This window comes from Bacillus sp. Root920 (genome assembly GCF_001429445.1).
In the GTDB taxonomy this organism is placed as follows: domain Bacteria; phylum Bacillota; class Bacilli; order Bacillales; family Bacillaceae; genus Bacillus; species Bacillus safensis.
Window position 1 is genome coordinate 2,058,855 of sequence record NZ_LMJV01000001.1, and the last position, 57,671, is coordinate 2,116,525.

Annotated in this window: 52 protein-coding genes, 4 tRNA genes, 2 pseudogenes and 1 other annotated feature (1 of these 59 only partly in view); of the genes and pseudogenes, 18 read left to right on the forward strand and 40 right to left on the reverse strand. The window is 41.8% G+C overall.

Annotation, left to right across the window (positions count from 1 at the left end; genetic code table 11):
• The 4 genes and pseudogenes from ASE42_RS18615 to ASE42_RS10110 all read right to left on the reverse strand — a co-directional run.
• A partial coding sequence (locus ASE42_RS18615; protein ID WP_235566703.1) for a T7SS effector LXG polymorphic toxin occupies positions 1-457 on the reverse strand: 457 nt, incomplete at its 3' end.
• Between the two features lie 288 nt (positions 458-745).
• Positions 746-1,981, reverse strand: coding sequence for a TerD family protein (locus ASE42_RS10100; RefSeq protein ID WP_056766695.1), 1,236 nt, complete (start codon positions 1,979-1,981; stop codon positions 746-748).
• Between the two features lie 374 nt (positions 1,982-2,355).
• A complete protein-coding gene (gene bglA, locus ASE42_RS10105) occupies positions 2,356-3,795 on the reverse strand; it encodes a 6-phospho-beta-glucosidase BglA (RefSeq protein ID WP_156403021.1) in 1,440 nt (479 codons plus the stop codon).
• Between the two features lie 9 nt (positions 3,796-3,804).
• Positions 3,805-4,403 (reverse strand): annotated as a pseudogene (locus ASE42_RS10110) (PTS glucose transporter subunit IIA); the annotation flags it as partial.
• Positions 4,404-4,563: 160 nt separating this feature from the next.
• Here ASE42_RS10110 and ASE42_RS10115 point away from each other — a divergent pair.
• Positions 4,564-5,274, forward strand: a complete 711-nt coding sequence (locus tag ASE42_RS10115) for a GntR family transcriptional regulator (protein ID WP_041106714.1) — start codon at positions 4,564-4,566, stop codon at positions 5,272-5,274.
• Between the two features lie 45 nt (positions 5,275-5,319).
• Here the strand turns inward: ASE42_RS10115 and ASE42_RS10120 are convergent, their stop codons facing one another.
• Positions 5,320-5,916, reverse strand: coding sequence for an Imm64 family immunity protein (locus ASE42_RS10120; protein ID WP_056766701.1), 597 nt, complete (start codon positions 5,914-5,916; stop codon positions 5,320-5,322).
• Positions 5,917-6,090: 174 nt separating this feature from the next.
• Here ASE42_RS10120 and ASE42_RS10125 point away from each other — a divergent pair, with 174 nt between their 5' ends.
• Complete coding sequence (locus ASE42_RS10125; protein WP_056766703.1) at positions 6,091-6,987, forward strand: PhzF family phenazine biosynthesis protein; 897 nt, start codon at positions 6,091-6,093, stop codon at positions 6,985-6,987.
• 40 nt (positions 6,988-7,027) lie between these two features.
• Here ASE42_RS10125 and ASE42_RS10130 read toward each other — a convergent pair whose 3' ends face one another.
• The 15 genes and pseudogenes from ASE42_RS10130 to ASE42_RS10205 all read right to left on the reverse strand — a co-directional run bounded on the left by ASE42_RS10130 (position 7,028) and on the right by ASE42_RS10205 (position 19,794).
• Positions 7,028-7,903 (reverse strand): LysR family transcriptional regulator, encoded by an 876-nt coding sequence (locus tag ASE42_RS10130; RefSeq protein ID WP_235566705.1) that lies wholly within the window; start codon positions 7,901-7,903, stop codon positions 7,028-7,030.
• Between the two features lie 9 nt (positions 7,904-7,912).
• Complete coding sequence (locus tag ASE42_RS10135; RefSeq protein WP_056766706.1) at positions 7,913-8,419, reverse strand: hypothetical protein; 507 nt, start codon at positions 8,417-8,419, stop codon at positions 7,913-7,915.
• Positions 8,420-8,434: 15 nt separating this feature from the next.
• A complete protein-coding gene (locus tag ASE42_RS10140; RefSeq protein ID WP_056766708.1) occupies positions 8,435-8,941 on the reverse strand; it encodes an LURP-one-related/scramblase family protein in 507 nt (168 codons plus the stop codon).
• A 105-nt stretch (positions 8,942-9,046) separates the two neighbouring features.
• Positions 9,047-9,388: pseudogene (locus ASE42_RS10145) on the reverse strand (darcynin family protein).
• A gap of 68 nt (positions 9,389-9,456) precedes the next feature.
• Complete coding sequence (locus ASE42_RS10150; RefSeq protein WP_024424005.1) at positions 9,457-10,047, reverse strand: Crp/Fnr family transcriptional regulator; 591 nt, start codon at positions 10,045-10,047, stop codon at positions 9,457-9,459.
• Positions 10,048-10,222: 175 nt separating this feature from the next.
• Positions 10,223-11,071: an MBL fold metallo-hydrolase gene (locus tag ASE42_RS10155; RefSeq protein WP_056766710.1), complete on the reverse strand. Its 849-nt coding sequence runs from the start codon at positions 11,069-11,071 to the stop codon at positions 10,223-10,225.
• A gap of 66 nt (positions 11,072-11,137) precedes the next feature.
• Positions 11,138-12,304 (reverse strand): MFS transporter, encoded by a 1,167-nt coding sequence (locus tag ASE42_RS10160; RefSeq protein ID WP_056766712.1) that lies wholly within the window; start codon positions 12,302-12,304, stop codon positions 11,138-11,140.
• Between the two features lie 137 nt (positions 12,305-12,441).
• Positions 12,442-12,744 (reverse strand): ArsR/SmtB family transcription factor, encoded by a 303-nt coding sequence (locus tag ASE42_RS10165; RefSeq protein WP_025093701.1) that lies wholly within the window; start codon positions 12,742-12,744, stop codon positions 12,442-12,444.
• Positions 12,745-13,473: 729 nt separating this feature from the next.
• A complete protein-coding gene (locus ASE42_RS10180; protein WP_056766714.1) occupies positions 13,474-14,850 on the reverse strand; it encodes a hypothetical protein in 1,377 nt (458 codons plus the stop codon).
• A 66-nt stretch (positions 14,851-14,916) separates the two neighbouring features.
• On the reverse strand, positions 14,917-15,396 hold the full coding sequence (rlmH, locus tag ASE42_RS10185) for a 23S rRNA (pseudouridine(1915)-N(3))-methyltransferase RlmH (protein ID WP_056766716.1): 480 nt from the start codon (positions 15,394-15,396) through the stop codon (positions 14,917-14,919).
• Between the two features lie 80 nt (positions 15,397-15,476).
• Positions 15,477-15,647, reverse strand: coding sequence for a CxxH/CxxC protein (locus ASE42_RS18620; RefSeq protein WP_082580702.1), 171 nt, complete (start codon positions 15,645-15,647; stop codon positions 15,477-15,479).
• 161 nt (positions 15,648-15,808) lie between these two features.
• Positions 15,809-16,636, reverse strand: coding sequence for an energy-coupling factor transporter transmembrane component T family protein (locus tag ASE42_RS10190; RefSeq protein ID WP_007497370.1), 828 nt, complete (start codon positions 16,634-16,636; stop codon positions 15,809-15,811).
• Positions 16,627-18,342 (reverse strand): ABC transporter ATP-binding protein, encoded by a 1,716-nt coding sequence (locus tag ASE42_RS10195; RefSeq protein ID WP_056766719.1) that lies wholly within the window; start codon positions 18,340-18,342, stop codon positions 16,627-16,629. Before ASE42_RS10195 ends, ASE42_RS10190 begins: the two co-directional genes overlap by 10 nt.
• 19 nt (positions 18,343-18,361) lie before the next feature.
• On the reverse strand, positions 18,362-18,919 hold the full coding sequence (locus ASE42_RS10200) for an ECF-type riboflavin transporter substrate-binding protein (protein ID WP_024424020.1): 558 nt from the start codon (positions 18,917-18,919) through the stop codon (positions 18,362-18,364).
• A gap of 14 nt (positions 18,920-18,933) precedes the next feature.
• Positions 18,934-19,794, reverse strand: coding sequence for an S-adenosyl-l-methionine hydroxide adenosyltransferase family protein (locus ASE42_RS10205; protein WP_024427616.1), 861 nt, complete (start codon positions 19,792-19,794; stop codon positions 18,934-18,936).
• Positions 19,795-19,904: 110 nt separating this feature from the next.
• Positions 19,905-20,175, reverse strand: a binding site (T-box leader).
• Positions 20,176-20,367: 192 nt separating this feature from the next.
• Between ASE42_RS10205 and ASE42_RS10210 the strand changes: the two genes are divergently transcribed.
• Together ASE42_RS10210 and ASE42_RS10215 are read left to right on the forward strand one after the other, a co-directional pair.
• Positions 20,368-21,057 carry an ABC transporter permease subunit gene (locus tag ASE42_RS10210; protein ID WP_025093692.1) on the forward strand — a complete coding sequence of 230 codons (690 nt, stop codon included), beginning with the start codon at positions 20,368-20,370 and terminating at the stop codon, positions 21,055-21,057.
• Entirely contained in the window at positions 21,058-21,939 is an 882-nt protein-coding gene (locus tag ASE42_RS10215) for an ABC transporter ATP-binding protein (protein ID WP_024427618.1), read from the forward strand.
• 39 nt (positions 21,940-21,978) lie between these two features.
• On the opposite strand, the gene ASE42_RS10220 is transcribed toward ASE42_RS10215, so the two are convergent.
• The 11 genes from ASE42_RS10220 to ASE42_RS10270 form a co-directional block, all read right to left on the reverse strand.
• Complete coding sequence (locus tag ASE42_RS10220) at positions 21,979-22,443, reverse strand: GNAT family N-acetyltransferase (protein WP_041106743.1); 465 nt, start codon at positions 22,441-22,443, stop codon at positions 21,979-21,981.
• A gap of 68 nt (positions 22,444-22,511) precedes the next feature.
• Positions 22,512-23,702, reverse strand: a complete 1,191-nt coding sequence (locus ASE42_RS10225) for a S1C family serine protease (protein WP_394817475.1) — start codon at positions 23,700-23,702, stop codon at positions 22,512-22,514.
• A gap of 78 nt (positions 23,703-23,780) precedes the next feature.
• A complete protein-coding gene (locus ASE42_RS10230) occupies positions 23,781-24,575 on the reverse strand; it encodes an MBL fold metallo-hydrolase (RefSeq protein ID WP_024424026.1) in 795 nt (264 codons plus the stop codon).
• A gap of 6 nt (positions 24,576-24,581) precedes the next feature.
• On the reverse strand, positions 24,582-25,445 hold the full coding sequence (locus ASE42_RS10235; RefSeq protein ID WP_056766722.1) for a two-component system regulatory protein YycI: 864 nt from the start codon (positions 25,443-25,445) through the stop codon (positions 24,582-24,584).
• Positions 25,432-26,811 carry a two-component system activity regulator YycH gene (gene yycH / locus ASE42_RS10240; protein WP_041118417.1) on the reverse strand — a complete coding sequence of 460 codons (1,380 nt, stop codon included), beginning with the start codon at positions 26,809-26,811 and terminating at the stop codon, positions 25,432-25,434. The genes ASE42_RS10235 and yycH overlap by 14 nt, the downstream gene beginning before the upstream one ends.
• Positions 26,801-28,639 (reverse strand): cell wall metabolism sensor histidine kinase WalK, encoded by a 1,839-nt coding sequence (walK, locus tag ASE42_RS10245; RefSeq protein WP_024424029.1) that lies wholly within the window; start codon positions 28,637-28,639, stop codon positions 26,801-26,803. Before walK ends, yycH begins: the two co-directional genes overlap by 11 nt.
• Before the next feature lie 7 nt (positions 28,640-28,646).
• Entirely contained in the window at positions 28,647-29,354 is a 708-nt protein-coding gene (gene yycF / locus ASE42_RS10250) for a response regulator YycF (protein ID WP_024424030.1), read from the reverse strand.
• Positions 29,355-29,702: 348 nt separating this feature from the next.
• A tRNA-Phe gene (locus ASE42_RS10255) sits at positions 29,703-29,775 on the reverse strand.
• Between the two features lie 27 nt (positions 29,776-29,802).
• Positions 29,803-29,879 (reverse strand) — tRNA-Asp (locus ASE42_RS10260).
• A gap of 82 nt (positions 29,880-29,961) precedes the next feature.
• Positions 29,962-30,033 (reverse strand) — tRNA-Glu (locus tag ASE42_RS10265).
• 6 nt (positions 30,034-30,039) lie between these two features.
• Positions 30,040-30,115, reverse strand: a tRNA-Lys gene (locus ASE42_RS10270).
• A gap of 343 nt (positions 30,116-30,458) precedes the next feature.
• Between ASE42_RS10270 and ASE42_RS10275 the strand changes: the two genes are divergently transcribed.
• Complete coding sequence (locus tag ASE42_RS10275; protein ID WP_024424031.1) at positions 30,459-30,983, forward strand: peroxiredoxin family protein; 525 nt, start codon at positions 30,459-30,461, stop codon at positions 30,981-30,983.
• A 29-nt stretch (positions 30,984-31,012) separates the two neighbouring features.
• Here ASE42_RS10275 and ASE42_RS10280 read toward each other — a convergent pair whose 3' ends face one another.
• The 6 genes from ASE42_RS10280 to ASE42_RS10305 form a co-directional block, all read right to left on the reverse strand.
• Positions 31,013-31,222: a hypothetical protein gene (locus tag ASE42_RS10280; protein ID WP_056766724.1), complete on the reverse strand. Its 210-nt coding sequence runs from the start codon at positions 31,220-31,222 to the stop codon at positions 31,013-31,015.
• Between the two features lie 13 nt (positions 31,223-31,235).
• Positions 31,236-32,369 carry a DUF418 domain-containing protein gene (locus ASE42_RS10285; RefSeq protein ID WP_056766727.1) on the reverse strand — a complete coding sequence of 378 codons (1,134 nt, stop codon included), beginning with the start codon at positions 32,367-32,369 and terminating at the stop codon, positions 31,236-31,238.
• 136 nt (positions 32,370-32,505) lie between these two features.
• Positions 32,506-33,795, reverse strand: coding sequence for an adenylosuccinate synthase (locus ASE42_RS10290; RefSeq protein ID WP_024424032.1), 1,290 nt, complete (start codon positions 33,793-33,795; stop codon positions 32,506-32,508).
• A gap of 255 nt (positions 33,796-34,050) precedes the next feature.
• Positions 34,051-34,464, reverse strand: coding sequence for a VOC family protein (locus ASE42_RS10295; protein ID WP_024424033.1), 414 nt, complete (start codon positions 34,462-34,464; stop codon positions 34,051-34,053).
• Positions 34,465-34,593: 129 nt separating this feature from the next.
• Positions 34,594-35,958: a replicative DNA helicase gene (gene dnaB, locus ASE42_RS10300; protein ID WP_003214779.1), complete on the reverse strand. Its 1,365-nt coding sequence runs from the start codon at positions 35,956-35,958 to the stop codon at positions 34,594-34,596.
• A 213-nt stretch (positions 35,959-36,171) separates the two neighbouring features.
• Entirely contained in the window at positions 36,172-37,128 is a 957-nt protein-coding gene (locus tag ASE42_RS10305) for a DUF4885 family protein (RefSeq protein ID WP_056766729.1), read from the reverse strand.
• 108 nt (positions 37,129-37,236) lie between these two features.
• Between ASE42_RS10305 and ASE42_RS10310 the strand changes: the two genes are divergently transcribed.
• Positions 37,237-38,094 carry a hypothetical protein gene (locus ASE42_RS10310; protein WP_056766731.1) on the forward strand — a complete coding sequence of 286 codons (858 nt, stop codon included), beginning with the start codon at positions 37,237-37,239 and terminating at the stop codon, positions 38,092-38,094.
• Positions 38,095-38,240: 146 nt separating this feature from the next.
• Here ASE42_RS10310 and ASE42_RS10315 read toward each other — a convergent pair whose 3' ends face one another.
• The gene (locus ASE42_RS10315) at positions 38,241-38,459 is read right to left on the reverse strand and encodes a hypothetical protein (protein ID WP_056766733.1); all 219 of its coding nucleotides are present in this window, start codon (positions 38,457-38,459) and stop codon (positions 38,241-38,243) included.
• Positions 38,460-38,993: 534 nt separating this feature from the next.
• On the opposite strand from ASE42_RS10315, the gene ASE42_RS10320 reads away from it, so the two are divergent.
• From ASE42_RS10320 to ASE42_RS10370, 12 genes are all read left to right on the forward strand, one after another.
• Positions 38,994-39,878 carry an alpha/beta hydrolase gene (locus ASE42_RS10320; protein WP_056766735.1) on the forward strand — a complete coding sequence of 295 codons (885 nt, stop codon included), beginning with the start codon at positions 38,994-38,996 and terminating at the stop codon, positions 39,876-39,878.
• Between the two features lie 4 nt (positions 39,879-39,882).
• Positions 39,883-40,668, forward strand: a complete 786-nt coding sequence (locus ASE42_RS10325; RefSeq protein WP_056766737.1) for a 2,3-dihydro-2,3-dihydroxybenzoate dehydrogenase — start codon at positions 39,883-39,885, stop codon at positions 40,666-40,668.
• 26 nt (positions 40,669-40,694) lie between these two features.
• A complete protein-coding gene (gene dhbC / locus ASE42_RS10330) occupies positions 40,695-41,873 on the forward strand; it encodes an isochorismate synthase DhbC (RefSeq protein ID WP_056766739.1) in 1,179 nt (392 codons plus the stop codon).
• A 27-nt stretch (positions 41,874-41,900) separates the two neighbouring features.
• Entirely contained in the window at positions 41,901-43,520 is a 1,620-nt protein-coding gene (locus tag ASE42_RS10335; RefSeq protein ID WP_056766742.1) for a (2,3-dihydroxybenzoyl)adenylate synthase, read from the forward strand.
• 18 nt (positions 43,521-43,538) lie between these two features.
• Complete coding sequence (locus tag ASE42_RS10340) at positions 43,539-44,447, forward strand: isochorismatase family protein (RefSeq protein WP_056766745.1); 909 nt, start codon at positions 43,539-43,541, stop codon at positions 44,445-44,447.
• A 15-nt stretch (positions 44,448-44,462) separates the two neighbouring features.
• On the forward strand, positions 44,463-51,611 hold the full coding sequence (locus tag ASE42_RS10345) for an amino acid adenylation domain-containing protein (protein WP_056766747.1): 7,149 nt from the start codon (positions 44,463-44,465) through the stop codon (positions 51,609-51,611).
• 20 nt (positions 51,612-51,631) lie between these two features.
• A complete protein-coding gene (locus tag ASE42_RS10350) occupies positions 51,632-51,859 on the forward strand; it encodes an MbtH family protein (protein WP_056766750.1) in 228 nt (75 codons plus the stop codon).
• 123 nt (positions 51,860-51,982) lie between these two features.
• A complete protein-coding gene (locus ASE42_RS10355) occupies positions 51,983-53,608 on the forward strand; it encodes a helix-turn-helix domain-containing protein (RefSeq protein WP_056766752.1) in 1,626 nt (541 codons plus the stop codon).
• A gap of 98 nt (positions 53,609-53,706) precedes the next feature.
• Complete coding sequence (locus ASE42_RS10360) at positions 53,707-54,672, forward strand: iron-hydroxamate ABC transporter substrate-binding protein (protein WP_056766754.1); 966 nt, start codon at positions 53,707-53,709, stop codon at positions 54,670-54,672.
• Positions 54,673-54,766: 94 nt separating this feature from the next.
• Positions 54,767-55,501, forward strand: a complete 735-nt coding sequence (locus tag ASE42_RS10365; RefSeq protein WP_056766756.1) for an alpha/beta hydrolase — start codon at positions 54,767-54,769, stop codon at positions 55,499-55,501.
• A gap of 72 nt (positions 55,502-55,573) precedes the next feature.
• On the forward strand, positions 55,574-55,720 hold the full coding sequence (locus ASE42_RS18625) for a YycC family protein (protein WP_064498621.1): 147 nt from the start codon (positions 55,574-55,576) through the stop codon (positions 55,718-55,720).
• A gap of 22 nt (positions 55,721-55,742) precedes the next feature.
• Entirely contained in the window at positions 55,743-56,957 is a 1,215-nt protein-coding gene (locus ASE42_RS10370; RefSeq protein ID WP_056766758.1) for a CynX/NimT family MFS transporter, read from the forward strand.
• Positions 56,958-56,996: 39 nt separating this feature from the next.
• Here ASE42_RS10370 and rplI read toward each other — a convergent pair whose 3' ends face one another.
• On the reverse strand, positions 56,997-57,446 hold the full coding sequence (rplI, locus tag ASE42_RS10375; protein ID WP_008359128.1) for a 50S ribosomal protein L9: 450 nt from the start codon (positions 57,444-57,446) through the stop codon (positions 56,997-56,999).
• Positions 57,443-57,671 carry the 3' portion of a DHH family phosphoesterase gene (locus ASE42_RS10380; RefSeq protein ID WP_024427639.1) on the reverse strand. It continues 1,751 nt past the right edge of the window, so only the last 229 of its 1,980 coding nucleotides appear in the window; its start codon lies beyond the right edge, outside the window; it ends in the stop codon at positions 57,443-57,445. Before ASE42_RS10380 ends, rplI begins: the two co-directional genes overlap by 4 nt.

Here is a 57,671-nt window from a genome sequence, read left to right on the forward strand (position 1 = left end):
CAAGCTCTCTTAGTTCTTTGACCGTCTTTTTTCGTTCATCTTCCGCATCTTCTATTTTTTCATCAAAGGTTTGGCTATCAAATACCTCTAGGGAAATGAGATCATCAATGTCTTGAAAAATGGTTTTGAGTGCCTTTTTTTGATCCTTCACAATGCTTTTGGCATTCTTGATGCCCATATGTACTGCGTTATCTAAAAAGTGTTCCTCTATAAAGGTATCACCGCCAAAGCTCGTATCATCCAGTGTCCCAGAAACACCTTCATGAAAGGCTTTTTGCTTATCAATGAAGCTAATAAACATGTCTACATTTCCGGCAAGCTCTTTATAGAAACTTTTAATATTATCTGCACCTTTCCCAGTGAAATCATCACCGAGATTGGCCACACCTTGTAATGCCTTTTTTAAATCTACCATTTGTTCGCGGAGTTCCTGGTAGTGTTTTGCCCTTGTGTCCATGGCACTTGTTAGTGCTTTTGCATCACTTTTTTAAATCTACCATTTGTTCGCGGAGTTCCTGGTAGTGTTTTGCCCTTGTGTCCATGGCACTTGTTAGTGCTTTTGCATCAAGTATCTTGCCCAGAAGAAGTCACTCCCTCCATTATTGATCATAAAGTCTATTTTACCGTGACCTTCAAAACGGAAAAATAGGCTAAATGACACAAAAAATGGAATAGACTCTCTATTTAAAGGTCAAATAAAATAAGCTAGACAATGCACTTTGCTTTGTCCAGCCATACATTCATTTTATTTATAATCATTGAACGGTCCTTTATCCATCAAAACATCAATTTCATTAGATGACTTCATTTTTAATTTAGGTCTGCGCTCGGAATTTGGTTTGCTGTAAAGCTCTAGCGGACGGATGATCACCCCATCATTTGTATTTTGAAGCATCCCCGGCACACAAGAATAAATCCTATCATTATCATTCGCATGTTTGGCATGAATTGTCACAGACGTTCCTTGGTGATTATCGATACTCATAGATACCCTATATCTATAAAAGGAACCTGTTCCGTTTGATTGAGCAGAATAAACAACCGGAACAATAGCAAGGATATCGTCATTTAACCGTAATTTAATGACTTCTGTTTTCAGCGAATCACGGTCTCTACCGACATCTCCCATATGCTCTACAGCTCCGTTACCGTAACTTTTGAGAGCTGGAACACCTTTTGCGCCAAACATGGCCACATCTATTTGTTTTCCTGACTTCGTATAGACCAATGCATAAATATCATAATCCGTTCCAGACTCCCAGGATACTGTAGCTGTAATCTCAGGCGTTTTTTCAATGATGATCGGTTTATGACCTTTGTCTAGACTAATTTTACCTTGAACTTTCTCTAAGCTGATAGGTGCAGCCACTTTCTCTTTAGCGGCTGTCTTCATTGGAGCAGGCTCATCAATTTGTTTTTCAGAAGCCATTTGAGGAGGTGAAGAAACATCTTGTTCATCAGGTTCAACCTCCACCCCATAAAGCTTGCATAGCCCTTCCAATCCAGAATTGAAGCCACGCCAGATGGATCGTGCTTTCGTTTCACTATTTCTGATATATATCTCTACTACGACAATCCCTTTTTCATTTGTAAAGTTTACTGGTGTTAGGTTTAGCACCTCATCACCTGTTCGAATTTCTGCTTGCAGATTCTTCACTTGAGAAAAACCAATTCCTTGATCCTCTGTTAGTGTAATCGCCACCTTTGTGATTCCAGCAGGCACTTTGCTCATATCAAAATTCAATTGATGCCTTTTCAGCTGACCTGATATCTCTGCTGGTAAAAGTGTCGCGACACCCGTTGCACTCTCCGGCTGATTGTAAAAAATAATGCCATTATCTCCTTGAACTAAATCTGAATCTGTTAAAAGAAACGCTGTTAAAGAAATATCAATTGCAGATGATACTTCATAACTGATGGATACTTGTCCCTTTGGAGAGTTTAGTACGGTATTGGCACCCATTTGCAGAGTTTGATTCATTTCAACAACTCCTATTCTTTATCTACCATTTATCGCTTTTATAGATCAATTATACCAAATGGTGTAATAGAGCCTATTAATATCTTTATCTCATTTCAATCTCTGCAATGATATGAGACAATGCCAATTAAAAACAAACTACTCTCGAAAGGAGAATCAATGTGTATAAAAAAATCATTCCTGCTGTTATGGTGATATTCGGTTTTTGGATTCTTCTTCAAATATCCTTGAACATTAAGATCTTTCACAATCCAATGAACTATTTTGTCGCTATTACTCTCTTTTTTCTTTGTATTCAGGCATTAATAAAACATAAACAATGAAAAACCCGAACAAGCATATACCACACTCATCCGGGCTTCTATTTTCCTTTATTACACTTCTTCACCATTCGTTGCGATGACGTTTTGATACCAAGTAAACGAATCTTTTTTAAGGCGCTTCATCGAGCCGTTACCTTCGTTGTCGCGGTCAACGTAGATCATGCCGTAGCGTTTTTTCATTTCACCTGTTGTGAATGACACGATATCAATGATGCCCCAAGGTGTGTAGCCAATAAGGTCCACACCGTCGTATTCAATCGTTTTTTTCAGTGCTTCGATATGAGAAGCGAGATATTGAATTCTTTCTAGATCGTGAATAGAACCGTCTTCTTCCACTTGATCTATTGCACCAAATCCATTCTCTACGATGAATAGCGGGATTTGATAGCGATCGTAAAAACGATTCAATGTATATCTTAAGCCTGTCGGGTCAATGGACCAGCCCCAGTCACTTGATTTGATATAAGGGTTATCTACACCATGCGGCAGGGCTCCATTGACAATGTCTCCGTTGTGATCAGACACCGTATCACTTTTAACCGTTGTCGACATGTAGTAGCTAAAGCCTAGATAATCCACTTTCCCTTTTCTTAAGCTTTCTTCATCGCCTTCTTCAAATGGAATGTGATAGCCTTCGCGTTCGAATTCTTTTAATGCATAGCTCGGATAGTAGCCGCGCACCTGTACATCTGGGAAGAAATAGCGCTGTCTCATATACTCCTCTGCAAGCATGACATCCTCTGGATTTGAGGAATACGGATAGATTGGCACGTGAGACACCATCGCTCCAATTTGGAAAGCAGGATTGATTTCTTTTCCTTTGGCTACTGCCCATGCACTTGCAAGTAATTCATGGTGTCCTGCTTGATACATGATTTCTTTGGCATTTTCACCTTCTTTGACTGAAACCCCTGAATTTGTCCAAAGGAATAGTGGGTTGTTGACATCCATTTTGTTATTGATTTCATTAAATGTCATCCAGTATGTGACCTTGTCCTTATATCGATTGAAGCACACTTCTGCGAATTTCGCGAAATACTCAGCGACTTTTCGGCTGCGGAACCCGCCGTACTCTCTTGCCAAATGAAGCGGCATCTCAAAGTGAGACAGCGTAATCACAGGCTCGATGCCATGCTTGAGCAGTTCATCAAATACATCATCATAGAATTGTAACCCTGCTTCATTCGGTTCTGCTTCATCTCCCTTAGGGAAAATCCGGCTCCAGCCGATTGATGTACGTAAACATTTTAGACCCATTTCGGCAAACATTGCGATATCTTCCTTATAACGATGATAGAAATCGATCGCTTCATGATTCGGATAAAATTTATCTTCTTCTACCGTTTCAGTTATTTGTCTCGGTACTCCGTGAGCACCTGCTGTCATCACATCTACAACACTTGGGCCTTTTCCAGCTTCGTTCCATCCACCTTCAAATTGATGTGCAGCTAATGCTCCGCCCCATAGAAAATCTTTTGGTAATGTCATTATTCATTCCTCCTATTTCACAATTGTGATCATGACGTCTGTTGACTGACATGTCGATTGTTCTTCTACAATCACATCTTCGTACGCTTGTGTATTGGTTGATGATGGCTGGTGTGATTGTTTTTAATCCCTTGCATTCAATGGCTTCTTGATCAAATGTCATCAACAAGTCACCCTTCTTCACCTTGCTGCCTTCTTTGATATGAAGAGTAAATGCTGAGCCATCTAGGGAAACCGTATCAATTCCTACATGAACTAGTAACTCCACCCCGAATTCTGAACGCAGTCCAATCGCATGCTTCGTCGGCGCAAGCATGACGACACTGCCATCAAACGGTGCATACAGCTTATTTTCTGTCGGTTCAATCGCAAATCCTTTGCCCATTGCCCCCGAGCTAAATACGGCATCCGGCACTTCAGATAAAGGGATCACTTTCCCTGCTAGCGGTGCAGGAATAATTTCTTCATTGTTCATCGAAGTATTCACTTTTTCTCCAACTTGATCTTTATCAGATGTTGCACCGGCTGTCTGTTCCACTGTATCTCCCATAACCAAACATTTGAATGAGCACAACTGGTAAGATCAGCGCAATTGCGACACCAATCAATATGGCCTGCTAAAGTTGGGACATTTTCTGCTAATATATGTACATTATAATTATACCGGTACAATTTATCAATACATATATAATCTCAATTAGCATATCAAAGGAAATTTGGTATGTGCTATAATACAAGAACAATAAATCGTGAAAACAAAGAGGAATAGCCATGTTAAAGTATCAACAAATTGCGAGCGATATTGAAAAATATATTGTCACCCATGAGATGCAGCAAGGGGATAAGCTCCCTGTACTCGAAACACTCATGAGCCAATTTGCTGTGAGCAAAAGTACCATTATCAAATCGTTAGAATTACTCGAAAAAAAAGGAATTATCTATCAAGTGAGGGGCAGCGGCATCTTTGTTCGAAGACATCGGCGCAAGGGCTACATCAGCCTTTTATCCAACCAAGGGTTTAAAAAAGATTTAGAGGAATTTCAACTGACATCAGAGGTTTTAATGCTAGACACCATCACACCTACCGAAGAAGCTGCACTTAATTTGAACATTGAACAAGACGAGGATGTTTTTTATCTAAAACGCATTCGTTACATCAATGGACAAACGTTATGTTTAGAAGAATCCTATTACCGAAAAACCATCATTCCCTATCTCAACACAGAAATTGCCGCCGATTCCGTTTTTAAATTCGTCAGTGAAGGTCTTGGACTCAAAGTCGGTTTTTCCGATATGTACTTACAAGTAGGCAAATTGAATGAAACCGAAGCGACGCACCTCGGCCTCAAACAAGACGATCCCGCCCTCCGCGTCGAGACGGTCTTTCACCTCACAAACGGCCAGCCCTTCGACTTTTCGAAAATCACGTATAACTACACACAATCCCAATTTTTTATTCAAGCGAATAATTATTATGGGTGATGGACTGTAAAAGCCTCCTGAGAGTATCAGGAGGCTTTCTTACTATTATCTTTCAATCTTTAAACATTCCCTCCTTCTTTGTTGAGAAGAAAGACCATCAATCGCCACATCATCATAATAAATGTCTATGTGATTTTCTTTACCAATTAAAGCAACTGGAAAAACATGCTGTTCTTGCAGACACTTTTCAAACTCATCTGGATGAATCTCGGCTTCAATTTCATGTCCAATGAATGCATAATCAAACGGAAGCGTATGATAAAGCTCCACAAGACACCGTACGATCCCCTGTTGAAAATGAACAACATCATGAGCAACAACCTCTGCCCATTTTAAACAGAGCACGAATCCTACATAATCTGCTTCTTTTTGTACGTTGATGGTCGTTTCTTTTAGCTTTGAGCCTAAGCCTGACAGTTCAAACTCCGTATAATAACCTGAAAAGTCATCGTCTTTGATGATATTCTCTTTTACACTTTGTTCAATCCACGTTTCACCGTCAGTATCCTGACTAAATTTTACTTTGGTAATAGATATTTCTTTTTGAGTTAGGTAATCAGACAATTGGCGAAAAGTATTCGGTAAATGAATGGTCTCATAAAAAACGATTCCGACATTAATGTATCCACCTACAGCTATCATGCATCCCTCGCTTCATTTTTTTCTTTCATTATACTTTACTCAAACCATTATTCTGTGAAAACTCTCTCTCTTACATGAACATTACCGATTTAAACCATCAAAAAGATTCATTTTACGAATGCATCAAACAAACTTATGATTAACGTAACAAGAGCTTATAGGAGGGTTCGTCACATGAGAGACATTAGGGTGTACCACGTCGATGCGTTTACAACTGAGAAATTTGGAGGAAATGCCGCTGGGGTGGTGTTGGATGGTGAGTTTTTATCAGAAGATGACATGCAGAGCATCGCCAAGGAGTTGAATTTACCGGAATCCGTCTTCTTGCTGCCTGCCCATGATCAGGAAGCCGATTATCGGGTCAAATACTTCACACCAACGGAAGAGGTCAATTTTTGCGGGCATGCGACAGTTGGATTGACTTGGCTTCTGGCGACAGAGATAGGGCTGGCTAAAGAGAGATCAGGGGTCGTGTTAGAAACAAAGATCGGCAATGTTCCTGTTGTATGGCACGAAGAAAATGGCAAGGTCGTTGATGTGGAAATGACGCAGGTGACACCGAGGACGCGAGATTTTGTCATCGATTTAGAAGAGCTTAGTGACATGCTTGGTGTGAGCAGTGACCGCATTGATTCATCCTATCCTATCAAATTAGCAAACACCGGTAACTGGCATCTTCTTGTTCCGATGAAGGACCAACAGGACATTGATCAAGCGGCACCAAACTTAGCGGCTTTAGCTAGAATGAATAAAGAGCATGGCATCTCGACAACCCACCTTTATACGTTCCACCCCTCAAAAGAATGCGATCTTTATACGAGGGATTTTGCACCTGGGATTGGTATACCCGAAGATCCTGTGACGGGGGCAGCAAATGGGGCGTTGTCTGGATATCTTTATTTGGAGGGTATCATTTCTCAGCAAGAAACCACTCACCTGAACATTGCCCAAGGGGATGCCATCGGCAGACCTGGCATGCTTCGTATCACAGTCATTCCGAATGAATCAAAGCCGGTGATCAAAGTGGCAGGCGCAGCTGTCATCACTATCCGCGGCGTGTTAACTTTATAACACATCAGCTTGAATGGGAGACATCCTGTTCAAGCTGATTCTATTTAAAATGAGTTTTGACCGTTTCGATCCATCTTTTGGCCGATGGGGAAGCTGCTTTGAATGATTTGAGCGCCAGATTGACCTCACGAAAGACGCTCGTCTCCAGTGGAATGACTTTCGTATGAGGTATGTGCGGCGGCAAAACCAATTTTGGAATGATCGTGACCCCAAGCCCTTCTTGAACCATAGAAATGAGCGTATTGTTGTCTTCAATTTCAAACAAAACATGAGGCTTCACCCCGCCTCTTTGTTTTAACAGCTTCTTAACGAGTATGTCACAGCCCGCTTTCGGCATGATAAAGGCTTCATCATGTAGCGAGTCCACTTCAATCACTTTTTCCGTATGTAAGCGATGATTCTCTTGTATCAGCACCACCAATTCATCCTGAAAAAGTGGAACGGTCTCAAATTCCCTCGATGACTGCGTTAAAAAACCAACATCAACCGTACCTGAAGCGATCCATTCCTCAATCTCCTCATAACCGCCTTCATATAACTCCAGCTTGATATGCGGATAGCTTTGCGTAAAGCGATGAATAAGGCGTGGAAGGACATTTGAAGAAAAACTGGGGAATGTCCCAATCTTGATGCTCCCTACTTCCATCCCTTGAATCAGCGCCGCCTCCTGCTCAAGCAATGCCGCATGATGCATGATTTGCCGGATATGCGGCATCACCCGCTCACCTGCGTCCGTTAACGAAAGCCCGTTTCGATTCCGCCGAAGCAGCACAATCCCTAATTCCGACTCAAGCTTCGCAATATTATGACTTACCCCAGACTGCGTCAGCCCAAGCTTCTCCCCGGCTTTTGTAAAACTGCCGCATTCGACGACTGTTAGAAATACTTTGTATTGGAATGTGATCAGTGTGCTCACCTCACAAGCTCATATTAGATCTTGGCAAAATCTACTTTTAGATATTTCTTTGATTTTTCGATTTAAATGTTGTTCTATCATTTGAAAGCATACCTGCTGAATCCATAAACGTTTAAATGTATAGAGCTGTTCTTTTTCATCACCATGCAAATCTTCATCTTTCTCCAACTGAAAATCTGTTAAGTCCATTTTTTCATGAACGTGCATATTAGTATAAACATGAGCATTGTGAAAATCGTGCATATGCTCTACTAAAGATGAGATCGTGGTGATAAAATCATCAAATGTATCTTCTTCAAGCGTTTTTTTGAGATCCAGATTACTATGGACATCAATTGAAATATAATTATCTCTTTCATCTAATTCTTCTCGGATAGCTAGCGGGTTATCATGGGTCGTTGCTTTTCTATTTAAATCTGTAATGGAGAAATAAATAATGATTTCTTTTTTATCGAGAAATTCATACTCCCATAATTCTGCATCTCTTAATCTTATAATGCGAGTGAGGTTGTCCAATTTTTAAACCTCCAATTAATTCGTCGTCGCCGACGACGAAGACCTAGACGCTGCTTCATCAGCTTTTACACAATCAATCGCAACAACGAGCGCAATCATCACAGGCTCCATTTCTTCTTTCAAAATATCAACCTTATAGCTGTCACCCCAAGTAAACCATTCCTTCTTCACCTGACCGATTACTTCGCCATTCTGCAGCACTTGGAAATTCATATCCCACCAGTTACCTTGCACTTCAATCCCAGCAGCATCAATTGAATATTTTGCTTTAAAGAACGTAAACTCTTTTTTAATCGTCAATACCTCTTGACCATCAACTTCTACTAAAAACTTCGGTAAAAAGGTAAACATTTTCTTCGTAATCACAGCGATTTCATCTTGTTCTGTATTCAAAATGGTAAACGTCTTCGGCATCTTCATAAAACTGCCCTCGACCACATACACATCGTTCTCCTGCTGATCTTTTACCGTAAATCTGCCGCTCAGACTAAATACTTTCTGCTTCATATAAAGCTGTTTCATATGTACCTCCGATTCAGTTCAAAAATTTATCCGTTCTTCCCTTACCCCTGATTATACCAAAAAGTAGAATGCACAAAAAACCACCTGATAGCAGGTGGTTTTTAATTACTGATCCATTTTCAGAAATTCTTTTTCATATGTTTGAAAAGCATTTTCCATTCCCATGATGACCTCTTTAATTTTGACATAACCACTTGTGTAAGGAATAGAATCTCTAATCTCTTCCCACATAAAATGATAGAATTTCAGGTCATCCGTTTCACACATCACAAAATCTGTGTAATCTTTACCTGGAAGAGCTTCAGCATCAAAAAAGCGCACCGTCACATGTTCTTTATGTTTCTGCATCAACTCTTGCAGCTAAGCCGCATGGGTTCTTCGCTCCTCTCGTGGCAAAGCAAGCCAAGATGGATAGAACTCTAATAAAACAACCATCATATATTTCATCATCATACCCCCGATTCTTATGATGTGATGATTGTACGTCAGATCTAGAAAATGTGCATTAACATAGGTTAATGTTCAGCAGGATGGAGCAGCCTGCTCAGCGAAACCGGAGAAATACCGATATATGAGGCAATATGATATTGAGCGATACGTTGATGTAACCCGGGATATTTCAATAAAAACGCCTGATATCGCTCAATTGCGGGCAAATATAGCAGTTCCCTCTCACGCTCTTCCTTTCTCGTATACAGCCTTTCCACACTAACCCGCACAAACCGCTCCCACATATGACTTCTATCCATCAACATTTGAAGCAGATCATACGGAATTTCAATCACGATCGAATCCTCCATCGCTTCAATCGAATAAGGAGAAGGCTGCCCGTTGATCATACTTGCATAAGAAGTAGCAAAATCATCTTCCAACGTAAAAGCCACGTTGTACTCCCTTCCATCCGGTAACAAATAGAAGAGACGGAAGAGCCCCGTTATGCAAAAATAAGCATGCTTCACCGGATCGCCAGCCTTGATCATGCATGTACCCGCTTTTAATTGTTTAATCGTTGTTCCATCTTTGAAGGCTTGCCAATGATTTTGTTCGATTGGATACTTGGATATTTTGGTTTTGAAAGTGTCGTATGGGTCAGTTATTTTGTCCATCTGTAAGTTACCTCTCTAGTAAAGGAAGACTTGATAAAAAATTGTATCAGAAAACACTCAAGCCTACTTGGGATTTTTTATGATTCATGCTAAAAATAAGTCAGTCACAATACGTGATGCAAAAAAAATCTCGTTTGAGGGAAATCACTCAAATGAGACTTTTTTTAGTTATTATTTAATACCCATTTACAAAATAAGCAATGGTTTCTAATTCATCTTCATTCAGTTCTCTGTTCACGTAATGTTGATATTCTTTCGTGATGTTCTGCTGATCTCCACCACATAGATCAGTGAGTTTCGCTATCATCCGAAGTTTGTCTGTTTCCTGACGAAACTCCTCTTTTGTCCACGGTCTTTGGTGTGAAGGAATATACGTATCTGCATCAAAAGCTTCTAACTCATCTAAAAGACGCAATATTTCTTTCACCGTATAATGTACTTTCTCGGCATACATTTTCGGATAAATGCAATCACCAAGAAACAGGATTTTTTCCTCTTTCACATACACGATCACGGAATCTGCCGCATGATCGCCTCCAACATGCTGCACGATGCAAGTGACCCCGCCAAGATCAATCTCTATCCGACGGTCAAACGTGACATCCGGTAAAACCACCTGAATATCTCGATGATCCTGATATTCTTCTTTTATCGCCTTCGCGCAGAACTCAATCTCCGTTCCTTCCCTCACCCGCTCATCAATCGCCTCATCTGACCACGAAAACGGAACAAGCTTCTCCATTTCCTTTCTTGTCTGTGCAGAAGCAATTGAAACCGTATCAGGCATCGCCGGCAGACCAAAAATATGATCCCAATGCCAATGCGTAAGGACAACGAGATCGGGCTTGGCGTTCTCGTGTTTTAAGGTTTCTTTGATAAAGTATTTGGCATGATCTTTCGAGTTACCAGCATCGATCATTAAGGTTTTGTTATTGCCTGCGACCATGCCTAGGATGGGGCGGTCGGTGAGTGCTACTGGTGTGATGTACCAAAAACTCTGACCTATTTTTTTAATTGAGTGCAAAGGTGCTTCCTACTTTCTGTCATTATTTTTTAAATTGAATCACGTTTTTTCCCATCGTTCTACTGTTTAAGTATAGCGAATTTCATTACTCGAAGTAGCACGTGAAGCCAATATTGTTACAATGATCGCGATTGCAACGCCTAAAGCCCCTGCCCAAGTAACGGAAGATAGAGAAACTTTCTCTACAAAGATACCTCCAATAGCTGCACCTGCAGCCATCGCCAATTGCATCATTGACTGATTGAGACCTAATAGTATACCTGATGACTCTGGCTCCATTGTAGCTAAGTGATATTGTTGAGTCGGGCCAGAAGACCATGCAGCAAATGACCATAATATTAAAATGAGCAATACTCCAACATAAGAATGCGTAACTAGTGAGAGCAATATGAGCATGATGACATGTAATGTCATTCCACTAATCAGAGTAAAATTCACACCCCATCGATCGGTACTAAATCCACCAAACTTTGACCCAACTAGACTAGCAATCCCGAATACGAGGAGAACTCCACTCAGCAATTTGCTGCTTACACCTGATATATTTAAAAGGTAAGGGGATAGGTAGGTATAGGCAATTGAATAACCACCGAGCCAGAAAAAGGTGATGGCTAATCCCAACACTACTTTTGGTTTTTTAAAAAGAGCGAGTTGTTGAATTAAAGGTACAGGTTTATCCCCTTGGATTTTTGGAATCGTAAGAGAAATTATCACCATGGCTAATAATCCGAGTAAGGCTATTCCTCCAAATACAGCTTTCCAACCGAAGAAATCACTAGTCATTCTGCCCAGTGGGACTCCAATGATCAATGATGCTGTAAATCCCATTACTACTGTAGCAATAGCGGTACCTTGCTTACCTTTTGGTGCAATTTTTTCAGCAATTGTTAATGCAGTAACTACGACCATCCCCGCTCCAAGAGCCATAATAATTCTTGACACAATAAATAATTGATACCCAGGGAGGACGAATGCCAGAATATTACCTAGAATAAAAACGCTAAGTGAAAATAACATTAACTTGCGTTTATTCATTCCCGATGTTAAAGCCATTAATACTGGGGTGAAGATGGCATACACAAGAGAAAAAATCGTAATTAACTGGCCAGCTGCAGCTATCGTAATCCCTAATGATTCAGAAATATTATCCAAAATACCAGAAATGATATACTCTGATGTACCAACTAAAAAACTTACAATAGCTAAAATGTAAATCTTTACAGTGTTTGACAATGTAGATCACTCCTTATATATAATGCATTTACATATCTAGAATTGTCAATATGTATGGACAAAAAAACATATTACGATAAGTCGATTTGTATTTAATAAATGAAACTGAATTCTGATGTATGAATTCAGTTCATTTATTAAATATTTTTTTCTAGAATCTCAGCAATTTTTTTTATGGCATTTTCATCTCTTTTATAATACGTGTATTTACCTATACGCTCTGTCGTAATTAATCCAGCTCGTAATAAAATTGAAAGGTATTGAGATGCTGTTGATTGCGTCATTTTCAATTTATCTGTTATTTGACTAACACATACCCCTGTAGTATTCATATCAATCCCTTCATGGGGTGTAAAATGACGATCAGGTTCCTTTAGCCATTGTAAAATTTGCAATCTGGATTCATTGGATAAGGCTTTGAAAACTTCTATTGGCTCCATACAAACCATTATATCGATAAATAACGATATGTCAACATGTGTTGTTTGAGATCCCTTACAACTTTCTGTTTTCCTAGGTAATTTCTCGCCGCTTTAGGCTTAATCGCGTTTTTTTGCGGGGATAGGAAAAACCCTATAGCTTCTTTACTGCTGGAAATGGAGATGTTTGATGAGAAAGGGTTAGAGTACTTTTTTGCGGCTTGTAAAGATGAATTTATTCTTCTCATCCCTCACCTACTTATGATACGGCTCTCCGTAATACACCAAAGTGAGGTTTTATCTGTAAATCTTCCACAGAAGGTTAAAGGATGTATAAAATTGATGGCTAATAAATAAAGGCAGCTCCTATCTCGAATGATAGTCACTGCTTTATACTTTATATGATAAAACTCTCGCCCTTTAACACATTTTTAAAAGAGTCTTGCACATTTTTTCAAGAATTAATGTTGATGCTAAATCCAAATTCCCATCTTTAACAATAAATGTAAGTACATTTTTGTATATATAGAATTTAAAAGTTCTACAATTTCAATTATATTTTCAATTAAATTTGCATCTAGTTTAGCTAGTTGTGTAAAGTTTAGCAAATCACTTTGAGTACTAGTAATATGATGAATTAATTTCGAATAATCTGTGTACAGAGTATCTAATATATCTTTATCCTTCACATTAAAACTATCGAGTCGATCTGACATTTTAAAACGTTCATGATCTATTTAACGAATTTTTTTACAAATTTAGCGCTCTTAATAGAATAGTTCCAGAGATCTCATCTTTTAAGATTTCTCTTGAAGACCTTATTTCTCTATCGGGGCTAAACAAATGAAACTCTATACGATTAAATCTATTCTTATTTTTCTTCATTATAAAATCCACTAAGTAGGGAGTAATATCTAAAGGAAATTGTATAATTTGATGCCATTCTTCATTAATCAATGCTTCAATTTCGAGTATCAATTTATTATGATTTTCTAGTAATACAGGTCCAACGCTTACTAGATTTGTACCTTTATAAAGAGTTAATAATTCTTTTGGAGCCTCTGCAAATAAAGATAATGTACTTAATCCTGTAGGATACTTTTTTAGATACGCACCCTTACTTATCTCTATTTCTCCAGCTTTATTTTGTAAATAATCTTTTAATATATCTTCAATCATTGTGAAGACTGATGAAAATGCCCCTACATTAACTCCCTTAAATTCTCCATTTTCAATATGTTTAATAAAATTGCTTTTACTTAATGCAATATTTTGTCCATCTTTAGCTACTTTGGATAAATCCACTTCTTGTTCTTCATACTTCATAATTTTATAATCTAAAATACCTATATCGTTTGACTCTTTATTTATCTTAAGTGCATATAAATTAGGAATCAGTAGATGTTTTTTTGTAATTTTATCAAATTCTTTTACCATATATAGTCTTCTTCCATTACTATCTTCTCTAAATAAATCCTTATCGAAATAATAATGTTCGATACTAATATTTGGTGTGTCTTTACGATGCTCTGGTACTGGTAACAACATAGAATACACGTTGTTCCCATGATATAATACTTCAGCATCTCCAAATTCACTATTAATATCATCAGCATCTCTATCAAAAATAAATATTTTACATTTATCAGGTTCAAAAAATTCAATATCTAAGCTTTCAAACATTCCATTTTCATTTAACTTTTTTAAAGCATATCTTAAATGTTTCCAGTCTGTTTGTCCTTCTGTAATAATAATATTTTTATTCGGATTAGTTAATTCATCTAACCTAACGTTTAAGATAGGAAGATATTTTTTTATAAACACCTCTATAACTCCATCGGAGGAGGCTATTTTAAAAAGAATTTCATCTTCTTCAGGGGAACATTCAGTTTGAACAATTCCGCTTTTGTTTAAATACAGCCTATCCTCATCCTCATTCCCATAAAAAAATATATCATCATCTAAGAGCATAAAATCCTTCAGCTTAAATTTAAAATAGGCACAATTACTCGAGTTTTTAGAAGTATGAGATACCATCTTTATATAAATCCAATTATCTTCAAATTTCTTTAGTATTTTAAAACCCAAATTCAAATCTATAATTTTTAAACGAATATCATGTTCCATATTCATCCCCCCTTATAATGAGAACTCTATTACATCAGATTATATATATTTCGTCAAAAACCTCATCTACTTATGATAAGGCTCCCCCCGAACAATCCGAAACGCCCGATAAACCTGCTCCACCAACACCAATCTCATCAACTGATGCGGAAACGTCATCCTCGAAAACGACAGTTTCTCATTCGCACGCTGCATGACGGCATCGCTTAGGCCAAGGGATCCACCTATGACGAAACATACTTTGCTTTTTCCGTATGTTGCCAGCTTATCTATTGTATCGGCTAATTCTTCGGAAGTTTTCATTTTTCCTTCGATGGCGAGGGCGATGACGTGGGCGTCTGGGTTGATTTTGCTTAGGATGCGTTCGCCTTCTTTGTCTTTGATGATTTTCATGTCTTGATCGCTGAGATTCTCGGGTGCTTTTTCGTCCGCGAGTTCAATGATCTCGATTTTCGCATAGGCTTGTAATCGTTTTGTGTATTCGGCTATGCCTTGCTTTAAATATTTCTCTTTTAATTTTCCTACTGTGATAATTGATATATTCACAGGTCATCCCCACCTTAAGAACAAGTTATTCATATAAGTTATCAACAATTGTGGATAAAATTTGTGTATTTTGTGTCCGATCATTCGTTCCCCACTATATATATTGCAGGTTCATCGCACAATTCACAGGTTGTGGATAAACTGTGTGTATGTTCGATTTTTCTGAATTCCGGCGGCGTTTCGTGATTATCTATGTACATGTCTAATACGGTTTCTATGTGTTCTGCACACGCATAAAATGTTTTGTTCATAAGTTTCTGATTCCTCCAATATGTTCTCTAGTTATTCACAAGTGTTTCGCTCATTGTCCAATATAACCGATTTATTCACATGTTAATAGTCTTTTACCATTTCCTCCACCTTTTATCCACAAACCAAAAAAAGCCCCCACTCCTGTGAAGGCTTCCTTCTATCAAAACGGATTATAAAATCTCGTTCCTCTAACAAATGTAATCACTAGCGACACGATCAGCACAACACCAACAAACAATAACGCAGCATAATCTGCTTTTTGAAAGTCTTTCGCCGTAAACCATGTTCGCTTTTTATGCTTTCCAAATCCGCGCAGCTCCATCGCATTGCTGATCGTTTCAATCCGCTCTAGGCTAGAAAATATCAGCGGCATGACAATCGACAGCGCATTTTTGATTCTTTTCCCCAATTTTTCATTCTTCGATAAATCAATCCCTCTTGCTTGCTGAGAAATCGCGATCGTTCGAAAATCCCGCTGAATGTCCGGAATATAGCGCAGAGCAATCGCTACAGCATACGAAATCCGGTAGCTGACACCGATTCGGCTGAGAGATGAGGCGAATTCACTTGGATTTGTTGTCACAATAAATAAAAGCGCTGCTGGCATCACGGTCACATATTTCAGCGTAATGTTCAACTGATAGAAAAGCTGTTCAAGCGTGACATTGTACCAGCCTGCGATATGAAAAAGCTCGTGCTTTGCTCCGTAGATGGCGACACCTTGCTGGGGCGCAAAGATGTAAATGGCGATGTTATTGATCACTAGGAAAATCGCCAGGACAATCACCACGAAGGAAATATCACGAAATCGTACGTTCGATAGCTGAAAGAACACGATACTAGCAACTAGCATAAACACTAAAACGCCTGTATCATACGTGAGCATCGCTGCGGATGACCAGAGGATAAAGCAAATGAGTTTGGTTGCACCTGTCAGCCGGTGAATCGGTGACGGGCGATCGATATAAGACAGCATGTCTACAGCCATGTCATTCGTTCCTTTCTGTCAACCTCAATGAAGCGATCCACGAGTTCATTTGGATTTGGCCAGTCTGCTTTCAGCGCCAGTTCATACAGCGACGTTTCCTTTAAACTCGCCTTTTGAACAAGCAGCTGATCTGTCAGCACTTTGGCTGGTGTATCATCTGCGATTTTTTCTCCATCTGAAATGACAATGGTTCTTGTTGTGTATTCAAGCATCAAGTGCATATCATGGGTGATCATGAAAATCGTGACACCCTGCTGGTTTAATTGCTCTAAAAACGTCATCATCTCTGTGTAATGTTTAAAGTCCTGTCCTGCGGTTGGTTCATCTAAGATGAGGATTTCTGGTTCTAATACAAGAATTGACGCGATGGTAACGCGTTTTTTCTGTCCAAAGCTGAGGGCTGAGACTGGCCAGTTCCGAAATGGATACAGTCCACACACTTTCAGAACCCGCTCCACACGCTCCTTGATCTCGTCTTCCTTTACGCCTCTTAAAACGAGCCCGAGTGCCACCTCATCAAAAATCATTTGTTTTGAAATCATTTGATTGGGGTTTTGCATAACAACACCGATTCGTTCGGAGCGCTGTTTGATCGTATCTCCTGTGATGTCATCACCATTTAAAAGAATTGACCCTTTCGTTGGCTTTTCAAATGCACAAAGCACCTTAGACAATGTTGTCTTGCCTGCTCCATTGGCTCCTGCGATGCTGATCATTTCTCCTTTTTTGACGGTAAAAGAGATGTTGCTCAGCGTGTTTGGTCTTGTTGGATAGTCAAAGCACAGCTCGCGCACTTCTAGTAAATCCTGTGCTGCAATCTGTTCTACTGATGGCTCAGGCGCTTCCATCCACTGTTCGATTTTCTCTTTTGCCTCGTCGTCTAAGGTGAGACGCTGTAAATCAGCGATTTGATCTCCTGGTGCAACCGGAATGCCTGCATATTTCATCGCCTTTACATATAAAGGTTCACGTAAATACGCCGCTTCTAATACGTTTGAGGCGAGCAATTCATCTGGTGTCATATCCGCTACAATCTTTCCTTCATTGACAACGATAATACGGTCCACATGACGGAAGAGGACGTCTTCTAATCGGTGCTCAACCATCACGATGGTTTTTTTCGTTTGTTTTTGCAGCCGGTCAATAAGGTCGATGACTTCTTTGCCTGTTGCGGGGTCAAGGCTTGCAAGTGGTTCATCAAACAGCAAAATGTCGACATCGTTGACAAGTACGCCTGCGATGGCGACACGTTGTTTTTGCCCGCCTGACAGCTCATGCACGGACGATGCCAGCTTGCCGTCTACCTCTGTTAATCTGGCAGCTTCCTTCACACGTGTGTTCATTTCTTCGCGTGTGACTTGATCATTTTCAAGCGTGAACGCGATGTCTTCTCCAACGGTCAGCCCGATGAATTGTCCATCAGGGTCCTGAAGCACCGTTCCGACAAGCTGTGAGAGGGAGAAAATGTTCTCTTTCTCTGCATTTTTCCCGCCGATGTGAAGACTTCCTTCCATAGAACCTTTATAAGACGCAGGAACTAGCCCATTGATACAATGGGCTAGTGTGCTTTTTCCCGATCCAGACGGGCCTGCGATGAGAACTTTTTCTCCTTCATAGATGGTCAGGTTGATATCCTTTAATGTTGGTTCTGCCTGACTGCGATACTTGAATCCGAAATGTTCGAATTGAATCATCGGTTTCTTCATTTATGTGTTCCACCTTGCTTCATGATGTTTCTTTCGATAGGCTGCCGCTTTTGCTTCTCGTTTTCGCATAAGCTGCAATGATAATGGTTCCTAGTACACCAACTGTGATGATGTTTGAAATCCCTGCCACGATGCCTTGAACAAACACTTTGTTCGCAGGTTCTGCATAGATCACAATGTCAAGTACAGGAGCAATGATAAACCAGCCTAATGCTTGTGCGCCTGCTTGTACGGCATTAAAGAGCGTGATTTTCTTCCAGCCGAAGTCGCCCTCTTCTACTTTTAAACGGTTAGAAATAAAGCCGATCAATAAACCAACGACACCCGATACAATAATCCAGCTCCACCAAGGGCCAAATGTGGTCGCATCTTTAATGAGATGGCCAATAAAACCAATCAGTGCGCCTGCAACAGGACCAAATAGCACGGCCATTAATGCTAGGAATGCGTATGAGGTTTCAATTTGTGTATTCGGAATACCAGTTGGAATGGAGACGAATCGTCCTAGAATCACAAAGACGGCTGCGCCAATTCCAATGGCAACGACAGTTTTCGTTGAAAGTTGTTTTCCTGCCATGATGTATCCTCCTCTTATTCGTATATAATGCGCGGAGCTTTGCGAATCGAAAGGCGCCAGCCTGTGCCTGTACCGATGTTATAAGCCTTTGCAAATGACCCTTGATTGATCGCCACGCCTAAATGGTCGAGTGAATTGACATATACGAGTGGTTCGCCTACCTTTAAGTCGGCAAAAGATCGTCCATAGGTCATGATATTTTTATACACATTTTTCGGCCCGTTGGCAATGGTAACTTCTATTGCATCCCCATAATTAATTGAAAGCTGTTCAAATAGCGTGTGATGAATGTTTGTCCATAGGTTTCCGAATCTCACATCTAAAATATCAATCGTCCCTGTGATCACATCTTCTTCCGCATAAGCCTGTACGACTGGAAGATGGATAATATCATCAATATTCGCCTTTGGCCCAACCTCTTCAAAAGAAATCACACCTGATGCAATTCTCGCCCCTGTATAAGCGTAAATATCTCTCCCATGGAATGTATGTGATTTTCCCGACTTTGGCAGCCGGTTAATGGTTTCATCTAAATAACGGGCTTCCACAATGCCAATATCCTGGGCAACGTGCGTGAGTGTCCCGTTATCTGGAGTAATGATATAGTGTGAGCTTGTCGTTTTGACGACAAGACTTTTTCTCTCTGATCCAACGCCCGGGTCAACGACGGAAACAAATACCGTCTCTTCCGGCCAGTATGTGACGGTTTGAAGCAAGCGATAAGAAGCCTCCCAAATGTCATACTGCGGAATATTGTGTGTTAAATCAAAAATGCGGATGCTGCTGCTGACCGTATTTGCCACTCCGTACATTGCACTGACAGCTCCATCATCAATGCCGAAATCTGATTGTAAAACCAATGCATGTTCACTCATGTCAATCTCCCTTTCATTTGAAAAAATGGATGTGGTGTTTCACGTGGAACATTTGAACAATTGTATGAAAAAAGTGGACAATAAAAAATACCCCATCCTTATCTTTGAATCATAAGGACGAGGTATTTGTCTCGTGGTACCACCTTTATTTACTGTTTGCTCGCGCTAAACAGCCTCTACAAGTACAAAGCTCCAATCTGGCTCATATACTGTGGTTTTGATAACGAGTACCAACTCTCGTCGTCACCTACTAATATCATAGATATGTTCAGCACGAGGCTCAGAGACCATTTTTCGAATCATTATTTTTGCTTCTTTTCAGCTGCCGAAGCTCTCTGTGGAAAAATTGATGATTGTACTTTCTCTCGTCATTGCCTGTATAACTATCTTGAATTAAAGCTATCATACATGATGTTTTTTGATAAATCAAGATATTTTTCTGAACATTTTTAAAAATGAGTCAACTGGTGCTGGAAGAGTCTTCTTTTTATGAAATTTAAACAAATGTTAAAGAGCAAGATATGGTCTCTTTCTTTTCTAGGGGTATAATAAAGGTGAAGGGAGGTACAGCATGTGTGGACCATTTGTATGAATGAGTTTAAGCAGCTCTTCAAAAGCACAAAATCTATTTTAACAATTGTTATTATTTTCATTTTATCTACTTTTGTTTCAAGTCTTCCGTTTATCGCTGCTCATCAGGAAAAATGGGAACTGGCAAAGGATCCTTATTCTATTGGGAATGAACTGGTGATGTCTTTATTTGGTTTCTTCCTTATTTTTTTGTTGTCTCATGATATTTTAAGCCGCGAAATTCATTTGAAAACCATTCGTTTTCTCGTCAGTAAAACAACCCGTTTGAACATTATCATCGGGAAATATCTTGGACTGATGCTGTTTTGGCTTAGCTGTATTATGACGACATATGTGCTGAATATGGTGATTTCACACCGTTTTCTGTTCTCAGATGCCTTAAAAATCTTAACCTTTATCAGTGTCGGTATCTCATGTGCTTTATTTTTGTCCATGCTCTTTCCAACACCGCAGAAATCAATGTTTGTCGGTATGTTATTTTCCTTTCTTTTCCCAATCGTCAGTATGATTTCTGTTCTTTCTTCAGAACGAATGATTCATTGGTTCCAATATATGACGCCTTATTATTATGCGCGCTGGAGTGAACCGCTGACCTACGTCCTAATGAACACGGCATTGACCGTTATCTTACTCATTGGAACTGCACTGCTGTTTCAAAGGAGGGATGTGTAGATGCTTCATACAAAAGGGCTCACAAAAAAATATCGTACAAAAGTCGCAATAGATCATATTAATCTTGATGTCAATCAGGGCGATATCTTCGGCCTCATTGGACCAAAGGGATCTGGTAAGACGACGTTTTTCAATATCATTACCGGGATCTCCCGCCCTACCTCTGGTACGTTTACAGTGATGAATATGCCTTCGCTAAAAAAAGTGAGACAGCATATCGGTGTTCTGCCAGAATATACGGATTTATATGAAGGTCTTACGGCTCTTGAGCATATTGCCTATTTATCAAAAATCACTGGAACACGCCAGAGAACGAGTGATTATGAAGAACTGCTCGAATTTGTCGGTTTACATCATGATCATCAGGAGAAGGTCGGTGCCTTCACACCTGGTATGAAGAAACGGCTTGGAATGGCGCAGGCCATCGCCCATCAGCCGGAATTTATTTTACTTGACGAACCTTTTGCCGATATTGATGCAGATTCGATCTTGCACATTCAGCGGGTCATTGAAACATTAAAGGATGAAGGGAAAACCGTCTTTTTAACAGCTGACCGCCCAAGGTTCACCAATAGTATTTGTACCAAAACGGCGTTCATTTCTGAAGGAAAATTAGTGTCCCCACATACTCATCCTCAAGAGAAAACCATCACATCCTCAAACATACGTGCAACCTTCAAGCATGCATGGATTGATGATGAGGTGAAACCTGTTCTCACGCAGTACCTACAAACTGTCGGAACAGATCTTGTGATCAGTGATGACGAGACCTCATTGTTAATTCGTTCAGAAGCTCAAGTTCCAGCGATCATTCGCGCTTTCGTGAAGTGTAAAGTCGATTTATACAGAGTCACGGCTCAGGATGCCATGATGTCCTCATAAAAAAGTACCGTACGCTTTCTGCACGGTACTTCTTCTTTTTTATAAAGGTTTACTCATATAAATACCAGTTTCTGCAAATCCCGTTTTCTCGTACAGCGAACGGGCGATTTGATTGTGAGCAAAGACATGGAGCGAGAGTTTTTGCACACCTAATGACTTTGCCTGCTCTTCTAATGCAGCAATGGCCTGCTTTGCAAAGCCTTTTCCCCGATAAGCTTCAAACAAAATAAAGTTATAAATAAATCCTTCGTGCTGCGGGTGATTCGGGTCATAACAAAGCCAAACCCAGCCAATCGCTTCATCTCCGTTTAAGAAATTCCACAGCTCATGATGCTCTGTCTGAAGTCCTTCTGGAAGAAGCCTGTCAAATTGTTCTTCTGCGTTCGCAAGTGATTCTTCCTTCTTCCATGTTCCTGCGAGTACCTTTTCTTCCGCGTACCGCTGAATGGCCTTCTCTATCAATACATCGTAATCGGTTTGTGACATCCGTTGTAGTGTAACCAATCTTACAACCCCCTTTCCTTCATCATATGTCAGTCATGCCAAAAAAACCAGTCCCTTACTGGAACTGGTTAGCCGCCATATCGGTCGGTTTGAGAAAGTTTGATCTCTGCTGATTTTTTCTTCCCGCTTCGGTAAAATTGCACTTTTACCTTGTCGCCGACCTTCCTTTGATATAAGTACTTACGAAGATCCACGATATTCTGTACACTCTTGCCATCAAAGGAGGTCACGACATCCAGCTCTTTTAGTCCTGCTTTTCCTGCTGGAGATAACGGCTCAACACTCATGACAACGACCCCAGATGTAACCTTGGATGGCAGTTTCAACGTTTCCTGCCAGTGGTAGCTCGCAATATCCGCTAATGATTTCATGCCGACGCCAAGATACGGACGCTTTACCTCTCCGTAACGCTCTAAATCCTCTATGACAGGGATGACCAGATTCGCTGGAATAGACAGCCCGATTCCTTCTACCTCTGATTCAGCAATCTTCATTGAGTTGATGCCGATCACCTTTCCGTCCATATTGATCAAGGCACCACCGCTGTTTCCAGGATTGATGGCGGCGTCTGTTTGCAGTACTTCTGCATTCCAATCCGTCTGTCCGTCTCCATTTGAGTCAACAGGGATCGCTCGCTCTGTGCCTGAAATGACCCCTTGTGTGACAGAACCTGCGAATTCAAGCCCTAATGGATTTCCAATGGCGATGACTGGCTCACCCGGCTTCACATGATCTGAGTTACCGAAGGCTGCGGTTTTCTTGATTTTATCACTTTTGACAGTGAGAACAGCTAAATCCATAAGCTGATCGCTGCCGACAAGATTGGCACCAATTCTTGTCCCATCATGGAGGCTCACTTCAAGCTGGTTGGCGCCTTTGATGACATGATGGTTTGTGACAATATAAAACGTGTCACCCTTTTTTTTATAAATCACACCTGACCCGCTGCCTGCTTCTCCGCCTTCCTCCCAAAAGCTCGACTTTTGGATATTAATGACGCCGACCACCGTATCTGACATATTAGACACCACTTTCGTGACAGCATCATTGACGTTTACATTCACAGTCTTTAAAGGACCCTGAGATGTTTGTCCATCACCGTTCTGCTGCCATCCAAAGGGACTGCCGCTCTGTCCAGATACATAGGGGAAAAAGAATCCCATTAAAAAAGCTCCTACCAATACACCGATCAAACCAGAAAGAAAATATCCTTTTCTGCTTCGTCTCGGCTTCCACTCTACATCGCGATAATCCACTATGTTTCCTTCCTTTCAGTGAATAGATGATGTATATAGTGTTGGTAAGAAGCTCTTATCTTAATCATACGATTGTAAAAATCATACGGCGCAAAGCGGGGTTGCTTTTTTCGGGTCTGTATCAAATAAATCAAATCCGTCCCCTACAACAAAGCCCTTCATTTCAAGCGTCTGCTGGACCGCCATACGGGCTAAATCCTTCATGTTGTTGTCTTGACTCAAATGAGCCAAATAAATGCGTGAGGTGGCATCTCCAATGACATCTGTCATCGCAAGAGCAGCATCTTCATTTGATACATGTCCGACATCACTTAGAATTCTGCGCTTAATGCTCCATGGGTATCGGCCCATTTGCAGCATCCCGACATCATGATTGCTCTCAAACACAAACGTATTGGCTGACTTAATAATGCCTTTCATACGGTCACTCACATAGCCTGTATCTGTCATGAGAGCAAGTTTGCGTCCTCCATAATGGAACACGTAAAACATAGGCTCTGCCGCATCATGAGAGACGCCAAATGACTCGACATCAAGACCGCCAAAGGATTGAACGGTCTCCATATCAAAATGGAATTTCTGCTCTGTATCAATCTTTCCGATATGAGACTCCATTGCCTTCCATGTTTTCGCATTTGCATAGACAGGAAGCTTGTACTTTCTTGCCATGACACCAAGCCCTTTAATATGATCGGAGTGCTCGTGTGTCACAAAAATACCGTCCAAGTCTTCAGGCTTGCGGTCGATTTGACCAAGCAGCTCGACCATCTGTTTGCCGCTTAAACCAGCATCCACCAAAAAGGCATGCTCGTCTGTTTCTAAATAAAAAGCGTTCCCCGTACTTCCGCTCGCTAGTACACTGAACTGCAAGCTCATGTTCTCTCACTCCATTGAAGATTTGTCATCTTTCTCTATATGATCAAGTGTTGAGCCATCAATGGCATTGATCAAATATTCTTCCTCTGTCTTTTTCTTTGAACCTGCTGATACGCCTTCAAGCTCCACCCGCCATACAGGAACCATGACTTGCGTGCTTGCCCCAGGGTATTGCGTATAGTAGCCAAGCTCTACCTTTTTCACGGTCGTATTTTGACTCAGCATATTTTGCGTATATAAGTCCTTCACTGTTTCAAGTGCTGGGACAAGGGTTTCTTTTCTCACTTCATTAATCGATGTCACCATCGATTGCTGATATGAGACGACTTCGTTTTGATCGTTGAGATTTAAGGTGATTTGCCCAATGGTTTCGGTGTCATCAAGGCCTTCTTGGAAGATGTATTTCCCTTTATACGTTTGGAAAAAGACGATTTTCCCTGTCTCCTCATCTATACTCCACAGCTTATAATTCTTCCCGTCCAGCAAACGCTGGTTCACAAGGTTCGTCGCCGCTGTTTTGATATCCTTTTTCGGCAAGGCAACTGGCTTGTTGAAGGTCATTTCAAGCAGCGTGACAGGATCATCTTTGTCTGTTTTCGGGAATGTGCTTTTCGCCTTTTGATCAGCTAATCCGTCGACATCCTTTTTCGTATATTGCTTCTTTTCAGCTGTAATGCGGTATCCAATCTTCGCTTCATCTGATAGATTGCCATATTTGATCCCGTCTGCCTTCATTTCCTCCAGCGTATCCGTTTTTTCGATAATCGCAAAATGATCGGTTGACCGTTTTTCAAAGTATTGAAAACCTAGAAAGATATCGAGAACGAGAAAGGCTAGGATAAAGATCGTTTTGGTCTTATTCCACTCCATGATTCTCGCTCCCCTCTGTCAAAAGATCATTCGATAGAATCACGGTTTTGCCGTTATATTTCATACACCATACAGGCTCCAGCCAGACAAACATTGCTTGATCTTGATCTGATGGAGTTGAAGCAGCTTGATATGCAGGGAAAATCTGTTCAATTTTCTCCAGGTCATCATATTTCGTCTGCTTGATGATCAAGTCCTTCAGCTCTGTCCCATTCATCAGCTTGACCTGTTCACTTTGACTCGCTTTATTGCCAAGAATATAGTTTGGACGCTTGTAATTCAAAATGTCATCATTCGCCCATTGGACTTCAAGGGAGGTCATCCCAAATGGATGCTTTGTACTGTTAACGATCGGCAGACCGTCCATAAACATATTAAAGGACAGCTGCTGGTTGCTGTTGATGCCAAAATATTGATAGTCATCAGTAAAGCTTCCCGTATCATTGAAATATTTCACACTTCGCTTAATCAAATCCCCCGTTTGGAAAACAGTGCTGGAATTGATATTGCGGTGCTGATATTGAATGCGGTGGTCTTTTTGATTGGCTTCAAGGCGGCTTGTGCCATCTGTGTACACCGTCCGGTTTAAATTAGATTCCTCACCAACAAGGCTCGGGTCCGTAAACAAAGCGTCTTTGAATTTGTTTGTCTTAATCGTTTCGATAAAGAACATTTTCGCTTCAAGCTGCTTTTGCTTTCTCGGAAGAAGGAAATCTCGTTTAGAATTCGTCGAGAATGTATAAAGATCATAGCGCGGCATCTCGTTTTGAGCGGCTGCGATACTGTTCATTAGATTACGGTAATTGGCGGACTCAATTGTCAGCTCAAGCACCGTCTCCTTGCTGTATGAGACCAAATACACTTTTTTATTCGCCTTATCCTGCTGGGCGAACGGCACGATCATCCGATCAAACGAGTTGTATTCAATGGACTTGTTCGGCCATTTAAAGAGCGCTTGGAAAATATCAATTGGAATCGGATCATTGAACACAAGATCCAATGTCTTCCCTTGTCCTTCACGTCCATAGAAGAAATTCTTAAATTTCTGCTCGGAATATTGATCTGACACATCATTAATCTCTTTGACATCCCAAAGGCTCACATCATTCCAAAAGTTTTGAAAGAGTTCCTTTTGATCCACTTTAAAATGCTCTCCATTTGAATGGATGAACATCTCGCGCGGCTTCACGACATCAATGAGACTTCTAGGCTCGTCACTTGAAATCTTCTTCGTTTCCACGACCTGTGTGCCGGTATCTGCCTGATCCTGCATGACGGGCTGGAACATCCAGATATTCCACGTAAATACAAGACTGATCGCAATTAGGATTGTCAATATTATGGTTTTAAAGGTCTCACGCTTCATCCCAATCATCCTCTTGTTCTTCATTGTACGGAAGGGTAAAGGTCACCGTTGTCCCTTTTCCTTCAATGCTGTCAGCCCAAATATCTCCGCCATGAGCTTGAACCATTTCTTTTGCAATCGCAAGACCGAGGCCGGTTCCGCCAAGCTTTCTTGTTCTTGCTTTATCTACCCGATAAAAACGTTCAAAGATTTTATCCATATCCTTCTTCGGAATACCGATTCCTTCATCTTTCACGCTGAATAACACAAGGCCTTTCTCCTCATCCAAATCGACGGTAAACGTGATGTGTCCACCCTCTGGTGAGTATTTCATGGCATTGGAAATGATATTATCTAGCACCTGTGTAATTTTATCTTGATCGATTTCTACATATACTTCACGCTGCGGCAGGTTGCGGATAAAATCGACATGCTGCTCCTTCGTCATTTCAAAACGATCAATGACGAGCGAGATAAACCTGATAAAGTTCGTCCACTCACGGTTGAATTGATAATCCTTGCTGTCGAATTTAGACAGCTGCAGCAGGTCATTGACAAGCCGGATCATGCGCTCAGTTTCATTTTGCGTGACACTGAGGAATCTTGGCGCAAGCTCTTTATCACCAATCGCACCTTCAGCCAGCGCCTCAAGGTAGCTTCGCATCGTCGTCAGCGGTGTGCGCAGCTCATGCGATACGTTCGCGACGAATTCACGGCGTTCAGCATCAATTTTCTCCTGCTCTGTGACATCATAAATGACCGCAATTAATCCATCAATTTTCCCATGCTCTTTCTGAATAACGGAGAAATTAACACGCAATACAGACAGCTGATCTTCGCGTTCAATTTCTATCAGCATGGAATCTTGATTTTCGACTAAATCTTCAAATGTATGGGTTTCCTCTAAGCCAAGTAAAGACGTGATCGGCATCTCTAGTGCTGTTTCACGTGAAACATTTAACAGCTCTAATGCAGGGCTGTTTAATAGAATAATTGCACCGTTTTGATTCGTTGCGATGACACCGTCCGTCATATAGGCAATTACAGAAGAAAGCTTTTTCCGCTCCCCCTCCGTCATCAGCTGAGCTTCCTCCAGCTCTCTCGTCAGATGGTTAAAGGTTGTCGCAAGCTGGCCAATCTCGTCATGTCCATACTTCCGGACCTTTCTGGAGAAGTTCCCTTTGGCAAGCTCGATCGCCTGCTTTCTCATATCTGAAATAGGATGAGTGATCGTTCTAAAGATGAAGATACCAAGTAGAGCAGTCGTCCCAAGTGCAATCAGTGTCCCAGTCGCTAAAATGGTGTTAATGGTTCGCATTTGGTTAAACACACTTTCCATTGAAGACACAACATAAATCACACCAACGGTCTCTTGGTTCTCATTTTTTACGGCTGTCGCAGAAATACGCACCCTTTTATTTGACTCAGGGTCATAGAATTTTTTCTCGTAGTCTTTGCCAACTGCGAAAATACGGCTAATGATTTGATCAGTAATTTTCTTACCGGCAATCTCTTGACTGCCGTTATTGACAGAGGCAATGACCTCTCTGCTTTCGTCAATATAGCTGACTTCAGAGATTTCATTAGACTCATCTTTGTTGTTAAAATCGTTTAATATCTTTTGAGCATCCTCTTTTAATTCTGCCTTGCTTTTCGATGAATCTTGTTCTAGGTAATACGATAACGAGTAGATTCGCTGATTCAAGGAATTATCATATGAATTAATTAAGGACTGCTCTAGCTGCTTCACAAAGTACACGCCAATGATCTGCATGGCGACGATGATCAGCAGCACGTAAATCAAGGTCAATTTGAAGTGAATCGAGCGAAAAAAACCTACTTTACTCATAAGAATCTTAGTCCTGCTCTGGGTTTCTTAAATAGTAGCCGACGCCTCGTCGTGTCACGATCCAGCTCGGGTGGCTAGGATTGTCTTCAATCTTCTCACGAAGACGGCGGACTGTGACGTCTACTGTACGGACATCTCCGAAGTAATCGTAGCCCCATACAGTTTGCAGCAAGTGCTCACGTGTCATGACTTGTCCGATATGTTTCGCTAAGTAATGAAGCAGTTCGAACTCACGGTGCGTCAATTCAATCGTTTCTTCGCGCTTAGACACCACATACGCATCTGGATAAATAACAAGTGATCCAACCTCAATATCATTTGATTCAGATTCTTCCTCCGTCTGCGGCGCAGCGGTTTGTCTTCTCAAATTCGCTTTCACGCGGGCAAGCAGCTCACGTGTGCTGAAAGGCTTCGTCACATAATCATCTGCGCCAAGCTCAAGGCCGATGACTTTATCAATTTCAGAGTCTTTTGCTGTCAGCATGATAATCGGCATGTCATATTTCTTTCTCACTTCACGGCATACTTCAACACCATCTTTATTCGGCAGCATAATGTCGAGCAGAATAATGTCCGGCTTGATTTCTTCTACCATTTCAAGGGCTTCGTTTCCATCATATGCACAATGAACCTCATAGCCCTCTTTCCTTAAATTAAATTCCAATATATCAGCAATCGGTTTTTCATCATCTACGACAAGAATCTTTTTTTCCATTGTGATTTCCTCCTGCATTTTTAGCATCTATGTCATTCCATTTTGCATGTATCATTACGCCTTTTCCGTTTATGAAAAAAAGGCTCACTGTCTATTATAACGTTTTACGAGGCAAAGATAAAAATAATAACGGCTTTCTTTTCTAGTAAACGTTGGATAGGAAGGTGCCGCCCGAAAAAAATTGATGACTTTTTCCTTTTTTATTGAAACTTTTCCAATCACCAGCCGTCTATATAGTTGTAACGTCTTCTTCTTATGGAGCCGGGCCCTACCTAGGTCCGGCTTCTCCCTTTTTATGCCTTCTTTTCATAATAAAAACGCACCTGCGATTGCAGATGCGTTTGGAAGTGGCTCGGGACGGAATCGAACCGCCGACACACGGATTTTCAGTCCGTTGCTCTACCAACTGAGCTACCGAGCCATCATCAAAAAGATGAATATGTATAAATGGCGGTCCGGACGGGACTCGAACCCGCGACCTCCTGCGTGACAGGCAGGCATTCTAACCAACTGAACTACCGGACCTCAGTAACTTGCCCGAAAAAGCAATCGTGGTGCTCCTTCAAGCAAGTGAGGAAAAAATTAGCTTAACGCTAAAGTAAATCAATGACCCGTACGGGATTCGAACCCGTGTTACCGCCGTGAAAGGGCGGTGTCTTAACCGCTTGACCAACGGGCCAATACATGGTGAGCCATGAAGGACTCGAACCTTCGACCCTCTGATTAAAAGTCAGATGCTCTACCAACTGAGCTAATGGCTCTCGGTTTGTGAAAAGTGAATCTGAAGAAGCTGTATTGCGCCAAACCAATCGCTTTAAAAAAGCTGGAACATCGCATCCTAACAAGTTTCAGAGACCTTTGCAACAACGAGATTTATAATATCATAGAGTAATTACATATGGCAATACGTTTTTCGACATTTTTTTAAAAAAAGTGTCGGATTTAAATATCTCCTATCAAAGCCCCCGCTTCTGCAACCGCCTTCATTAGATACGCCTTTTCGGGTGACCTCTGCCTACTCAAACACATAGGTACGTTTCAGGCCGCTCAAAAATGGCTATACATGAAATAAGTGACATTGTCATTGAAAAAGGAGGAAGCAGTATGAGTTCATTCAAATTAGGAGATAAAATGCCCAACTTTTCACTTCCAACAATACAGGGCGATCACATTGATTTCGACAAACATTTAGAGGAGCATCAAAGCTGGCACCTGATCGTTTTCTTTAGAGGATCTTGGTGTCCGGTATGTGTAGAAGAGTTAAAAGAGCTCGAACAGCAGCAATCATATTTTCAGGACAAGGATATTCACTTGATGGCGATTTCCACGGATAACCCTGATGACTTGAAGGCATTTGCGGATAAAGAGGGACTATCCTTCCCGATCATGTATGACCATGACCTCACGTCATTAAAAGCATATGAAGTCCACTATCATGGGGAAGATGCCCCATATGAAGACCACGGGGTGCACGGTGAACCCGCCTATTTCTTATTAAATGAAAAAGGTCAAGTGCTCTATCAGCAAAGACAAACAAGTCCGTTTGGCAGACCGCATGCCAACGAACTACGCAAAATCATTCAGTACATCCGCAAAAATTTAAAAGGCCAATATAAAAGCCTGAAGTAAGGAAAAAGCCCTCGTGATGAGGGCTTTTTTTATGAACGCTTTTTATTATATAGCCAATCTGCGGTGAAAAAAACAAAGAGACCCGCCACGAGAATGACAAAAGTGACGGGTGGTTTATTACCCTGGAAATACATGTACAGCGCATGCCCTCCTAATGCCAGAAGATAAAAAACAAATGCCGGCACAGCAGCTTTATGTGCATTCGCTTGTTCTCTTTTCGTCATTTTTTTTAAAAACATTATGCTCTCCCCTTTATGATGCTTGTTTCATCGTCACCCTGCGAAGTGCCCGTGAACGGATATATTCCATTGGTCCAATTCTCCAAACCTTTAGGCAAACTGCTGAAACCGCGATTTGCAGAAGTGAAATCAACAGCCATGCCAATACAATAAAAGGCGCATTGATTTGACCGCCAAGACCCAATCCCCAGCTATAAAAAAGAATGGAGCAGATGACATTTTGCAGGATGTAGCAGCTAAGCGCCATTTTCCCTACATATTCAAACCAAGTCCACATGAACCATGACTCCGTGCGTGCGAGGAGCTTCGCAATGACAGCTATATAGAAAATAGAGAGAAATGGTGAAAAGGCGTAGCGCACCACAAATTCCACTAAATCGTTCGGTACGAAAACTAGTGCATTCAGCGGCAGACCGATCCACAGTCCGATTCGGAACAATATTTTCCGGAGAGACTGTCCGCGTTCATTTGCATAAAATACACCGGCTCTCATCATCCGCACACCTAATAAAAACAGAAATGTGTTCATTGGAATAATAAAGACCGCTTCTTCTCGGTACATGAAGAAGTATTGTAACCGTTCTTGAACCTGCGAGATCCATGTCTCTGGCAGCTGCTCTTCCAGCGCTGGTTCACCGCTTTGATCATCGGTCGCTGACTCCATTTCAGAGAGGGAGTACAGCATCAGACATGACATCATGAGCAAATGAATCACACCTGAGAACACCATGCCCTTTTTGATGCGCCTGCTTCCTCCCCGTACAATGTAAGCCACAAGCAGCCCCGTAACGGCATAGCTCATGAGCACATCATATTCCATCACAAGCGTAAAATGGACAAAGCCTTCGATAAATAAAAATAAAAGAATCCATAAATAAGTACCCGGCCAAGGCGTGTCCTTCCTTTTTGCCTGCTGGTATTTCAGCTCCAATCCAACACCAAACATGATCGTGAGCAGCGAGAGCATTTTTCCATAAACGAACATGGAGACAAGACTTTCTAGAAAACTGCCATTTTCATATTCATCCGCAATCTGATCTGTCGCAAAGGTATCCCCTGCATACGCAAAAAACCAGACGTTCGTTCCCAAGGTGCCTAGTATGGCAAAACCTCGTAAAATATCTAATAATCGTATTCTTTCTTTCACTAGAACGCTCCTTCCTCCTATACAGTTATCATATTTTGGTAATGACCGGAAGTCCGTTCTACTGAAATTAAGGAATATTTAAACAAAAAAACACCAGTAAAATGCGAGATTTTACTGGTGCTTCATCAATCTATTCTTATGGACGGTACACGCTGCGGACAACGTTCGTTTGTGAACGATCTGGTCCGACTGAGAAAATGGAAAGTGGAATACCTGTTAATTGTGAAATGCGCTCTAAATAATGGCGGGCATTTGCAGGCAGTTCACTTAAGTTCTTTACGCCTGTAATATCCTCTGTCCATCCTGGCATTTCTTCGTAGACAGGCTCACATTTCGCTAATTCATTTAGGCTTGCTGGGAATTCCTCAGTGATTTCTCCATTCAATTTATAGGCGACACAGATTTTCAATTTTTCAATCCCTGTTAGTACATCAATTGAGTTAAGAGATAAATCTGTAATTCCGCTCACACGGCGTGCATGACGGACAACAACGCTGTCAAACCAGCCGACACGGCGCGGGCGTCCAGTTGTCGTACCGTATTCACGGCCAACCTCACGAATTTGATCGCCAATTTCATCATGGAGTTCTGTTGGGAATGGGCCATCTCCAACACGTGTTGTGTACGCTTTTGACACGCCGACTACATGTTGAATTTTCGTTGGTCCTACGCCAGAACCAATCGTCACGCCTCCAGCTACCGGGTTAGATGACGTCACAAATGGGTATGTCCCTTGATCGATATCAAGCATGACCCCTTGTGCTCCTTCAAATAGCACGCGGCGGCCTTCATCTAGTGCATCATTCAGGACAACAGATGTGTCTACGACATATTTTTTCACTTGCTGGCCATATTCATAATACTCGTCTAAAATATCTTCAATCTTGAAGCCTTCTGTGTCGTACATTTTCTCTAAAAGACGATTTTTCTCTTCTAGATTGCGTGCAAGCTTCTCTTCAAATACTTCACGATCTAATAGATCTGCGACACGGATACCGACGCGGGCAGCTTTATCCATATAAGCTGGTCCGATTCCTTTTTTCGTCGTACCGATCTTGTTAGCCCCTTTCCGCTCTTCTTCTACCTCGTCCAATTTTAAATGGTAAGGCAGAATAACATGGGCTCTATTGCTGATTCTGAGGTTATCTGTACTCACATTCCGTTCGTGAAGATACGCAAGCTCAGTGACCAACGCTTTAGGATCAACCACCATTCCATTACCGATGACACAAGTTTTCTCTTTATAAAAAATACCGGATGGAATGAGGTGTAGCTTGTATGTCACTCCATCAAATTTGATCGTGTGACCTGCATTGTTTCCCCCTTGATAACGGGCAATCACCTCTGCATTTTCTGAAAGGAAATCGGTAATTTTCCCTTTCCCTTCGTCACCCCACTGCGTACCTACTACGACTACTGAAGACATATCGTGCACCTCCGTTAACCTTTCAAAACGTTATCTCTTTCAAACACATTTATTTTATCAATGCACAACGAAAAAGTCAACGCGAAATCCGAACATTAATATCTCGAAATCAAATTTTGTTCGTTTTAAATATAAAGAAAAGCGCTTTAATCACTTTTCCAGTGCTTAAAAATGGAGATTTTGAGCAAAAACAACTTTTTATCGTTTCCAGCTGTTCATCAACATAAAAAAGACCCCCAACAATGGGCGTCTTTTTTAAACAGGTGTAATACCATCTGTGTTCATCAGCACAACTCGATACCCATCTGGATCTTCAATGGTTGCTCCTCCTCGTTCCCAATATGGATTTGTAGAGGTGACTTGCCGTCCGCCAAATGAGAGCAATCTCTTTTTCATTTGCTGAAATTCCTCTGCATCTGGAATATAGAAAACTAGCAGCTGTTCTGGATGCGGGACGGGCAGGCTGTCTTCTTCTTCATGTTTGGTGATTTCTAAATGAACATGCTGGTGAGGCAGCCCGAGCATCACACCATCGTACCCTTCATGCTGATCAAATGAGCCTATTCGTTTGAGCCCTAAGCCTTCTTCATAAAAGGAAACAACCTCTTTCATGTTGACGGTTGGGCGTGCGATACGTAATTGAGCGGCTTCAAACTGTTGAAATTTCATCAGTCTTCACTCCTTTTCTCCTTTTAGTATACGCTCTCTCTTTTTCCCTCTCCTCCTCATTTTGATTGTTTTTTCAATCATTCTTTCGATGTAGATCAATCAAAAAAGCCCAGCTTCTTGAGCTGGGCTTTAAGCACCGGGCGGAACTCCCGCATCATCAAATCTTCTTTCCAGATTGACGAATTTGTTATATTCTTTGACGAACGCCAGTGATACTGTACCAACTGGACCGTTACGCTGTTTGGCAATAATGATTTCGATAATGTTCTTATTCTCTGATTCTTTGTCATAGTAATCATCACGATAAAGGAATGCCACGATATCGGCATCCTGCTCGATACTTCCTGATTCACGAATATCAGACATCATCGGACGTTTGTCCTGACGCTGCTCTACCCCACGAGAAAGCTGAGACAAGGCAATAACCGGAACTTCAAGCTCCCTTGCCAGCGATTTTAATGCCCTAGAGATTTCAGAAACCTCCTGCTGACGGTTATCGCTTGATCGCCCGCTTCCTTGAATGAGCTGCAAGTAGTCAATCAGGATCATGCCAAGACCATTTTCTTGCTTTAATCGGCGGCATTTCGAGCGAATTTCACTTACTCTAATTCCAGGTGTATCGTCAATGAAAATTCCGCTGTTTGACAGCGAGCCCATCGCCATTGTCAGCTTACCCCAGTCCTCTTCTGTCAGATTACCGGTTCTTAGGTTTTGTGCATTGATATTCCCCTCTGCACAAAGCATACGCATAACGAGCTGCTCAGCACCCATCTCTAAACTAAAGATAGCAACACTTTCGTCCGTTTTGGTCGCGACATTTTGGGCAATGTTCAATGCGAAGGCGGTTTTCCCTACTGATGGACGGGCCGCTACAATGATTAAATCATTTCGCTGGAATCCAGCTGTCATCCGGTCAAGCTCAGAGAAACCTGTTGGAATCCCTGTGATATCGCCTTTACGGTTATGAAGCTGTTCAATATTATCGTATGTTTGAACAAGAACGTCCTTAATGTTTTGAAAGGCTCCTGAGTTTTTACGCTGCGCCACTTCCATAATGGTCTTTTCAGCATCGCTCAATAGGTCCTCTACTTCATCCTCACGCGTATACCCATCTTGTGCAATGGTTGTCGCCGTACGGATCAGACGTCTTAAAATGGATTTCTCTTCTACAATTTTTGCATAGTATTCAATGTTTGCGGCAGTTGGGACAGAGTTCGCAATATCGGTTAAATACGAAATCCCGCCTACCTCTTCTAGTAAATCTGTATTGGCAAGCTCAGATGTCACCGTGACAAGATCGACCGGTTCTCCTCTATCGCCAAGTACAAGCATCGCATTGTAAATCTTTTGATGCGACATTCTATAGAAATCCTCTGGAATTAATACCTCAGAAGCGAGCGTTAGCGCAGATGGTTCTAAAAAAACAGCACCTAATACGGCCTGCTCGGCTTCTATATTTTGCGGCGGCAGCCGGTCATCGAGAAGTTCCGTCATGCCAAGCACCGTCCTTTCATAAAAAAATACGCTACTCATCATTTTAACATTTTCATCAATAAAAAAGTGAAAAACATCGACTATAGTCAAAATTACCATGTTGATATTTTGTGCAAACCAGCGCATTTCAATAGAAAAGACTCTGTAACATCAATTGTTATAGAGTCCTTCGTTATCGCTAATGATTTTGTATCTGTCATCGTTCAAGGTTTGTTAATCTATCGCTTTCTTAACCCCATAATTCACTTTTTGCCCAATGTCTTGTAAAGAACCGTTTTGATAACCAATAGATAACAACAAATCTGGAATGGAATCAAACCCGTTTTTGGCTAGATCGAATAGCTGCGCACCGTAATGTGAAGCAGCAATGCGCGCATTTTCTGCTGTATATGGATTTTTAAGGAGTTCTTCTTTGTATAGATCAAAAATATTCGCTCCGTTATCCGTTACAAATTGACCATTTACAATGCTTAAATCTTTTAAATTGTAGCCTGTGACCGTTTTGATTTGATTAACAAGGTGGAATTTGGCAAGAGAATCAGGTGTGAATTGAGTAGAATCATCATTTCTACTTTTCATAATATGGAAAAATAGTTCTCTTGTATTGTTGGTTGTATTTAATAAGGCTTCTATCTGTTTTATCAGCGATTCGTCTTTTGAACCACCCACCACTAATTTGAAATTATTTGGATCAATGGTAAAAGTTAAATTTGTGTTTTTAGGAATGGTTATACCGTTTTTAGAGAATAAATCTTGTAATTGTTCGTTCACTTTTTGACGATTGAGTATTTTCTTTTCTACACTTTCTTGCGTAGGATCGTACCGTTTTTCATTACGGAAAGCGGCATCATTAGAATTATAATGCCCTCCTGTTCCACTATTAGCCCATCCAATTTCAATAGAGTAAGCCGCCTCTCTTTCCGGTTTGGTTAAATCATTTCTGAAATAAGGGGAGTTTGGATTTCGATACTTATCAAATATATGGCCATGAGGATCTTTGAAACGTTTATTTTGTTCATTTATTTTTTGATATTTTTCATCTAGTATTTTCATTCGTCTATCAGCTTCGGTCATCACCTCATTTGTACTTTTAATAGCTGATTGACCTTTATAGTCTATTCGGTTCTGACTGTTTGAAGCACCTGCCGTGTACGACGTATTAATATTCATTTTGATTCTCCTTTTTAAAAAAATAGTGATTATTAAATATATCGGCAATTAAGTTAAAATTTGTTAGTTTTGATCCGATATAGTAATTATTACAAGGAGGGTTAAAATATGCCAAATACTATTTTCAAACGTTTTTTATTACCTGCATTATTGTTAGTGCTTATTACTAGTTTTTTTGCACCTCATTCAGCAGAAGCAGCGATTACGGGGAATAACAGTCCTAACACAGCAAGCTCAATGGGATATTGGAAATATAGTCGTCCAGATACGACAATCTTACCTGAAGGTGAAAATGAAGCGTATTATCAGTTCACGATCAATAAGGGTGAAAGGGTTTATGTACGAAGTTCATATGATAAGCAATATACGGGGATGAAAATCGAGGTGTACAATTCGAAATATTCTGATGGGAGATCTAGAGTCATTAACCCTGATTCAATTACACCCTTTATTTTTGCTAATACTGATGAAGTTACTTCAACTTCAGAAACTTACTTTGTGAAAGTGACCCGTGGTACATATACAGGGAATATGTACTTTACTGTTTCTATCCAAGATCGTATTAAATCTGGAAATGGGACATTCAATTTTACGGGGACTGCTACCAATTTGGGGAATTCTTCTTTAAATTTTTTAGGAGTTGATTCTTCTATCATTACAATGGATTTAACGAACAATTCTTCTATCCCTAAAAATGCAATCGTTAAATCGATTTCAACAACTAGTACCCAATCGCCCAATCAAGGAAATGTCACTCACAAACTGATGGCTGATATAAACAAAATTTGGAACGAATCTATTTTTTCATCTGCAACAAGTGGTTCTTACCGTATTTCTCTGGATGATCAATTAAAAGTCGCGCAAAAATGGAGCTTTAAGTACAACGCAAAGGCTACTGCGAGATCTACTATGAGCAATGTCAAAGCCGATATTCGTTACGAATATGATGTCACAGATGGATTCTAATTGAATGGTGTTTAGACATGTAAACCGATTGATCAAAAAGTAAGGGGGCATCCCTTACTTTTTTCATTACCGCCTTGATATTTGGCCAACTTTAAAACAGCACCGTCCTTTCATAAGAAATACGCTGCTCATAAAAAATGAAGGTGTTAATGGTGGTTTTGCTTGAGGGCGTGTTGAAAGAGGAGGATGGTGATCATATCGGTGGTTCGCTGGTATAAATCCCATTGTTCATAGGCCGCAAATGTCATCCGTATTTCATGTAATGATTGCTTCATTTCTTGATATTCTTCCACTGTAAACGTATTTTTCAGTTTGAGCTGATGTTCAAGCAGTTTTATCCTTAGCTTTCCTAATGGAGTTTTCATTCTGCCTACATTCCCTTCGATCTTGTCTTCCTTAGAAAATTGTATATGAATTTACGCATGAGATTGAATAAGTTGTGAGATATGCTCACCAGCTTTTCAAAAAATTCTCCTCTTTTTTCCTAAAAATACAAGAAGGTCTATAGACTTATTTTTCCTCAAAATGATTTCAAGGAGAAAAACCTATATATATTCCTGAATCAAACAGAAGAAAATGGTAAATATCCCGTGACGGTCAAGGTCTTTTGGCATTTCTCCTCTTTTTAAATGACTCAGTCCGGCATTCCCTATTTCCATTCATTTGGTAGTTATTTAGTCCTTTATTTTCCGAAAATTTAGATCAAATTATCAATTACACCACTTAATGAACATTTGACTTCATAATTGATAACCATTATCATTTGATTTGCTTGCGTGATAATTGAGAATCATTTTCATTTGAAGAGACCATTCTTCAATCTCTACACTCATCCTATATCCGCAAGCCTGCTTTTATCATCGTATGAGAGTCAATTTGAGGAAGGGGATTTTTTACACATGTCCAAACGCCCTGAAGGAATGGGTACTGAGGATTCTCTTTTCGGAGAAAGCCGTCCTTTTTTTATACCCGGGACGGAGCAACTGGATATCACAGCACACCCATACAGACTTTTTATATTTAAACCGAATACTACTCCTCCAGCGGCTGGTTTTCCAGTCATGTACGTGCTTGATGGGAATTCACTTTTTGGCACAATGGTCGAAGCCATTCGTTTACAGTCAAGAAGGCCTGAAAAAACAGGTGTCGTACCTGCCATCATTGTTGGAATTGGCTATCAGACAGAAGCTCCCTATCATCCGCTCAGGCATTATGATCTCACTCTTACCGGCCCTGACGCTTCCATTGGTGGCAAAAGAAAGGACTTCTCCAACCATACATATGGCGGGGCCTCTGCGTTCTTTTCTTTTTTAGAAAAGATTGTAAAGCCTTATATCGAGCAGCGCTTTCCGATCAACCAGAGTCGTCAAACACTATTTGGGCACTCTCTTGGCGGTCTTTTTGTATTACACACACTATTTGAGCACCCTGAAGCTTATCAAACATATATTGCAGGCAGTCCTTCTATCCACTGGAACAAAAAATTATTTCTAGAAAAAGAACACCAATTCACCAGCCATATACGTCAGATGTCTATGAATGTCAGGCTGCTTGTAGGTGTAGGTGAGTTAGAAAAACACCATCCGTGTCAAATGAATGATCATGCACATGGACTAGCAAATCGTTTGCTGCCTTTATCCGCATATGGTTTGCATACGGCCTATCACGAGTTCCCTGAAGAAGGACATACGTCCGTTTTACCGGTGCTGATGAATGACGCTTTTCGTTTTGCACTCTATCATGATGATCCTTTCACAACCACAGACATGAAGGAAAGGCAGTGAACACATGAAATACAATGGTCTATCTCAAAAAATTGCCTTGATCACAGGCGCAGGACAAGGTATTGGACAAGCAGTCGCAAAAAGACTAGCCGAGGAAGGTGCGATTATTGCAGCAGTTGACGCAAATGAAGAGCAGCTGCAAAGCACCGTCCAGCAAATGAAGGATGAAGGGATACGTGCCTTTGCCTATCCAGGTGACATCACCGATCAAACTTCTGTTCAGCACATTGTTGATCAAATTGAAAAGCAGCTTGGCCCTATTTATTTACTGGTCAATGTAGCAGGCATTCTTCGAATCAGTTCTATTGACAAGCTTAGTGCAGATGACTGGCAACAAACTTTCGCAGTCAACACACATGGTGTCTTTTACGTATCTCAAGCTGTCTCCAAATACATGATAAAAAGATCAGATGGGGTCATTGTGACTGTCAGCTCTAACGCTGGTGCCATTCCTAGAATGAATATGGCTGCCTATGCTGCTTCAAAAGCAGCAGCTACTTCCTTTACAAAAACGCTTGGTTTAGAGCTGGCTGCTCATGGCATTAGATGCAACGTCGTCTCTCCCGGCTCTACCGCAACTCCCATGCAATGGGCTTTATGGTCTGATGAACAAGGAGAAAATCAGGTAATTAAAGGCTCATTAGAGACGTATAAAACCGGTATTCCTTTACAAAAAATCGCTGATCCTCAAAACATTGCTGATGCAGTCATTTTCTTTGCATCTGAGCAATCCAGTCATATTACGATGCAGAACCTCACGATTGATGGCGGGGCAACACTCGGAATCTAGCATTTCATTTAAAAGGAGGCCTTTTCATGAAACATTCATTATTGTCGTCAGAAGAAAAAATACAGTTGCTTCAAGACTATCAGCCAGGCGCTTTTTTTCTTGCTTCACCTAAACGCACGATACTTGCCGAAGGGATTTTCCAGCATATTGAAACCAATCAACTAAATGAACTATCCACAAGGGTAGCGCACGTATTTGACGATGCCAAACAAGCTGGAATTCAAACACCGATTGTGGCTGGTGCTGTCCCATTTGATCCGGCGCAGCCCGTTCGTTTAAATGTACCAGTCCATGTACAGTTTAGTGATCCACTCGAATTTCAACAAGGTGATGAGGAGTCAGAAGCGGCATCGCCATCCTATGAGGTGACACCTGTCCCCTCTCCAGAGGTCTACATGAATGGTGTGAACGAAGGATTAGCTAAAATTGAGAACGGAGAGCTTAGCAAAATCGTACTCTCTCGATCTCTCCATCTTAAAGCAAATCGAGATATTCATACGAAAACAATACTCGAACGACTGGCTCGTCATAATACGACTGGCTATACGTTTGCTGCAAATATAGCTGACCCGAAGGCTTCCCAAAAGCGCACACTTCTTGGGGCAAGCCCTGAACTGCTTCTTTCAAAAACTGGTTCATCTGTGATTTCTAATCCACTCGCTGGTTCTCGGCCGCGCAGTTCAGATCCAATAGAAGACCAGCGCCGCCGTGATGAACTCCTTGCTTCAGCGAAGGATTTACACGAGCACGCAGTGGTTGTCGAAGCTGTCACTAAAGCGCTTACTCCATACTGTCATACACTAGATGTGCCTGCATCACCATCCGTCATACAAACAGAAACGATGTGGCATTTATCTACTGTGGTCAAAGGTGACTTAATAGATTCCAATGTGTCCTCAATTGATTTGGCGCTTAGCCTTCATCCAACACCCGCAGTATGCGGAACACCTACAGCAGATGCACGTGAAGCCATTCAAGCGATTGAACCCTTCGATCGAGGATTTTTCACAGGAATGATCGGTTGGGCAGATACAAATGGTGATGGTGATTGGATTGTCACCATTCGTTGTGCAGAAGCTGAGGGTCACTCCCTGCGTCTCTTTGCTGGTGCAGGAGTGGTCAAAGGATCAAAGGCAGAAGAAGAGCTAGCTGAAACATCTGCAAAATTCAACACGATGCTTCATGCGATGGGCATCCATCAGTGATAAAAATAAATAGGAGATGACAAAAACATGTTTGTTCAACCACCTACATGGCCAGAAGAATTTGCAAAACGCTACCGTGAAAACGGCTGTTGGCGTGGGGAAACCTTTGGCGGTATGCTTCGTGAACGAGCCGCATCGCTAGGAAATAAAACAGCCATTACATACGCTGATACACACATAAGCTACCAAGAACTTGATCAGCGTGTCAGCAGTCTTGCCGCCGGTTTTCATCAGCTTGGAATTCAAAAAGGAAGTCGAGTTGTCGTACAGCTTCCTAACATTCCTGCTTTTTTTGAAGTCATTTTCGCTTTATTTCGAATTGGTGCTTTACCCGTCTTCTCGCTGCCATCTCATAGAAGCAGTGAAATCACTTATTTTATTGAGTTTGCCGAAGCAGACGCATATGTCATACCAGATATCGATAGCGGCTTTGATTATCGATCACTCGCACGTCAAGTGAAAGAAAAGCTTCCCTCATTACCTCATGTCATTGTTGTAGGGGAAGCTGAGGAATTCCTTGGCTTGGATGATCTTCGCAAGGACCCAGCACTCGATCCTCAAATTCATGTAGAGGCAAGCGATATTGCGTTTCTTCAGTTATCTGGAGGCAGCACAGGCCTTTCAAAGCTTATTCCTCGTACACATGATGACTATATTTATAGTCTTTGGAAAAGCAATGAGGTGTGCGAGCTCACACAAGATAGTGTGTATCTAGCTACACTTCCGGTTGCGCACAACTATCCATTAAGCTCACCTGGCGTCCTTGGGACGTTATACGCAGGCGGAAGAGTCGTTCTTGCACCTGGATCAAGCCCTGATGTCGTCTTTCCACTCATTGAAAAAGAACGGGCGACCATTACCGCTGTCGTTCCACCAATTGCATTGATTTGGCTAGAGGCCGCTCCTCATCGATCAGATGACTTATCGAGTCTTGAAGTCTTACAAGTCGGTGGCGCTAAATTCAGTGCTGAAGCAGCAAAACGAGTGAAGCCTGCCCTTGGATGTAAGTTACAGCAAGTTTTTGGCATGGCAGAAGGTCTGGTCAACTATACCAGATTAGATGATCCTGAACATATCATAATTCATACACAAGGACGCCCGATGTCTGAATATGATGAGGTACTAGTGGTTGATGATGAGGACAAGCCCGTCCCGCATGAAGTAGCTGGACATCTTTTAACAAGAGGACCTTATACGATTCGCGGCTACTATAAAGCCGATGAACAAAACAAAAAAGCATTTACACTCGATGGCTTTTACAGAACAGGTGACATCGTGCGATTAACCAAAGAAGGAAATGTTGTTGTAGAAGGCAGAGACAAGGATCAAATCAATCGTGGCGGCGAAAAGGTTGCCGCTGAAGAAGTTGAAAACCATTTACTTGCGCATGCTGACATTCATGATGCCGCCATGGTGTCTATGCCAGATCCATTTCTTGGCGAACGCTCATGTGCCTTTGTTATCGCGAAAGGAAACAACAAACCAGCACCGCACGTCTTAAAATCATTTCTAAGAGAACGCGGGCTCGCAGCCTATAAAATTCCTGACCGCATTGAATGGATCGAATCGTTTCCACAAACAGGTGTAGGCAAAGTCAGTAAAAAAGCATTAAGAGAATTAGCTGCAACCCATACTGCCAACGTATAAAAATGAGGAGTGAAAATCATGGCAATCCCTACTATTCCTGCATATCCAATGCCAAGCACACAAGATTTACCCGAAAATAAAGTGAACTGGATACCTGATCCGAAACGTGCTGTTCTGCTGATACATGACATGCAGCAATATTTTTTAAATGCATTTCAACAAGATACATCACCGATCACAGAGTTAGTTCAGCATATTCAACAATTACGTGATACATGCAATGAACTTGGTATTCCAGTCGTCTACACGGCTCAGCCTGGTGACCAAGACCCGAAGGATCGTGCCTTATTAACAGATTTTTGGGGACCTGGACTTGGTGATGATGAAGCATTGACAAAAATCATTGATCAGCTTGCTCCATCTGAAGCAGATACAATGCTGACAAAATGGCGTTATAGCGCATTCAAGAAATCTAATTTTTTGGATATCCTTCAAGAAGGCGGGCGTGATCAACTGATCATTACTGGCGTATATGCACATATTGGCTGTATGCTGACAGCCGCAGAAGCATTCATGCTCGATATTGAAACCTTTTTTGTCGCCGATGCCGTCGCTGACTTTTCACTGAAACATCACAAAATGGCCATGACCTATGCAGCTGAACGCTGTGCAGTCACCACAACGACAAACCAAATCATCAGTCGTTTAACAGGACAAGAAGCAAACAGTGATGATTTATCCTTTGAGGCCATCGTTCACCAAGTAGCTGAGTATCTCCAAATCGAGCCAAATGAAATACCACTTGATGAGAATCTCGTCTACCTTGGGCTTGATTCTATTAGAATGATGAGCCTAGCGGAAAAGTGGAGGCAGCAAGGAGCGACAGTCAATTTCGTTGAGCTTGCAGTAAATCCAACGCTCGCTCATTGGCGGACTCTTCTTTTCCCAGAAAAACAGCCATCTATCCCAAATATCGATTACTTGTAAAGGAGGTATAGACCCTTGTCGATCCAGTCAGTCGATTCATTCCCACTAACCGGTGCCCAATCAGGCATTTGGTACGCGCAGCAGCTTGATCCAGCTAATCCTATTTTCAATACAGCTGAGTATATAGATATTAAAGGTCCTATTGATCCCATACATTTTGAAGCCGCCATTAGAAAGACTGTCTTAGAAGCAGATTCCTTGTATATGCGCTTCGTTGAGGATACTGACGGTCCAAAACAATGGATGACATCTAAGAAAGAGATTCCATTTCAATTGATTCATTTACAAAATGAAAAACAGCCGCTTGATGCGGCTAAAGCATGGATGAAGGCAGATCTTTCAACACCAGTCTCTTTAGAGAAAGATGTATTATTCCGTGAAGTACTTTTTCAGCTTGCTGACGACCGATTTATCTGGTATCAGCGCATTCATCACATTGCCATTGATGGATTCGCCTTTTCGCTCATTGCACGTCGTGTTGCTGAGGTCTATTCAGCCTTATCGCAAGGGACACCTGTGCCTCCTCAAACATTTGGAGCCTTACATGACGTAGTCGAAGAGGAGTCCACTTATCGACAGTCCAATCGATATGAAGCTGATCGAACGTTTTGGAAGAATCGCTTTGCTGATCAACCTGAAATTGTCAGCCTTGCTGAGCTTGCCCCAAGAACGTCGGATCATTTTATCCGAAAAACGGCTGGCTACGATGCCGAAAAGGTAAGCAAAATGAAAAAAAATGCTCAAGCCTTCGGTGGTACGTGGCATGAAATGATCCTTGCAGCATCCGCTTTATATATGCATCGTATGACTGGTGCACATGATATTGTTTTAGGATTACCAGTTATGATGCGCCTTGGATCGTGCGCCTTACAAATACCTGGAATGGTCATGAATCTGGTACCGCTTCGTTTAACATGCAAACCAGAAATGACACTCTCAGCACTTGTTCGCCAAGTATCTGATGAACTAAAAGCCATTCGCCCTCATCAAAGATATCGTCACGAGGACATGCGGAGAGACTTTAAACTCATCGGAAGAAATCAGCGATTATTTGGCCCACAGATCAATATCATGCCATTTGATTATAATCTCATGTTCGATCAGAGCGTTGGTCAAGCACATAACCTTTCAGCAGGACCCGTGGATGATATATCGATTAACATATACGACCGCGCGGATGGGAACGGATTTCAAATTGACTTTGATGCAAACCCTGCCGTTTACAAAGAGCAAGCAGTTGACGCTCATCAGCAGCGTTTTCTTCAATTGCTGGAGGAAATAACCGGACTAGAGCAAGATCAGACGATCAGTCAATTCAACCTTCTTTTGTCTGAAGAGAAAGAGAACATCCTCAAGCACTGGAATGATACAAAACGAGAATTACCAGAGGAATCTTTACGGGAACTATTTGAAAAACAGGTAAGCAAAACACCACAAGCAAAAGCATTACAGTTTGAAGGAATTACTTTGACCTATGAGGAGTTGAATAAGCGGGCTAATCAATTAGCTCATTATTTGAAAAAACATGACATTGGACCAGAACAATTTGTCGCAATTGCTCTGCCTCGGTCCATCAATATGGTCGTAAGTCTATTAGCCGTCGTCAAAACGGGAGCCGCATATCTGCCACTAGACCCTGATTATCCTAACGATCGTGTCGCCTATATGCTAGAAGATGCCAAACCAGCGTGCTTGCTCACAGTCAAAGAGACAGCAGACGGTTTGGACCATCCGCACATCGTTCAGCTGGATGATGCAACTGTTCATCAGGAGATAGCAGACAGTCCGCACCTCAATCCGACTTGGAGCGAGGGCTCTCCACATCACCCAGCTTACATCCTCTACACATCAGGATCGACAGGCAAACCAAAGGGTGTTGTTGTAACAAAACGAAATGTGATCAACTTTATATTGTCTATGCAAGATTCATTTTTATTAGATCAAGAAGACCAGCTTTTAGCGGTAACGACCATTGCCTTTGATATTTCTGGGCTGGAAATGTTCCTACCTCTTTTACATGGTGCTGCTATTTTATTGGCAAAAAAAGAAACCATACAAGAACCAGCAAAGCTTTCAGACATGATTCGTTCTCATCATGTCACAATCATGCAGGCAACGCCAACGTTGTGGCATGCGCTAGCAGATGAGTACCCTGATGTGATCACAGGTATGCGTGTTCTTGTTGGAGGTGAAGCACTCCCTGCCTCCCTTTTGCACACATTGCAATCTCTTCAATGTGACATTACTAATTTGTACGGACCTACAGAAACGACGATCTGGTCTACGATGGAAAATGTCACAGCACACCGGGAGAATAGCGGGCCGGCAATTGGTAAACCCATTTGGAATACGAGCATTTACATTTTAGATGAAGGACTAAACCCAGTCCCAGCAGGATCAATCGGTGAGCTTTATATTGCAGGTGAAGGAGTATCCAGAGGATATCTTGGACGATATGATTTAACGGCTGAACGTTTTGTTGCTGATCCATTCGGCACAAAAGGCACACGAATGTATCGTACTGGTGATTTAGCCAGATGGCGTGAAGATGGTTCGATTGATTATATCAGTCGTGCTGATCATCAAATTAAAATCCGCGGCTTCCGTATTGAACTAGGTGAAATTGAAACAGTGATGATGCAGCATAAAGCCATAAAGCATACATCTGTTATCGTTCGTGAGGATCAACCTGGGCAGCAGCTGCTTTGTGCGTATGTTGTGCTGACAGATGGCTCTTCTCTGCACCCTTCAGAGCTCAGGCAGTTTGCGGCTGCATTACTTCCTGATTACATGGTGCCTTCTGCTGTTGTCGTTTTGCCAGAACTTCCACTTACACCAAACGGCAAAATCGACCGCAAAGCATTACCAGCACCAAATATGTCTTTAGTCAGTTCTGAGCGTACACCTAGAACACCACAAGAAGACATGTTATGTAGTTTATTTGCAGAAACCCTGGGTCTATCTCAAATCGGCATAGATGATAGTTTCTTTGACTTAGGAGGACATTCCTTACTCGCCGCTCGTCTGCTTCGACGTATACGCGATACACTTGGTGCAGACCTAAGCATGAGTACCATTTTTGAATCTCCTCGGGTTGCTGAGCTTGCGCAGCACATTGACAAAGCGAAGGACATTCGGCCGCCGCTTCAGGTAGAAGACAAGCCAGATGAGATTCCGTTATCCTTTGCCCAGAAACGGCTCTGGTTCCTTCATTGCCTTGAAGGGCCAAGTCCAACTTACAATATTCCACTTGTCATTCAGCTGACAGGTACACTAGATCAAACAGCTCTCATTGGTGCTTTAGCAGATATCACTGAAAAACATGAAACCCTTAGAACCATTTTTCCAAATAAGAACGGCATGCCAAGACAGGTCATTTTACACCCCAAAAGTGTTCAGCCTGAACTCCATGTCACAGCTTCAAGCGATCAACAAATTGAGAATCAGTTAAACGAAGCCATTCGCTATAGCTTTCAGATTGAAGAAGAACCTGCACTTCGAGCTGAATTATTCATGCTTGATGCAAATCGGTCTGTCCTGCTTCTATTGCTGCATCATATCGCTGGTGACGGCTGGTCACTTGCACCATTGACACGAGACTTAGCGGCTGCTTATGAAGCCCGTATACAAGGAAAATCTATCCCCTTGCCAGCGGAACCTGTTCAATATGCTGACTATGCTATTTGGCAGCAGAAGCTGTTGGGCAGTGAAGAAGAGACGGATAGTCTATTTGCCAAGCAGCTCAGCTATTGGAAAAGTGCCTTACATGACTTGCCTGAAGAACTTGAGCTTCCCTATGACTTCCCGCGTCCACAGGAAGGAAGCTTCAACGGTGCGACGATAGACTTTACGATTGAACCCGCTTTACATCAGAACCTCCTTGAGCTTGCAAAGCAGTATCAGGTGAGTTTGTTCATGGTGCTTCAAGCATCACTTGCAGCATTACTGACACGCCTTGGAGCGGGGACAGATATCCCAATCGGCAGTCCGATTGCTGGACGGAATGACGATGCACTTGACGACATTGTGGGATTGTTTGTGAACACACTAGTATTACGTACAAATACAGCTGGTAATCCAACCTTTAGTGAGCTATTGAAGCGAGTGCGAGACGTTGACTTAGCAGCGTATGAGCATCAGGATCTGCCATTTGAACGTCTAGTCGAAATCCTAAATCCAACCCGGTCCAGATCACGAAATCCATTGTTCCAAGTCATGCTTGCCTTCCAAAATACACCGAAGGCAGAAATGAAGCTGACACAACTTGACTCAGATCTTTACGTGAAACCAGTAGGGTCAGCTAAATTTGATTTGACCATCGAATTGACAGAACAAAGAACGGAAACTGGATCAGCAGCAGGATTAACAGGTTTGTTTGAATTCAGTACAGATGTATTTAAAGAAAGCACCATTCGAGCAATCGCTGACAGAATGAAGCGCTTTTTAACTGAAGTGACTGAGCGCCCACACGTGCCAATTGGTCAAGTGAACATTTTATCAGATAAAGAGCGGCAAACATTTCTCCCTGACAAAAAGACTTTTGCTCAGTTAGACCAAGCACATAGTCTCCCGGCCTTATTTGAAAAAACGGCGGAGCAATACCCTGATCGGGTCACAGTAACGGATGGCAAGAGGCAGCTGACCTATGAAGAGTTAAACAACAAAGCCAATCGTCTTGCTCATTTATTAATAGAAAAAGGCGTTGGACCAGAACAGTTCGTTGCACTTGCCCTGCCTAGATCAATCGATATGCTCGTAAGTTTATTAGCCGTTCATAAAGCAGGCGCAGCCTATGTTCCGCTTGATCCTGATTATCCAGCAGACAGGCTGGCATACATGATACAAGATGCCAAACCAGTTTGCAGCATCACAACAAAAGCAGATGCAGTGCACCTCCCTGCTGATTGCGATTTGATTTTGTTAGACGAAAAGGAAACGAGCGATCAATTGCTGACTATGCCAAATCACAATCCGGCTGATATAGACAGAATTGAGCCGCTATCTTCTCTGCATCCGGCCTATATTATTTATACATCCGGTTCTACAGGGAAACCAAAAGGAGTGGTCATCCCACATCAAAATGTCATCCGTCTTCTAACATCTACTGAACATTGGTTCCAATTTGATGAAGAAGATGTTTGGACAATGTTCCATTCATATGCCTTTGACTTTTCAGTATGGGAAATTTGGGGACCACTTTTATATGGCGGCCGACTTGTCATTGTACCTCATACCATCTCTCGCTCTCCAGAAGAGATGCTGCAGCTTCTAGTTGAGGAAGACGTGACTGTACTTAATCAAACACCTTCTGCCTTCTATCAGCTCATGCAGATAGACAAGGAACAACAAACACTTGGTCAAGCATTATCACTCCGCTATGTCATCTTTGGCGGTGAAGCATTAGAGCTTAGCAGATTAGAAGATTGGTACAGTCGTCACTCAGACTGTAAGCCAAAGCTCATTAACATGTACGGCATCACAGAAACTACCGTACACGTTACGTACAATGAACTCAATCGAGACATGATCACAAAGAACTCCAGCAGTTTAATAGGCGAACCGATTCCTGATTTACACGTGTACGTTCTAGATGAATACCTGCAGCCTGTTCCCCCTGGGACGACAGGTGAAATGTATGTAGCTGGAGCTGGCCTTGCAAGAGGTTATCTAGGCAGACCTGATCTGACATCAGATCGATTCCCTGCCGATCCTTATGGCGCACCTGGCACAAGGATGTATCGCACAGGCGACCTTGCGCGCTGGACAGAAGAAGGGGCTCTTGATTACATTGGCAGAGCTGATCATCAAATTAAAATACGCGGCTTCCGCATTGAACTTGGAGAAATCGAAGCCGTTCTGGCACGCCACGATGCAGTTGCACAAGTTGCCGTCATGATGCGAGAGGATCAGCCTGGCGACAAACGTTTAGTCGCATATATCGTCCCAACTGAAGAAAACCGTTTCGATACAGAGACCCTTCGTCATTTTGCAGCAGCCAGTCTTCCTGATTACATGGTGCCCGCGGCATATGTACAAATTGACACCATGCCGCTTACAGCAAACGGGAAGCTTGATCAAAAATCACTGCCAGCACCTCAATTTCATATGCAGCAAACAGATGGCCGCGGCCCTAGAAACCCGAAAGAGGAAATCCTATGTCATCTCTTTGAAGAGGTGCTTGATTTGCCTAAAATCAGCATAGACGATCGCTTTTTTGACATTGGCGGGCATTCCTTACTTGCGGTTCGTTTAATCAGCCGCATTCGTGATGCACTTGGTGTCAAACTAAGCATCGGAACATTGTTTGAAGCACCAAATGTGGCAAGTTTGGCAGAGAAACTAGAAACAGGAAGCGATGAAAACGCACTAGACATCCTGCTGCCGCTGCGAACAAATGGAGAAAGATATCCTCTCTTCTGTGTTCATCCAGCAGGTGGTCTGAGCTGGTGCTATGCAGGTCTCTTGAATACATTAGAAAAAGGCATCCCTATTTATGGATTACAGGCTCGAGGAATCGCAAGAAAAGATGACTACCCGCATACGCTAGATGATATGGCTGCGGATTACATCAAGCACATCCAAACGATTCAGCCAAAAGGCCCTTATCATCTTCTTGGCTGGTCATTAGGCGGAAACGTTGTTCAGGCAATGGCTACACAGCTCCAGCAGCAAGGTGAAGAAATCGCACTCGTTGCGATGCTGGATGCCTATCCAAACCATTTCTTACCGATTAAAGCAGCACCTGATGAAGAAGAAGCACTAATCGCTCTTCTTGCGCTCGGCGGTTATGATCCAGATACCTTAACAGGTGAACCGCTCACAATGAAAAGTGCCATCGACATCTTGAAAAAAGATGGCAGTGCACTAGCTAGCTTAAATGAAGATGCCATTAGAAATCTAAAAGAAACCTATGTGAATTCAGTCCGATTGCTCGGAGAATATCAGCCAAAAACTTATCAGGGGGACATATTATTCTTTAGATCTACCATTATCCCAGATTGGTTTACACCAATTGATCCCGAAGCATGGGCACCTTATATCAACGGAACAATTGAACAGCACGACATTCATTGCCGGCACAAAGACATGTGCCAGCCTAAACCCTTAGCAGAAATTGGTGTCATCTTAGACAACGCACTGCATCGGGTCAAACAAAAGCACTAAGAATAAAGGAGAGATGACAAATGACAAATCCCTTTGATCGTGAAGACGGTGTATTTCTTGTGCTTGTCAATGAACAAGGACAGCATTCACTTTGGCCATCATTTGCACCAGTGCCAGATGGATGGGAAAAGGCCTTTGGTGAAGACACTAGAAATGCCTGCATCGATTATATCCAGACACACTGGCAGGACTTGCGGCCATTAAGCTTAACAAAAGAACCTGCGCTAGCTCATGGAAAAACGGAATAAATCATCGCACCCTGATCTCCATCAGGGTGCTTTTTTGACAGAATAAACATCACCATCTTTCAGCTCTTTCTGCTACAATTTAATTGAGAATGTTTATCAATCAATAAGAGATCAGGTGGTTTTATGGGAAACAACACTCAATTACGTACATTGGCAAATGCCGAACAATTCATCTACCGATTAACATATACTGAAAAAATAAATAATGCAGAGCTTCCACATACAGAGCAGCAGCTATCAGATACATTCTGCCTCCTCTTCAGCATAAGCGGCAGAGGTTTACTCACATTGAACGATCAAAAATGGCGATTGAAACATCTGACACTCTATACGATCATGCCTGGGGAAACATTTATGTTGAAAACAGAGCCTTATCAAAAACACGAGCTCTATCTGTTTCGCTTTCAGCTCTACACGCTGCAAAATCAAAACATAGGAGAAGTATCAACGGCACATGCCCGTTCTTTACTGAATAAATGGCAATTTATCGATATTAGCTCGATTGAACATATTCATTCTTTATTGTCCGATATGACAGAGGAATGGCAAAAACCTGAATCCATTAGCTTTTTTAGAAGCCAAACTCTTTTCCAGCAGCTTATTATGCAGCTTTTCACACTGCATAAGGAAGATATTTGTGACACGGCACATGCCCTTTTCAAAACAAAACAATATATCGATCAACATTCCGAAGAACCCCTCAGCCTGACAAATCTATCTCATATGGCTGGCATCAGCGCCAATCATTACAGCGAGCTATTTAAAAAGCATTTTGATGTGAGTGTCACTGATTATATCACCAAGAAAAGGATGGCTAGAGCCAAACAATTAATGGCAAAAGGCAACGCAAAGCTCAAAGACATTGCACTTGAAATCGGCTATCAAGATCCGTATTACTTCAGCCGCATCTTTAAGAAAAAAACGGGCATGACCCCTTCTACTTATATGAAAAGCCGTCAGCGGAAAATTGCAGCCTATGGCCATTCCATACTCGGCCAGCTCACACCCATTCATATCATCCCATATGCTGCCCCTCTTCACCCTAAATGGACAGCACATGATTTTGAGCATCATGCAGAAGAAATTCCGATTCACCTGAGTGCACATCGGATCAACGAGCACGCTGAAGCCAATTTACAGCTATTAAAGGAAACAAAACCTGAGCTGATCATTGCCAATGATCATGTGACAGAGGAAGAAAAACAAGTGTTAAAAACCATCTGTCCTGTTCACTTTGTTCCATTCACACAATTAGATTGGCGCACTCAATTCAAACAAACAGCTATGTTCCTAAACGAAGCGAAGGAAGCAGAAGAATGGCTGATTCATTACGAGGAACTCGTCATTCAAGCGAAAAAAGCATGCCTTTTGGATCATCCACCAAAAACCGTCCTGCCTCTTCGTATCTTTCAAGATCAGCTCTACTTGTCTGTAAATCGCACCATGTCAGAAGTAATTTTTCAAGACATTGGCCTTCTGCCGGCTTTTCAGAATGACGGTCAGCTAATAGAAAAAAAAATCAGCATTCGCTCTATACAACAGCTAGATCCAGACGCCATCTTCCTCTTCCTGCATAAGGAGCCAAAAACCATTGCTTTTTATCAAAAGTTAAAGCAGCAGGAGGCTTGGCAAAATCTCAAAGCTGTAACGCAGCAAGCCGTCTATCCGCTCACTTCTGACCCTTGGCGTGAATACACAGCAGCCAGTCATCAACGAGTCATTCAGGACCTTTTATCTTTTTTTCCGTAAAAAGTCCATCCTTTGACAGAGATTTGTCTATGGATAAAAGGACGAAAGCCTAATACAATCTTTAATTGAGAACAATTATCAGTTAAAGGAGAAAACAAATGAAAAAATGGTTCGCATTGCTTATCCTTTGTATCATGACGATCACCGCAGCAGCCTGTGGTGCTGCAGAAAATAAACCTGCTTCAAACACAGCCAAAAGCAAGTCAGCTGAAACAGCAGAAACAAATATCAACTACTTAGATCAAACGTACAAACTCAAAACACCAGTGAAACGAATTGTCATTGCTGGAAGCCTTGAATCAATGGAAGATGCAAAATTACTTGGTATTGAGCCTATTGGTGCTTCTACTGTAGGCGGCACATTCCCTGAATTATTTAAAGACATCACAGCGAAAACAGAAGGCATCGGCGAAAAAACAGAACCGAACCTAGAAAAAATCTTAAAACTAAAGCCAGATGTGATACTCGGATCAACCAAGTTCCCGCCTGCAACAATTAAAAAATTGGATAAAGTCCAAACGACGATCCCAGTATCCCATGTCTCTTCTGACTGGGAAAGCAATCTATTATTACTCGGTGAACTGACTGGAAAAAGTAAAGAAGCGAAAAACATCATTTCTGATTATCAAAAAGATCTCAAACAAGCGAAAGAAACCCTGAAAGACAAAAGCAGCAACAAAACAGCTGTCATTTTGCGCATTAGACAGGGCGACCTGTACGTATATCCAGAAGACGTATACTTCAACTCTACCTTATATGGGGATTTAGGATTTACAGTACCAAGTGATATCAAAAAAGCCAAAGCACAAGCATTGATTTCATTGGAGCGCCTAGGCGAACTCAATCCTGACTATATTTTCGTTCAGTTCTCTAAAGAGGAAAACTCATCGAATCCAAATGCATTGAAAGACTTAGAGAAAAATAAAATTTGGACAAGCCTAAAAGCTGTGAAAAATGGGCACATCAATGAAAATGTCGTTGATCCTATGCTTCAAGGAGGAACAGCACTAAGCAAAACAACCTTCCTTGATAAGGCCGTCAAATGGTTAGATCAAAACAACTAAAAAGATGCGTGATCAGATTTTTGACAAAGGGCTAAATTGTTTAGCCCTTTGTCTTCTTTTCAACGTAGTTGAAAACCTTTAGGAGAGGATACACATGAACGGAACGTTTCTATATGACGAGCTTAATGGGCGTCAACTTGATATTTACCTTCCGCAGGACACCTCTATTGATGTTCCAGCTGTCTTTGTACAAGATGGCTCTTCTTTGTTTAGAACACACCTGCTAGAAATCGAAAGAATGATCGAAACCAAAACCATCGCGCCAATCATCATCGTCGGCATACACCCCTTCAATCGACTTGACGAATATACGCCATGGAAGGCGTCATCACTGCGATCTGGGTTCCCTGACTTTAAAGGCGAGGCACAGACGTATGTGTCTTTTTTAGCGAATGACTTGCTCCCATATATCAAAAGAGAATATCCAGTTAAAGAGACCCATGAGGAACATAGCCACGTTGGTGCTTCATTAGGCGGGCTGTTTGCTATTTATACTTTATTCATGCACCCTGATCTTTTTAAAAACATCGCATCGATCTCCGGGTCATTTTGGTATCAAGATTTTCTATCGTTTGCTAAACAACAAAGCATTCAGTGTGTGGATCACCTTGTCTATTTGTCTGTAGGCAGTGAAGAAGGGAAAGGAAAAACATCTGCTCAACAGCACATGCCTTTATTCAACAAACAACTACATGATCTTTTATTACAGAAAGGGATGCAAGAAAGGCAGCTGCAATATCACATCGAACAAGGGGAGGGCCATCATCAGAAACAATTTCAAAAAAATTTCTTATCGGCCCTAAAGTGGTTTTATAAAGGAGAACGCTAATTTTTTATCAGCATGGCACAAAGCCGATATGATATATTGGAACGTATAGATTGAAAGAGGAGGGATTTGCGCTTGAGACCTTTACAAATCTCAGCCGATACCGCACAAAAGCTAGCTGCATCACTCAATGTACCGTTAGAACAAATCATGCATATGCCGCAGCATATCTTATTAGCTAAATTAGCGGAGCTTGAACAGAAGAAAGATCGTTCTTCTTAAAGAAATAAAGGAGTTTACATTCATGGAACAACAACTAGAAAAATCAACATTACATCCTCGCAGTACAGGACAAACCATCCTGCTGATTGCTGGGATTTTGCTCATTGCATTTAATCTTCGGCCTGCCATTACATCCGTTGGCCCTGTTATCGGCGCGATTCGTTCCGATTTACTGCTTTCAAATGGACTGGCGGGTTTTCTCACGACATTACCACTGCTCTCATTCGCATTGCTTTCTCCAATTGCACCTAAAATCGGAAAACGACTGGGCAATGAACGAACCCTCTGGCTTGGACTTGCCGTCCTTCTCTTTGGGATTGTGATTCGCTCGTTTGGCACCATCACCTTCTTAATGATTGGAACGGCGCTAGTCGGCGTCGGAATTGCGATTTGTAATGTGCTCTTACCGGGGCTTGTGAAGCATAAATTTCCTGCACATGCAGGTTTGATGACAAGTGTATATACGACTTCAATGTCCGTTTTCGCTGCACTTGCATCAGGTGTCAGTGTTCCGCTCAGTCATACGATGCCTGGCGGCTGGAATACATCATTCCTTGTTTGGGCTGGACTTGCCCTTCTCGCCATGATGGTTTGGGCGCCGCAGCTTCTTCATCAGAATACAGCGGCCGTCAAAAGTATTTCTCTTACAGAGCAGCCAATATGGCGTTCACGTGTTGCATGGCAGGTGACCTTTTTTATGGGTTTGCAGTCATTCCTTTTCTATAGCAGCATCGCATGGTTTCCTGATATTTTAACATCACATGGAATGAACCTGTCGACAGCTGGCTGGTTGCTGTCCATTATGCAGTTTGTTGGGCTGCCATCCACCTTCTTAACACCCGTTTTTGCAGAAAAATTAAAAACGCAAAGACCGCTTGTCGCCGGCCTTGTCCTTGTGTATTTACTTGGCATGATTGGACTTCTCCTCGGAGGATCGACGCCTATCCTTGTCATCTCTGTTCTTTTGATCGGCATTGGACAAGGGGCCAGTATCAGTCTTGCCCTCACATTCATCGGATTACGAACAACCAATATGGAACAAGCAGCTGCCCTCTCTGGCATGGCGCAGTCTCTCGGTTATTTATTAGCTGCTGTTGGGCCGTTCATGATTGGAATCCTATTTGATTCCACACATACATGGACACCAGCGATTATCATCTTTATCATCATCCTATTTTTCATGTTTTTATCCGGTATGCGTGCCGGACGCAGCGTCTATATTTCAGATCCTTCATAAAAAAGAACCCGCCTCCTCGTGAGACGGGTTCTTTTCTGCTTATGCCTGCTCTGTCACATGTACCTTTAACGTTGCTTGTACCTCTGGATGAAGCTTTACCGGTACATTTGTATAACCTAACGCACGGATGGCGTCATTCAGCTCGATTTTGCGCTTATCGAGTTTAATTTGATGATCTTTTTGCAATTTATCAGCGATTTGTTTGCTTGTAATTGAGCCAAACAAACGGCCGCCTTCACCTGATTTTGCAGTGAGTTCCACTGTTAACGCCTCAAGTGTTTCTTTTAATTGTTTTGCTTGTTCAAGCTCTTGGATGGCATTCTTTTTCTCTTTGTTTTTCTGCCCTTCCAATGCGCTTAGGTTCGTTGGAGTTGCTTCAACAGCTAACCCTTGTTTGATGAGAAAGTTGTGAGCGTATCCGTCAGCTACATTCTTGACTTCGCCTTTTTTCCCTTTGCCTTTTACGTCTTTTAGAAAGATGACTTTCATCTTTGAACCCCTCCTTCGAAATATTCGTCTATGGCAGCCTTTAACTTCCCTACCGCTTCTTCAATGGTTATACCATAAATCTGGGTAGCAGCGTTAGTCAAATGACCGCCGCCGTCTAATGCTTCCATAATAATTTGAACGTTGATATCCCCTAATGATCTGGCACTAATGCATACTGTGTCGTCATCTCGTCTAGCGACAGCAAATGACGCTTCTACCTCACTC

Coding starts and splice junctions, on each gene's coding strand:
- ASE42_RS10120 (WP_056766701.1), bottom strand. CDS start 5,916: ATGATAGCTGTAGGTGGATACATTAATGTCGGAATCGTTTTTTATGAG.
- dnaB (WP_003214779.1), bottom strand. CDS start 35,958: ATGACGGAACTTCTCGATGACCGGCTGCCGCCGCAAAATATAGAAGCC.
- rplI (WP_008359128.1), bottom strand. CDS start 57,446: ATGAAAGTCATCTTTCTAAAAGACGTAAAAGGCAAAGGGAAAAAAGGC.
- ASE42_RS10365 (WP_056766756.1), top strand. CDS start 54,767: ATGAACGGAACGTTTCTATATGACGAGCTTAATGGGCGTCAACTTGAT.
- ASE42_RS10355 (WP_056766752.1), top strand. CDS start 51,983: ATGGGAAACAACACTCAATTACGTACATTGGCAAATGCCGAACAATTC.
- ASE42_RS10190 (WP_007497370.1), bottom strand. CDS start 16,636: ATGGCTGTAGACATGCTGTCTTATATCGATCGCCCGTCACCGATTCAC.
- ASE42_RS10205 (WP_024427616.1), bottom strand. CDS start 19,794: ATGAGTGAACATGCATTGGTTTTACAATCAGATTTCGGCATTGATGAT.
- ASE42_RS10305 (WP_056766729.1), bottom strand. CDS start 37,128: ATGAATATTAATACGTCGTACACGGCAGGTGCTTCAAACAGTCAGAAC.
- ASE42_RS10370 (WP_056766758.1), top strand. CDS start 55,743: ATGGAACAACAACTAGAAAAATCAACATTACATCCTCGCAGTACAGGA.
- yycF (WP_024424030.1), bottom strand. CDS start 29,354: ATGGAAAAAAAGATTCTTGTCGTAGATGATGAAAAACCGATTGCTGAT.
- yycH (WP_041118417.1), bottom strand. CDS start 26,811: ATGAAGCGTGAGACCTTTAAAACCATAATATTGACAATCCTAATTGCG.
- ASE42_RS10140 (WP_056766708.1), bottom strand. CDS start 8,941: ATGAAACAGCTTTATATGAAGCAGAAAGTATTTAGTCTGAGCGGCAGA.
- ASE42_RS10320 (WP_056766735.1), top strand. CDS start 38,994: ATGTCCAAACGCCCTGAAGGAATGGGTACTGAGGATTCTCTTTTCGGA.
- ASE42_RS10275 (WP_024424031.1), top strand. CDS start 30,459: ATGAGTTCATTCAAATTAGGAGATAAAATGCCCAACTTTTCACTTCCA.
- ASE42_RS10180 (WP_056766714.1), bottom strand. CDS start 14,850: ATGGAACATGATATTCGTTTAAAAATTATAGATTTGAATTTGGGTTTT.
- ASE42_RS10315 (WP_056766733.1), bottom strand. CDS start 38,459: ATGAAAACTCCATTAGGAAAGCTAAGGATAAAACTGCTTGAACATCAG.
- ASE42_RS10200 (WP_024424020.1), bottom strand. CDS start 18,919: ATGGCAGGAAAACAACTTTCAACGAAAACTGTCGTTGCCATTGGAATT.
- ASE42_RS10360 (WP_056766754.1), top strand. CDS start 53,707: ATGAAAAAATGGTTCGCATTGCTTATCCTTTGTATCATGACGATCACC.
- ASE42_RS10340 (WP_056766745.1), top strand. CDS start 43,539: ATGGCAATCCCTACTATTCCTGCATATCCAATGCCAAGCACACAAGAT.
- ASE42_RS10165 (WP_025093701.1), bottom strand. CDS start 12,744: ATGGAGCCAATAGAAGTTTTCAAAGCCTTATCCAATGAATCCAGATTG.
- ASE42_RS10290 (WP_024424032.1), bottom strand. CDS start 33,795: ATGTCTTCAGTAGTCGTAGTAGGTACGCAGTGGGGTGACGAAGGGAAA.
- ASE42_RS10295 (WP_024424033.1), bottom strand. CDS start 34,464: ATGAAATTTCAACAGTTTGAAGCCGCTCAATTACGTATCGCACGCCCA.
- ASE42_RS10100 (WP_056766695.1), bottom strand. CDS start 1,981: ATGAATCAAACTCTGCAAATGGGTGCCAATACCGTACTAAACTCTCCA.
- ASE42_RS10235 (WP_056766722.1), bottom strand. CDS start 25,445: ATGGAGTGGAATAAGACCAAAACGATCTTTATCCTAGCCTTTCTCGTT.
- ASE42_RS10230 (WP_024424026.1), bottom strand. CDS start 24,575: ATGAGCTTGCAGTTCAGTGTACTAGCGAGCGGAAGTACGGGGAACGCT.
- ASE42_RS10280 (WP_056766724.1), bottom strand. CDS start 31,222: ATGTTTTTAAAAAAAATGACGAAAAGAGAACAAGCGAATGCACATAAA.
- ASE42_RS10310 (WP_056766731.1), top strand. CDS start 37,237: ATGCCAAATACTATTTTCAAACGTTTTTTATTACCTGCATTATTGTTA.
- ASE42_RS10115 (WP_041106714.1), top strand. CDS start 4,564: ATGTTAAAGTATCAACAAATTGCGAGCGATATTGAAAAATATATTGTC.
- ASE42_RS10150 (WP_024424005.1), bottom strand. CDS start 10,047: ATGGACAAAATAACTGACCCATACGACACTTTCAAAACCAAAATATCC.
- walK (WP_024424029.1), bottom strand. CDS start 28,639: ATGAGTAAAGTAGGTTTTTTTCGCTCGATTCACTTCAAATTGACCTTG.
- ASE42_RS10350 (WP_056766750.1), top strand. CDS start 51,632: ATGACAAATCCCTTTGATCGTGAAGACGGTGTATTTCTTGTGCTTGTC.
- ASE42_RS10335 (WP_056766742.1), top strand. CDS start 41,901: ATGTTTGTTCAACCACCTACATGGCCAGAAGAATTTGCAAAACGCTAC.
- ASE42_RS10125 (WP_056766703.1), top strand. CDS start 6,091: ATGAGAGACATTAGGGTGTACCACGTCGATGCGTTTACAACTGAGAAA.
- ASE42_RS10325 (WP_056766737.1), top strand. CDS start 39,883: ATGAAATACAATGGTCTATCTCAAAAAATTGCCTTGATCACAGGCGCA.
- dhbC (WP_056766739.1), top strand. CDS start 40,695: ATGAAACATTCATTATTGTCGTCAGAAGAAAAAATACAGTTGCTTCAA.
- ASE42_RS10195 (WP_056766719.1), bottom strand. CDS start 18,342: ATGAAGAAACCGATGATTCAATTCGAACATTTCGGATTCAAGTATCGC.
- ASE42_RS18620 (WP_082580702.1), bottom strand. CDS start 15,647: ATGAACAAAACATTTTATGCGTGTGCAGAACACATAGAAACCGTATTA.
- ASE42_RS10215 (WP_024427618.1), top strand. CDS start 21,058: ATGCTTCATACAAAAGGGCTCACAAAAAAATATCGTACAAAAGTCGCA.